We start from the raw sequence: 57,671 nt of genomic DNA, 5'->3' as shown, positions 1-57,671 counted from the left end.
CGAAGCGGCAGGCATGAGTGAAGATGACATCATCACCATGATGGTAGGCCGCGAGCTGACGGCGCTCTACCCGAATGAGCCACACGCCAGAGGCGAGGAAGTGCTGCGTGTGGAAAACCTGACCGCGTGGCACCCCGTTAACCGCCACATTAAACGCGTGAATAACGTCTCGTTTTCTCTTCACAGCGGCGAAATTCTCGGGATTGCGGGCCTCGTCGGCGCCGGACGCACGGAGGCCGTAGAGTGTCTCTTTGGCGTGTGGCCCGGGCGCTGGGAGGGGACGATTTATATCGACGGCCAGCCAGTGAAAATCGACAACTGCCAGCAGGCGATTGCCCGCGGCATTGCTATGGTGCCGGAAGATCGTAAAAAAGACGGCATCGTACCGGTCATGGCGGTGGGGAAAAACATCACGCTTGCGGCACTCGATCGGTTCTCCGGCGCGCTGAGCAGCCTGGACGATGCCGCAGAGCAGCAGTGCATTCTTCAGTCGCTTGCCAGGCTGAAGGTCAAAACGTCCTCCCCGGAACTGGCGATTGGCCGCCTGAGTGGCGGTAACCAGCAGAAAGCGATTCTGGCGCGCTGCCTGCTTCTCAACCCACGCATATTAATCCTCGATGAGCCAACGCGCGGGATTGATATCGGTGCCAAATATGAAATCTACAAACTGATTAATCAGCTTGTTCAGCAAGGGATTGCCGTCATTGTCATTTCGTCTGAGTTACCCGAAGTGCTCGGCCTGAGCGACCGCGTGCTGGTGATGCACGAGGGGAAACTGAAAGCCAACCTGATTAACCAGAACCTGACGCAGGAGCAGGTGATGGAAGCCGCTTTAAGGAGCGAACGTCATGTCGAAAAGCAATCCGTCTGATATCAAAGTCGCCGTTCCGACGCCCGGTGCGTTCGCAGGGCTAAAAGCGCTGAACCTGCAGGTTTTCGTGATGATCGCAGCAATTATCGTCATCATGCTGTTTTTTACCTGGATGACCGATGGCTCATACTTAAGCGCGCGTAACGTCTCTAACCTGCTCCGCCAGACCGCCATTACCGGGATCCTGGCCGTAGGCATGGTGTTCGTCATTATCTCGGCAGAAATTGACCTGTCTGTAGGCTCGATGATGGGCCTGCTCGGCGGCGTGGCGGCTATTTTCGACGTCTGGCTTGGCTGGCCGCTGCCGCTGACCGTGGCGGTGACGCTGGTACTGGGTCTGGTCCTGGGGGCCTGGAACGGCTGGTGGGTTGCCTACCGCAAAGTCCCGTCGTTTATTGTTACCCTGGCGGGTATGCTGGCCTTCCGTGGGATCTTAATCGGGATTACCAACGGCACTACCGTCTCTCCCACCAGCGCCGCCATGTCGCAAATTGGTCAGAGCTACCTCTCCGATAGCGTGGGCTTTACGATTGGCGTGGTAGGTTTGCTGGCGTTTGTCGCCTGGCAGTGGCGGGGGCGCATGCGTCGTCAGGCGCTGGGGCTGGCGTCACCGGCATCAACCTCCGTGGTAGGACGCCATGCGCTGACTGCGGTCATTGTGCTGGGCGCCATCTGGCTTCTTAACGACTATCGCGGTGTTCCGACACCGGTCCTGCTGCTGGCGCTGTTACTGCTGGGCGGGATGTTTATGGCGACGCGCACCGCGTTTGGCCGCCGCATTTATGCCATCGGTGGCAACCTTGAAGCTGCCCGTCTCTCGGGGATCAACGTCGAGCGCACTAAGCTCGCGGTGTTCGCCATTAACGGCCTGATGGTCGCCATCGCCGGGTTGATCCTCAGTTCGCGTCTGGGTGCCGGTTCGCCCTCCGCAGGTAACATCGCCGAGCTGGATGCGATTGCCGCCTGCGTCATTGGCGGCACCAGCCTCGCCGGCGGTATCGGTAGCGTGGCGGGTGCGGTCATGGGGGCATTTATTATGGCGTCGTTGGATAACGGGATGAGTATGATGGACGTCCCGACGTTTTGGCAGTATATCGTCAAGGGGGCCATTCTTTTGCTGGCAGTCTGGATGGACTCTGCCACCAAGCGACGAGCCTGATAACCGTATTGTGACTTAATTGGGAAGTGAGCCATGTTTGAAAAGCGTCACCGCATTACGTTGTTATTCAATGCCAATAAAGCCTACGACCGTCAGGTCGTTGAAGGCGTGGGTGAATATTTGCAGGCGTCGCAATCCGAGTGGGATATCTTCATTGAGGAAGACTTCCGCACCCGTCTGGAGAACATCAAAGACTGGCTGGGGGATGGCGTCATCGCTGACTATGACGATCCCGTCATTGAACAGCTGCTGACCGACGTCGACGTCCCGATCGTGGGCGTCGGCGGCTCCTACCATTCCCCCGAAAATTACCCGCCGGTTCACTATATCGCCACCGATAATCATGCCCTGGTCGAAGCCGCTTTTCTTCATTTAAAAGAGAAAGGCGTCCATCGTTTCGCGTTCTATGGTTTACCCGCCACCAGCGGCAAGCGCTGGGCAGTCGAGCGCGAGCATGCGTTTTGCCAGCTGGTCGCGCAGGAGAAGTATCGCGGCGTAGTGTATCAGGGGCTGGAGACGGCTCCGGAAAACTGGCAGCACGCGCAAAACCGGCTGGCGGACTGGCTGCAAACGCTGCCCCCGCAAACCGGCATTATTGCCGTCACCGACGCCCGCGCCCGCCACGTGCTGCAGGTCTGCGAGCATTTACATATCCCCGTGCCCGAGAAGCTGTGCGTGATTGGCATTGATAACGAAGAACTCACCCGCTATCTCTCCCGCGTGGCGCTCTCCTCTGTGGCACAGGGCACCCGTCAGATGGGCTATCAGGCAGCGAAGCTGCTGCATCGTCTGCTGGATAAAGAGTCTCTGCCGCTTCAGCGTTTGCTGGTACCCCCTGTCCGCGTCGTGGAGCGTCGCTCAACCGACTATCGTTCCCTGAGTGACCCGGCCGTCATTCAGGCGATGCACTATATTCGCAACCACGCCTGTAAAGGAATTAAGGTCGATCAGGTTCTGGATTCGGTGGGCATTTCTCGTTCGAATCTGGAGAAGCGTTTCAAAGAAGAAGTGGGCGAAACCATTCATGCCGTCATCCATGCGGAGAAACTGGAGAAAGCCCGCAGCCTGCTCATCTCAACATCACTGTCGATCAACGAAATCTCGCAGATGTGCGGTTATCCGTCGCTGCAATATTTCTATTCGGTGTTTCGCAAAGAGTATGACACCACGCCAAAAGAGTATCGGGATCGCCACAGCGAGGTGCTGATATAGAAAAGAAAACGCCTTCATTTAGAAGGCGTTTTTAGTGATTACATATGGGCGGCGATTAAGCGCTGGTTATCCTGGTACATCGCGAACAGATAGTTGTTATAGCTCTGTCCCTTCGTCGAATAACCCTTCAGCTTGTGGATCATCGTACTGGCCGTCACTTCCTGATCCGCTTTACGCAACTGAGCACGTGATTTACGGAAGGATGAGTAGGCCGGGTGCGTGTTCAGATTGACCACATAGGCACCCACGGAATCTTTAACTGATTCAAACTGAGAATAGCCTTTCACCTTGCCAGGCGCATTATTACAACGACCTTTCACACACTTCATACCGAAAAGATTGTTGTTATTACGCGCCAGCTTTGACGTTCCCCAGCCGCTTTCGGCTGCCGCCATGGTCGCAACCATGCTATTCGGGATGATATCGACACGTTCAAGGAGAGCATTCCACGGCACACGACGGGTGTTACCGTTCCAGCTCAGCTTGTAGCGCTTCGTGATATCTTTCAGACGCGCGCGTTCTGAAGGCGACCAGCGGCTATCGTACTGTTTGGAAATCAGCCAGTTACGATCCGCAGTAATCGCGGCATTTTGACTCGTGATGTAAGGCATTACCGTCCGGAGAAACGCTTTTTTCCTTGGTGTTCCGGAAGGGTATTTTCGCAAATCAGGAAGTGAACTACTCTTTGCACTATTGCGAGAATACTCTTGTTTACTGCTAACCTTACTACTTGTCGTCTTTATTACGTGGGCTTTCTTACTCGTTGTATCCGTGTGCGTCTTCGCAAGCACCTCACCTGAAAATGCCATGGTGAGTAACATGAGTATCGCAGCCCCATATCGTCGAATGGGAGTCGATATCATTAGGTCTCCTGGTCGGATGTCATCATCCTAACACCTTATTTTTTTCACAAATTTGAGAGCGGAATCTCAAATCATATCAAAAATAGACTTCAAGAGCACGTATAGAAATAGTCCAAATCCGAAACTATGTCACCTGAAACTTGCTTATAAAAACAGCACTCCTGAAAATTTGTGCGCGATATCGCAGATAACTGCCTAATTTTGCGCGGGATCACTCATCCTCACACGTCCTCCTGGCAGAAAGCGCTGGAGGATGAGTTTTTACCCCCCGCCTGATGGCAAACTGGTTAAAAATGCCGCGACAGGAAAATGGAATGAAACGCACCGCTCTGGCTTTTCTGATGCTACCCACACTGGCACACGCTGACTGGTCATCACCGGGGTTTAATAGTTTTAGCGCCGAAGGCACCGGGATTTTCACCAGCCAGGCAAAGCTTGCGAAGGGTACGCGTCCTATTACGCTGAGTTTTGACAAGACGTGCTGGCAGCCATCAGAGGCGATAAAACTCAATGAGATGCTGTCGCTCAAACCCTGCGATGGCACGCCGCCGCAGTGGCGCCTTTTCCGCGACGGTGAATATCAGATGCGGATTGATACTCGCTCCGGCACGCCCACAATGCTGCTGACAATTCAGAGTGCAGCAGAAGAACCGGTGGCAACCGCTATCCGCCAGTGTCCGAAGTGGGATGGTAAACCGCTGACGCTGAACGTTAGCGATACTTTCCCGGAAGGGACAGTAGTGCGTGATTTCTACAGCAAACAGACCGCGACGGTACAGAACGGAAACATTACCCTGCAGCCCGCCGCTGGCAGTAATGGCCTGCTGCTGCTTGAGCGCGCCGAAACGGATAAACCCGCACCGTTTAGCTGGCAGAACGCCACCGTCTATTTTGTCCTGACCGACCGCTATGTGAACGGTGACCCGAGCAACGACAACAGCTATGGCCGCCATAAAGACGGCATGCAGGAGATTGGCACCTTCCACGGTGGCGACCTCAAGGGACTTGCCAGCAAGCTCGATTATTTACAGCAACTGGGGGTGAATGCGCTCTGGATAAGCTCTCCGCTTGAGCAGATCCATGGTTGGGTAGGCGGGGGGACCAAAGGGGATTTCCCTCACTATGCGTATCATGGCTATTACACCCAGGACTGGACAAAGCTTGATGCCAACATGGGTACCGAAGAAGATTTGCGCCATCTTGTCGATGAAGCACACAAGCGTGGTATCCGCATCCTGTTCGATATCGTCATGAACCACACGGGCTACGCGACGCTAGCAGACATGCAGGCGTATCAGTTTGGCGCGCTGTATTTACAGGGTGATGAGCTGAAAAAAACGCTGGGTGAACACTGGACCGACTGGAAGCCAGGTGCAGGCCAAACCTGGCACAGCTTCAATGACTACATTAACTTCAGCGACAAAGCCGCATGGGAAAAATGGTGGGGCAAGAAATGGATCCGTACCGACATCGGTGATTACGACAACCCTGGCTTTGATGATTTGACGATGTCGCTGGCGTTCCTGCCCGACCTGAAAACGGAATCCACCGTCCCTTCCGGGTTACCCAATTTTTATCAGCACAAACCCGATACCCACGCGAAGGCCATCCCGGGATATACCCCGCGCGACTATCTGACTCACTGGCTCAGCCAGTGGGTACGAGACTACGGCATCGACGGTTTTCGGGTCGATACCGCGAAGCACGTCGAGCTTGCGGCCTGGCAGCAGCTAAAAGATCAGACAAGTCAGGCACTGGCGGCCTGGAAAGGGGCGAACCCGGACAAAAAGCTCGACAACGCACCGTTCTGGATGACCGGGGAATCCTGGGGTCACGGGGTGATGCAGAGTGATTATTACCGCCACGGTTTCGATGCGATGATCAACTTTGATTATCAGGAGCAGGCGGCAAAGGCGGTGAACTGCCTGGCCGATATCGACCTGACGTGGCAGCAGATGGCAGAAAAGCTGCAAAGCTTCAACGTTCTGAGCTACCTCTCCTCCCATGACACACGCCTGTTCCGCGAAGGTGGTCAGCGCGCGGCTGAGCTGCTCCTGCTGGCACCGGGCAGCGTACAAATCTATTACGGGGATGAATCCGAACGTCCGTTCGGCCCGACGGGCTCCGACCCGCTTCAGGGCACCCGTTCGGATATGAACTGGCAGGATGTCACGGGCACGCAGGCGTCAACCGTCGCCCACTGGCAAATGCTGGGTCAGTTCCGCGCCCGTCACCCGGCGATCGGCGAAGGCAAGCAAACCACGCTGTCGCTGAAAGAAGGGTATGGCTTTGTGCGCGAGCACAAGGGCGATAAAGTCATGGTGGTATGGGCTGGTAATCAATAATCCCCCCCTCACCCTAACCCTCTCTCCACAGGGGAGAGGGCCGGGGTGAGGGGAGAAAAAACCGCCAGAACAATTCACTGAATAAATCCTTACCCGCCACACAAAACAACAAATCCGACCACACCACCCGATTTGCACCAACACGGTGCTAGCGTTATGGTTACCCACTTTCAAAATAAGCTCGACAGATCACCTGCTATGACGTTTTCACTTTTCGGCGACAAATTCACCCGCCATTCAGGCATTACTCGCCTGATGGAGGACCTCAACGACGGGCTGCGCACACCGGGCGCAATCATGCTCGGCGGCGGAAACCCGGCTCAAATTCCGGAGATGAATACCTATTTCCAGACGCTGCTCGCTCAGATGCTGGAAAACGGCAAAGCGACCGATGCGCTCTGCAATTACGACGGTCCTCAGGGCAAAACTGAACTGCTGGCACTCCTCGCTGGAATGCTGCGTGACGAGCTGGGCTGGGATATCGAACCACAGAATATTGCACTAACAAACGGCAGCCAGAGCGCGTTTTTCTACTTGTTTAACCTGTTCGCTGGACGTCGCGCCGACGGCACGACCAAAAAAGTGCTGTTCCCGCTGGCCCCGGAATATATCGGCTATGCCGATTCCGGTCTGGAAGAGGATCTGTTCGTCTCCGCACGCCCTAACATTGAGCTGCTGCCGGAAGGCCAGTTCAAATATCACGTCGATTTTGAACATCTGCATATCGGTGAAGAGACGGGCATGATCTGCGTCTCCCGTCCGACTAACCCGACGGGCAACGTCATTACCGACGACGAGCTGATGAAGCTGGATGCGCTGGCAAATCAGCACGGCATTCCGCTAGTGATCGATAACGCCTACGGCGTGCCGTTCCCGGGCATTATCTTCAGCGAAGCGCGTCCGCTATGGAACCCGAATATCGTTCTGTGCATGAGCCTCTCTAAGCTGGGCCTGCCGGGTAGCCGCTGCGGCATCATCATCGCCAACGAGAAAATCATCACCGCCATTACCAATATGAACGGCATTATCAGCCTTTCACCGGGCGGCATCGGTCCGGCAATGATGTGTGAAATGATTAAGCGCAACGACCTGCTGCGTCTGTCTAACGAGGTTATCAAGCCGTTTTATTATCAGCGCGTTCAGGAAACCATCGCGACGATTCGCCGCTACCTGCCGGAAGAGCGCTGCCTGATCCACAAACCTGAGGGGGCGATTTTCCTCTGGCTGTGGTTTAAGGACCTGCCGATCACCACCGAACTGCTCTACCAGCGTCTGAAAAAACGCGGTGTGTTGATGGTGCCGGGTGATTACTTCTTCCCGGGTCTGGATAAGCCGTGGCCGCACACGCACCAGTGCATGCGTATGAACTACGTGCCCGATCCGGAAAAAATTGAAGCGGGCGTCAAAATTCTCGCCGAAGAAATCGAAAAAGCCTGGCTCGAAGACGGTCAGTGACGCGTTACGCCAGATGATGCTGCACAGCGGGCATAATCTGGCGACCCCGAGGCAGGTCAACCAGAATTAATATGCTCTTTACAGTACCGCCGTTTCCAGACGGCGGGCGTTAGACCGGTGTGCTTAGAAAAAATCTGTCGAAAATAGCCCACATCATTAAAACCGCAGCGTGTCGCTACTTCGGTTAATGATGCGGCCTCGTTGAGCAGTAATTTTTCTGCCGCCCGGACACGCTGGCGATGAATGGCCTCCGTCAGGGTTAAATGAAATGTCCGGCGAAATACTCGCCCGAGATAATCCGCATTGCAGTGCAGTTCTTTTGCCAGTAGCGACGTTGAAAGCGGTAAATGAAACTGTGTGCGAATAAGCTGTTTCGCCTTCCACGCCATGGCCGCACCGGCTTCATTGGCGCTGTCTTCATATCCGGAAGGACGGGAAATTTGCTGTAAGATCAGCAGTAAAATGATTTCAAGCGCCATGGTTCGCTGTAATTTCTCCTGCTCGCTTAAGAACTGGCGGAAAAGAGAAATGACAGACTGGGCGTCCCTCACGCGACAATGCTGTTCTATCGCCAGATTGGGTTGTGAAGAGGGGTAATGTTCAATCTCAAAATGCAGCCAGTAAAATTTAAGATCGACAGGGAATTCGCCTACGCCCACGTGTCGCCTGTCAGGCCAAAGCAGTAACGTCTCCCCTGCACGCACCTCAAACACCGTATTTTCTTCCTGGATCGTTAATGTCCCTTTTTCGACAAAAATAATCTCCCACGATGTTAATTTCCGCGCAGGATGGCGACCCACGCCCCGGGAAATAAATAGCCCGCCATTTTGGACCTTAATCGGAAGCGCTATGGATAATTCGAGCATGGATATTCACCATTCCGCTTTTATTGCCATCAATATTCAATTTACACATTGATTATTAACTAATATCTGAATAACTGTCCGATCGAAATCACATTTTCTTCATCAGGTCGGAATCGTCACCTTTTTATACTTTTCCCTTCCCTTGTTGGCCTTGCCGTTCAATGCAGAATAAATGGGTACCTTGCATAAATACGATAATAAATTCGTTCATCGAGGAGTTACTTCATGACTTCCACACCGATTACTGAATCAGACGTGACACAAGGGGCGGCAGATGACCGGCTGTCCGTCCGCGAAAAAATTGGCTACGGCCTGGGTGATGCGGGCGGGACGGTAATTACCTGCCTGATCATGAATTTCCTGACCTTTTTCTATACCGATGTCTTTGGCCTCACTCCCGCGCTCGTGGGCACGCTATTTATTGCTCTTCGTGTGTTTGATGCCATCTCCGATCCGGTGATGGGCGTGATTGCTGACCGCACGCAGAGCCGCTGGGGACGTTTTCGTCCCTGGCAGCTATGGGTGGCGCTCCCCATCTGGGTGATTGGCGTGCTGACGTTCACCGTACCGGAAGCCAGCATGGGGGTGAAAATCGCCTGGGCGTTTGGTACCTATTTGCTGTTGTCCGTTGGTTATACCGCCATTAACGTGCCCTACTGCGCGCTGATTAACACCATGACTACCCGACACAACGAGGTGATCGCCTGCCAGTCATGGCGCTTTGTGCTGTGCGGCGTGGCGGGATTTCTGGTCTCTGTGGGATTGCCATGGCTGGTCGCGGAGCTCGGTCAGGGCGATGCCGCAAAGGGTTATCAGCTTGGCGTCGGCGTCCTGTGTGCTGTCGCCGTGGTGATGTTTCTCTGCTGCTTCTTCTGGGTTCGCGAGCGCGTTCCGCTGGCGCTGATGGGTAAATTCACCTTACGCGAGCACCTTGCGGGCCTGCGTAAAAACGATCAACTGCTCCTGATGCTGGTGATGTCGTTTCTGCTGATCAACGTTTTCAACATTCGCGGCGGCGGATACATGTACTTCATCACCTACGTCCTGCAGGGCAGCACGGCCTATACCTCGCTGTTTTTCACGATGGTGACTTTTGCGGCCATTCTGGGTGCGGTGATCGTCAATCCGCTGTCGCGTCGTATTGATACCGTCAAACTCTACTACTACACCAACCTGGTGCTCGCTGCGCTTGCGGTGGGCATGTGGTTTCTGCCGGGAGGCCCGGCGCACCAGACGCTCTGGCTGGTGATTATTTTAAGCAACGGCGTGATCCTCGGTTTTACCCTGCCACTGCACTTCTCGCTGATGGCTTTTGCCGATGACTACGGTGAATGGAAAAACGGCGTGCGCTCATCGGGCATGAACTTCGCCTTCAACCTGTTTTTCATCAAGCTCGCATGGGCATCCAGCGCCGGGATCATCAGCCTGGTGTTTATCACCGTAGCCTATCAGCCGGGCATGGGTAACCAGACGCCAGCCTCGTTACAGGGCATCACCGCCATGGAGACACTGCTGCCTGCCCTTTTCCATCTGCTGCTGGCGGTCACTATCCGCTGGTGCAGGCTTAACAATCCACTGATGTCGCGCATTGCCACCGATCTGCGCCAGCGTCATGTCCCTTCCTGAGGAGAATACGATGTCCGTAATGGAACCCGATCTGCACCAACTGAAAATCAATGACCCGTTTCTCGGGCAGTATCAACGACTGGTCCGTGATGTGGTGATCCCCTACCAGTGGGATGCGCTGAACGATCGCGTGGCAGAGGCTGAACCCAGCCACGCCATCACCAACTTCCGCATTGCCGCGGGTCTGGAAGAGGGTGAATTCTACGGGATGGTGTTTCAGGACAGCGACGTGGCGAAATGGCTGGAGGCCGTGGCGTGGTCGCTATGCCAGAAACCGGATGCTGAACTGGAAAAAACCGCCGACGAGGTCATTGAACTGATTGCCGCAGCACAGTGTGAAGATGGCTATCTCAATACGTACTTTACGGTTAAGGCCCCCGAGGCGCGCTGGACCAATCTGGCCGAATGCCACGAGCTGTACTGCGCCGGGCATATGATTGAGGCTGGCGTGGCCTGGTTTCAGGGAACCGGTAAACGCAACCTGCTGGATGTGGTGTGCAGGCTGGCAGACCATATCGACAGCGTGTTTGGCCCTGGCGAAACGCAGCTGCACGGTTATCCTGGCCATCCGGAAATCGAGCTGGCGCTGATGCGGCTGTACGACGTCACGGAGGAACCACGCTACCTCAATCTGGTGAAATACTTTATTGAGGAACGCGGCACCCAGCCTCACTTCTACGATATCGAGTACGAGAAGCGTGGCAAAACGTCATACTGGAATACCTATGGACCTGCGTGGATGGTCAAGGACAAAGCCTACAGCCAGGCACATCAACCTCTTGCTGAACAACAAACGGCCATCGGCCATGCGGTACGCTTTGTCTACCTGATGGCGGGCATGGCGCATCTGGCGCGCCTGAGCGGCGACGAAGGTAAACGCCAGGACTGCCTGCGGCTGTGGAATAACATGGCGCAGCGCCAGCTGTACATTACCGGCGGGATTGGCTCGCAAAGTAGCGGCGAGGCGTTCAGCAGCGATTACGATCTGCCCAACGATACGGTGTACGCGGAAAGCTGCGCCTCCATTGGCCTGATGATGTTTGCACGCCGGATGCTCGAGATGGAGGCAGATAGCCACTATGCCGATGTGATGGAGCGCGCGTTATACAACACGGTACTCGGTGGCATGGCGCTGGACGGAAAACACTTCTTCTATGTGAACCCGCTGGAGGTACATCCGAAAACGCTGGCGTTCAACCATATCTACGATCACGTGAAGCCCGTCCGCCAGCGATGGTTCGGCTGCGCCTGCTGTCCGCCGAATATCGCCCGCGTGCTGACCTCACTGGGACATTACATTTATACCGTTCGCCCGGATGCCCTGTTGATCAACCTGTATGTGGGGAACGATGTCGCCATACAGATTGATGAAAACACACTCCGGCTACGTATTAGCGGTAACTATCCGTGGCAGGATCAGGTGACCATCGAAATAACCTCGCCTGTTCCGGTGACTCACACGCTGGCCCTGCGACTGCCGGACTGGTGCGCCGAACCGGCTGTTTCGCTGAATGGTGAACGCGTCACCGGGGAGGTCGTTCGTGGATATCTTTACCTCAACCGTTGCTGGCATGAGGGCGACACGCTGACTCTGACACTCCCTATGCCGGTTCGCCGCGTGTACGGTAACCCGCTGGTGCGCCAGCAGGCAGGTAAAGTTGCGCTTCAGCGCGGGCCCCTGGTTTACTGTCTGGAAGAAGCTGATAACGGCGCAAATCTGCATAACCTCTCTTTGCCTGAAAACAGTGCGTTCCGGGTATTTGAAGGCAAAGGCATTTTCGCGCACAAAATGTTGATACAGGCGGAGGGGCGCGGTTATCACGCGAAGGATACGGATGCGCTGTGGCAGTACGATCGCTCGCCAGTACAGCGTCAGCCCCAGACGCTGACCTTTATTCCCTGGTTCAGTTGGGCAAACCGGGGAGAAGGGGAGATGCGGATATGGGTGGATGAAGGCTGAATATTTGCGGTCCGTTGCCCTCCCCCCGGACTGTACACACCCACGGGGAGAGGGAGTAAACCGGCTTTAACGTATCAGAAGCGCCAGGTCAGCCCGGTCATCAGCACGAAGCTGTCGTCGCGGTCGATCATCGGGCTGTTCTTCACGTCGTCAGGCAACACGGTGTAGACCGCGCTGGCGTTAAGGTACAGCTTCTGGGTTAACTGATATTTAGCCGCCAGGCCAACGTATGGCGTCCAGCTGTCACCGGCGGTGTATTGCTTCAGACCTGAGCGGCGAGACTCGTTGCCGGATACGCCGTAGTAGTAGTCGTTATAGCTTTCGTCGGTATAAAAAACACCCACAGATGGCGTCAGGGTCAGACGTTCCATCCTGATGGGTCGAAAGTAGGAGACTTCTCCAATCATGCCGCCGCTTTCATCCGTGGCATCGCCAGAGACCGCCACTTTCAAAGAACCCCAGCTTTCGTGGTGATAGTACGCGCCACCGAGGAAAGCGGACGCCTTACGCTCATCAAGCTGTTTCATCTGATGGTCGTCATTGTCATCGGGATCAAAATGCAACGGCATCCACGATGCGGTCAGGCTGAGTTCATTTTTTGCGTCTTTCCACAGGATCCAGCCGCCCGTGGTCTGGCGCACATAAAAACGATCGCTTTCGTAACTGATTAACGGCACCGCAGTGGTATTTTCGTTATACCCCTTATAAGGCGACTCATTAAATACAGCCCCCGCCCCTATTGAAAAGTCACCGGCCATTGCAGACGTAGCTGCAAATAACGTGGCAGCGATAAGTAAATTGTATTTAATAGTCATCAAAGTAATCCATTTAAACGCCAAACAAGCGGGGCGAATAATAATGGTTACAAATTTGCCAATGCAACGCTGCGGTTTATATAATATTATATATATAATGATATAGATGGGCACGCATGATGAGTAAATTACAGCTAAAGCCACGCGAATTAAAAATAATCTCCGTCATCGCCGCCACTCACAGCATTGGTGATGCTGCTGCCCTGTTGGGTATGGCGCAGGCTAACGTCAGTAAATATCTCTCTGATTTTGAAGCGCGGGTTGGACTAAAGGTTTTTGAGCGCACGACCCGTCAGCTTGCGCTTACTCAGTTTGGTGAAGCGTTACTTCCCTATATTGACGCTTCGCTGGACAAAAACGATCAGCTCGTGAATTTCATTGCCGATTATAAGCATGAAAAGCGGGGCAAAGTGACCCTTTACGCGCCCACGGGAATTGTCACCTACCTCGCGCGCCATGTCATCCATCAGATAAAAGACATCGGCGACATTCGTATCTCCCTGAAAACGTACAACCTGGACCGCAATGAATTTTCAGAAGGCGTTTCCTTCCCGGATGACTGCGATATTTTAATTACCTATGCACAACCAAAAGATGGAAGTCTGGTCGCCAGCGTATTAACAAAATATTCCGTTACGGCATTCGCCACCCAGGAATATTTGAATAACCATCCATTAGCCGGACCTGACGATTTAATTAATCACTCATGTATTCTGATCGATTCCATGCTGGTCGACGATGCAAATATCTGGCGTTTTCGTACCCATGGTAGTGATAACGTGCAAGATTACAGGGTGACCGGAAATTATATTTGCGACAACACGCAGACGGCGCTGGAGCTGGCAAGAAATAATCTTGGCATCGTATTCGCACCTAAAGAGAGCCTGAAAAAAGAATTAGCGCAAGGCATGCTGGTTCCCTGCTTCCCGCATCAGGAAGAGTGGTGGCTCGATCTGACCGCGATATTCCGCAAACGTGAATACCAGCCCTGGCGTGTGCAGTACGTCCTTGATGGCGTCCTCAATTGCCTGCGCCAGCAAATTGCTCAGGCCGCCCAGGGACGGCCTGAGCAGGGCGACTAGAACAGGCCCAGCGGTTTATCGGAGTAGCTGACCAGCAAACATTTCGTCTGCTGGTAATGCTCCAGCATCATCTTGTGGGTTTCACGCCCGATGCCGGATTGCTTATAACCCCCAAATGCGGCGTGTGCCGGATAGGCGTGATAGCAGTTGGTCCAGACGCGCCCGGCCTGAATGCCCCGGCCCATTTTATAGGCCAGATTACCGTTGCGGCTCCAGACGCCTGCCCCCAGGCCATACGGCGTGTCGTTGGCAATCTCCAGTGCCTCCTCCATCGTTTTGAAGGTGGTCACCGCCAGTACCGGTCCGAAAATCTCCTCCTGGAAGACGCGCATGTTGTTCTTGCCAAACAGGATCGTCGGCTCAAGGTAATACCCGTCCTGCAGATCGCCACCAAGTACCTTACGGCGTCCGCCGGTCAGGATATCTGCGCCCTCTTTCTTGCCGATATCAATGTAGTTGAGGATGGTCTCCAGCTGTCCATGTGAGACCTGCGCCCCCATCTGCGTAACGTTATCGAGCGGGTTCCCGCTGCGGATAGATTCGACGCGGCGAATGGCGCGCTCCATGAAGCGTTCATAGATAGACTCCTGCACCAGCGCGCGACTCGGGCAGGTACAGACTTCACCCTGGTTAAACGCAAACAGCGCAAACCCTTCCAGGGCTTTATCGAAGAAGGCATCCTCTTCTTCCATCACGTCTGCAAAGAAGATGTTCGGGGATTTTCCCCCGAGCTCAAGCGTCACCGGAATGATGTTCTGGGTGGCGTACTGCATGATCTGCTGGCCCACTTCCGTCGACCCGGTAAATGCCACTTTGGCGATACGTTTAGACGTAGCCAGATACTCCCCTATCTCGCCACCCGCACCGTTCACCACGTTAATCACGCCCGGCGGCAGGAGATCGCCAACGATTTCCATCAGCAGCAGAACCGAAAGCGGGGTCAGACGCGCCGGTTTGAGCACAATGCAGTTGCCTGCTGCCAGCGCGGGCGCCATTTTCCAGCTCGCCATCAGCAGCGGAAAGTTCCACGGAATAATTTGCCCTACCACGCCCAGCGGTTCGTGGAAGTGATACGCCACGGTGTCGCTGTCGACCTCGCTGATTCCGCCCTCCTGAGCGCGAATACAGGAGGCAAAATAGCGGAAGTGGTCAATGGCCAGCGGCACGTCTGCCGCCATCGTTTCCCGGATCGGCTTGCCGTTATCCCAGGTTTCTGCCGTCGCCAGCAGTTCCAGATTCTGCTCCATCCGGTCAGCGATTTTGAACAGAATGGCTGCCCGATCCTGAACGGAGGTATGCCCCCATTTGTCTTTCGCGTTGTGCGCCGCATCCAGCGCCAGATCGATATCGCGCTTGCCGGAGCTGGCTATTTCACACAGCGGCTGGCCGGTAACGGGGGTCAGGTTGGAATAGTATTCGCCGTCGACGGGGGCCACCCAGTCGCCGCCAATAAAGTTGTCATAACGAGGCTTTAGCTTGAGGGGAAAACCATACTCGCCAGGCTGGATACGCGAAGAGGGAGGATTGTTTGTCATGACCGTCTCCTTGCTGTTGGTGTACAACAAGGGTAGTCCCGGCTGGCGATTTTCTCGCCAACCGGTAACGGTGTTTACGACGGGGGTCACGGAGTTTCAGGAAATAATAACGAATCTCGCAGGACATGGTCGTTACCGCGGCGACGCGTAAACCCAATACGGTTGAAATACTCCAGGATCTGAATCGCCAGCTTGCGCCCTACGTTCAGCCGATCGCGAAAATCGGCTGCACAGGTGGAGCCGCGCGCCTGATCCAGCTCGCGGATCAGGTTAGCAAACGCCACAATGCGATCGTTACGGTAATAACGATCTTTCACGATCGCAACTATCAGCCCCTGCTGCGCAGCGTGCCGCAATACCTGACGCATCGCCTGCTCGTCGGTGTTCGTTTCGCGCGCCAGATCGCGAACCCACCACGGCTCATCACCAAACAGCGAAGCCACTTTCTGCCAGATAACCTCCTGCTCTGCGGTGAATCCGGCTTTGTGATCCGGCAGGTGCAGCCAGCCGTGGTGGCTTTTAATCACCCCGCTTTCGCGCATGTTTTCAATCAGCAGCAGCACCAGCGCATCGTCTTCCATCGGCAGCGCCATGCGGCGCAGACGCTCACGCCCCGGACCAGGCTCATCCTGATGCTGTTCATGATACGTCGCGAGAGTGGTGAGTATTTTACGCTGCCAGCGTGCGGCAACCGGGGCATTCAACAGACTATTACCGGCCTGAATAAAGCCCGGCTGCCGGGTCAACGGGTCTAATCCTTCCCTGCTCAGCTGGCGTGCCCAGGCAAAATCACCCAGGTTCACCGCACCGCGATCGAGATGCACCCGCAGCGCGGCGTTATCATCAGGGGCCTGTGCCAGCGCGGCCAGCCATTGCAGATATTCCGGTTTACGCTTGCCGCGTCGCGGCGAGTTAAGCGCCACCACCCGTGCCCCGGCCAGCGTTTCCCGCGCGGAGATATCCCGCAGAACCAGACGGTCGTTGTCTGCAAGCCAGAGCGGTGAATCGAAAACCAGTTCAGCAAGATCGTTTTCCAGCAGCGACACGCGTCCGGTGATATGGCTGGCCGCGTGGTGAATATGCAGCGGCTGCCACTGAGTCAGCGGCACATTCGTCTGCAGAGAGACAATCACGCGTTCAGACGGCTCTGGCGGAGCATCGGCCAGCAGCCAGTCGCCGCGGTTAAGCTGCTCTTTTTCCGCATCTCCGGCAATATTCAGCGCGATCCGCTGCCCGGCATGCGCCTGCTCTGCGGGCTGGTTCTGTGCATGTAAGCCGCGCACGCGCATCGGTTTGTTAACGCCCGTCAGCCACAGGCTATCGCCCACCTTCACTTCACCGCTCAACGCGGTACCGGTGACCACCAGGCCCGCCCCTTTTACGGTAAATGCCCGATCAATCGCCAGACGGAAGCGATGATGACTTGCGTGGTCACGTGACGTCAGTTGCTGCAAATGGTGACGAAGTTCGTCGATGCCGCGGCCTTCGGTGGCCACGGTGACAAAAATCGGCGCATCGGCAAAGCCATACTCCCGTAAGGTGGCCTGCACCCCTTCGCGCACCTCGCCGACGCGCGCGTCATCCACGCGGTCAGCTTTCGTCAGCGCTACGGTCAGCTGCGGGTTGCCGGTCAGCTGGAGGATTGCCAAATGCTCGCGGGTTTGCGCCATCACGCCGTCATCGCAGGCCACGACCAGCAGGGCATGATCGATACCCCCCACCCCCGCCAGCATGTTAGACAGAAACTTCTCGTGCCCTGGTACATCAATAAAACCCAGCACGCGGCCGTCTGGCTGGGGCCAGTAGGCATAGCCCAGGTCGATGGTCATGCCGCGCTTTTTCTCTTCCGGCAGACGATCGGCGTTTATGCCAGTAATCGCCTGCAGCAACGTAGTTTTTCCGTGGTCGACATGACCGGCGGTGGCAATAATCATTTCAACAACATCTCCAGAAATCGCTCTTCATCATCAAGGCAGCGCAGATCCAGCCACATTCGTCCATCGTAAATCCGCCCGATAACCGGCACAGGCATGGCGCGCCAGCGTAACGACAGGGCCTCCAGGTGGCTGCCGCGCCCGTCACGCGGGGTAAACGTGAGCGCTTCGCTCGGCAGCCTGTCCACCGGCAGCGAACCGCTGCCAATCTGCGACTGGCAGGGCTCAATCCGAACGTCAAAATCAGGGTAGTGCGGGGCGATGCGCGGCAGCAATAACTCGGCCTGCGCACGAATCGAGGCGGCATCACGGGTTAAGAGACGCAGCACAGGCAGGCGGTCGGCCAGCTTCTCCGGATGGAGATAGAGCCGCAGCGTCGCATCCAGCGCGGCAAGGGTCATTTTATCGGCTCGCAGGGCGCGCTTGAGCGGATGCTGCTGCAGCCGGGCAATCAGCTCGCGTTTGCCGACGATAATTCCGGCCTGCGGCCCGCCCAGCAGTTTGTCGCCGGAAAAACTCACCAGGCTGACGCCCGCCGCAATCATCTCTTGCGGCATCGGTTCTTTTGGCAAGCCGTACTGGCTCAGGTCCACCAGCGAACCGCTGCCGAGATCGGCAATCACCGGGATATTCAGTTCGCGCCCAATTTCCGCCAGCTCGGCCTCATCAACCGTTTTGGTGAAGCCTTCAATCTGATAATTGCTGGTGTGAACCTTCATCAGCAGGGCGGTGTTTTCATTCACCGCAGCGCGATAATCTTTCGCATGGGTACGGTTGGTGGTACCGACCTCATGCAGCGTGCAGCCCGCCTGGCGCATCACGTCCGGAATGCGAAACGCCCCGCCAATTTCCACCAGCTCGCCGCGGGATACCACCACCTCTTTGCCACTGGCGGTGGCCGCCAGCATTAGCAGCACCGCTGCGGCGTTGTTATTCACAATGCAGGCATCTTCTGCACCGGTCAGCTGGCACAGCAGATCCGCCAGGGCACGATCGCGATGCCCGCGTCCTGCGCCGTCCAGATCGTACTCCAGCGTCACCGGCGTTCGCATGGCCTGCCCGACCGCAGCCACGGCCTCTTCCGCCTGCTGCGCGCGGCCCAGGTTGGTGTGCAGCACGGTACCGGTAAGGTTGATCACCGGGCGTAATGCGCTTTGCGCGTTCTTGTCCAGCCGATGTTCCACTTCCAGCTCCCACGCGCTACACCAGTCGGGCAAGCTATTTTCTGCCTGAATGGCGCATCGGGCTTCGTCCTGAAGCAGGCGTAACATCTCAACCGTCGCGGTATGGCCGAAACGCTCCACAACAGCATGAATGCGAGGTTCGCGAAGAAGACGATCGGTAGCGGGGATCTGGCTGTAGAGCGAATGATGAGTAGTCATGAAAGCGCCTGGCGAGTAAATATCTTCCCCCCTCCCGACGGGAGAGGGAGTTAACATGTGGAGAGATTGTACCGCCTCCTGCAGCGAAGTGTTATAACCCGCGTCAAGCCTTTGGCGGTTCGGTACGGGCAAAGCTCTCTCGGCTAAAGAGCGTTTCAGCCAGCTTCACCAGCAACGGTCGGTCAACGCACCAGCCGGGGGACACGCGGCGGAAATTGAGATACCCGATGGCGCAGGCAATGGCGATGGTGGCCAGGTTCAGGCTATCGGTGTGAATTTTTCCCTCCCGGATGAGCTGTTCGCACATATCCAGACTGCGGTTGATTTTTTCCCGCTGGCGCAGCAGTTCGTTTTCTGACTGCTGTGCGGCGGGCCTTGCCTGCTCACGCACGGAAGTCAGCGCCGCATCCATAATGCCATCGGCCAGGGCTTCAATCTGCTTCACCGCCAGCGCCGCTTTTGGGTCAGCCGGCAGCATTGCCGGGGCCACGCCCAGCAGCTCGATATACTCCGCAATAATCGGGGAGTCGAACCAATATTCACCCTCGTCCGTCACCAGCGCCGGAACTTTTCCCAGCGGGTTGTACTGCGCGACGCCGTTTTCAGCGTTGTAGGGCTGTTCATTGACGAATTCGAATGTCATCCCTTTCTCCAGCAGGAGAATCGAGATTTTTCGCACGAAGGGACTGGTGTAGCTACCGATGAGTTTCATTGCCTGATCCTTGATGCCGGAAAAAGGTCAGTATGGATCACGGGATGAAAAAAGGGCAGGTATGGATGTCGCATTACTGCCCTGGCGGGATTAATGATCGAGGTAGAGGTAGTGCATCCAGCTGGTCATGCGCAGCAACACTTTACGCATCACCGAGACGTGGGCGAAATGGTCTGAATAGACCGCCACCTGGGCATAGATACCGTCTGGTAGCGCATCGACGTCGGCGTTAGGCTCCAGTTCAATCAGCGCCTGTACGCCATCCGTGCCCGGTGTGACGGTCAATGCCTGCAACGCCCCCTGCGCCTGGTACGACCCTCCCGGCACCACCGGCAGGACGCTGGTGAGTTTCCCGGTAAATACCTGGCCCGGCAGCGCATTAAACACCACTTCTGCTTCATCACCCGGCTTAAGACGCAGCAGCGAGTTCTGGCGGAACTGCGCCACAATCTGACGTTTCTGTTCCGGAATAAAGACCATGACCGGACGCAGAGGTAACGCGGCGGCATAGGTCCCCGGACGGATCAGCACCTGGGTGATATAGCCGTTGCTCGGCGCGCGCACCACGGTCTGATCGAGATTGTATTTCGCTTCGGCAAGCTGGGCGCGTAATGAGGCAATCTGCGACTGTTCACCGTTCACCATGCTGTCTAACTGACTTTGAATCTGCGTCTGTTCAGCCACAGAACCTTTCACCAGTGCATCCTGCGCCAGATAGTTCTGCCGCGCGTTGTCGATATCGCTTTCAGAAAACGGGTTCACCTTCGCCCGGCTGCCTTTCAGGTAACGCTGATAATCTTTATACAGGCGGTCACGCTCTGCCGAGACGCGCGTGGTATTAGCGACGGCTTCTGCAAGCTGCGCTTTCAGGCTATCGATATTATGGGTTGCGGTGACCAGATCGGCCTTGAGTCTGTCGACCCGCGCCTGGTAGCGGCCCGGATCAAGTTTAAATAATACTTCGCCTTTTTTAATGAGCTGGTTGTTTTTATCAGTCACTTCGGTGACCACGCCCGTCACCTGCGGTGTAATCGGAATGGAAATAACCGCTTTTTGCGCCGTAAAGGTATACGGATGGTTATAGTTCATTAACAGAATCAGTCCGGCAACAATAAATACCCCGCCCAATGTTGCGGTGGCGAGCGTCCACTGATTTACCGGAATGCGGAATATTTTAAAGATCGCCCAGGCAAATGCCACATAGGTCAAAATAATCAACAGATCCATGATTAGCGCTCCAGCGTGTTCTGATCAGCAGTGGGCTGTACCGCCGCCAGCTTTTGTTCTAATTCGGCCACGCGTTTGGACAGCGCATCCATGCCCGGGACCTCATCTGGCTTTGTAATGTGGTTCTGCATGCCCCAACCGCGATCTTCACGGTAGAGCGTGGCCCAAATCCACAGAAACGGCCAGATGGCATGGAGGGTGAACAGGCTAATCCAGCCTGCCGTATGAATCGCATCGGCATGGGGATGATTACGTTTTTTAGCCATATTATAAGGGATATCATGAATAGCGATAATCCCGTAAAAAAGCACCAGAAATACAAAAATCAATACGCCCAACGCAAAATAGTTGAGAAACATATTTTCCTCACTTAAACAACGTCAACTCATTAAACGAATAAAACAGCACGCAGCCTAATTAATTTATTTTTAAATTTAAAAGGCACACTGGTTATTTCAGAGCCGGGGAGTATCGGTTTTTATAATATCTCCATGCAAGTTTATAAACGTGTCAAAATATAACCTGAATAATAATATACTTAACCTTACATTATGAGCGTAATCCACCTTTTAACTTTTCGCCATACCACACATGAAAAGTGGTTTTTTAGCTTTACGTGTCACTCAAGACTATCCTGACGCCAATTCGCAAAGCAGAGTTTGCCGCCGATCACAGCCAGAGAAATCTGCATAAAAATATTTTGTGAATTCAGTCACAATCCAGAAACAAACCCACAAAACAAAAATGAGATCACAATCACAGAAACGCGTAGTTTTTGCTTTGTTTTTCGCCATCGTATTTTTTTTACCCACTAATTTTGTGATTCAGATCACGTCATTGAATGCCACACCCCCTACATTTACGTGACACATATCACACAAATTTTCACTGTCTGGACAGTTGAACGATTCAGTGCCAGATTTCACAGCATCAGAACAGGGCCCGGCTACCTCTGCCGCCGCACATTAACGATAAACCTCGGGCCGCAAGCCTAAGCGTAAACATAAGAAGGGGTGTTTTATGTCATCCGATTTCAAGATCAAAGTCCAAAGCTTTGGTCGTTTCCTCAGCAACATGGTGATGCCAAATATCGGCGCGTTTATCGCGTGGGGTATTATCACCGCATTGTTCATTCCGACAGGGTGGTTGCCTAACGAAACGCTGGCGAAACTTGTTGGCCCTATGATTACTTACCTCCTGCCGCTGCTGATCGGTTTCACCGGTGGTCGTCTGGTAGGCGGTGACCGTGGTGGCGTTGTGGGTGCCATCACCACAATGGGTGTTATCGTCGGTGCGGATATGCCGATGTTCCTCGGTGCCATGATTGCCGGTCCTCTGGGCGGCTGGGCGATTAAGAAATTCGACGTCTGGGTAGATGGTAAGATCAAATCCGGCTTCGAAATGCTGGTGAACAACTTCTCTGCGGGCATCATCGGGATGATCCTCGCGATTCTGGCGTTCCTCGGCATTGGTCCTGCGGTTGAAGTGCTGTCCAAAATTCTGGCGGCAGGCGTTAACTTTATGGTGGCGCACGACATGCTGCCGCTGGCGTCTATCTTCGTTGAACCGGCGAAAATTCTGTTCCTTAATAACGCCATCAACCACGGTATCTTCTCGCCGCTGGGTATTCAGCAGTCTCACGATCTCGGCAAGTCCATCTTCTTCCTGATTGAAGCGAACCCAGGTCCGGGTATGGGCGTTCTGCTGGCATACATGTTCTTTGGTCGCGGTAGCGCTAAGCAGTCTGCTGGCGGTGCGGCTATCATCCACTTCCTGGGCGGTATCCACGAAATTTACTTCCCGTACGTGCTGATGAACCCACGCCTGATCCTGGCCGTTATCCTCGGCGGTATGACCGGCGTGTTCACCCTGAGCGTGCTGGGCGGCGGTCTGGTCTCTCCTGCTTCTCCAGGCTCTATCCTGGCCGTGCTGGCGATGACCCCGAAAGGTGCCTACTTCGCTAACATCGCGGCTATCTGTGCGGCCATGGCGGTCTCCTTCGTGGTTTCTTCTATCCTGCTGAAAACCAGCAAAGTGAAAGAAGATGACGATATCGAAGCGGCAACCCGCCGTATGCACGACATGAAGGCGGAATCCAAAGGCGCGACCCCGCTGGCGGCTGGCGATGTCTCTAACGACCTGAGCCACGTGCGTAAAATCATCGTTGCTTGTGATGCCGGTATGGGCTCCAGTGCAATGGGTGCCGGCGTGCTGCGTAAGAAAGTACAGGATGCGGGCCTGACCAACATCTCCGTGACCAACAGCGCAATTAACAGTCTGCCGCCGGACGTTGACCTGGTGATCACCCACCGCGATCTGACCGAACGCGCCATGCGTCAGGTACCGCAGGCACAGCACATTTCGCTGACTAACTTCCTCGACAGCGGCCTGTACACCAGCCTGACAGAACGTCTGGTTGCCGCGCAGCGTCATGAAGATAACGAAGTGAAAGTGCGCACCAGCCTGCAGGATAGCTTTGACGAGAGTAATGCCCACCTGTTTAAACTGGGTGCGGAGAACATCTTCCTCGGCCGTACCGCGGCTACTAAAGAAGAAGCGATTCGCTTTGCCGGTGAACAGCTGGTAAAAGGCGGTTACGTTCAGCCTGAATATGTCGATGCGATGTTGGAACGCGAAAAACTGACCCCGACCTATCTCGGTGAATCCATCGCGGTTCCACACGGTACCGTTGAGGCGAAAGACCGCGTGCTGAAAACCGGTGTGGTGTTCTGTCAGTATCCTGATGGCGTACGCTTCGGTGAAGAAGAAGATGACATCGCCCGTCTGGTGATTGGTATCGCCGCTCGCAACAACGAGCATATCCAGGTGATCACCAGCCTGACCAACGCCCTGGACGATGAGTCCGTTATCGAGCGTCTGGCCAAAACCACCAGCGTTGAAGAAGTTCTGGCACTGCTGAACAAATAACAGCGCCTCTTCCCTCTCCCCCGGGGAGAGGGCTAGGGTGAGGGGGAGAAAGCTCCTCACCCCAGCCCTCTCGGGTAAAAACATTGATGAAGGTTAACACTATGAAAGCATTACATTTTGGCGCAGGTAACATCGGTCGTGGTTTTATCGGCAAACTGCTGGCAGACGCGGGCATTACGCTGACGTTCGCCGATGTGAATCAGGTGGTCCTGGATGCCCTGAATGCCCGTCATAGCTATCAGGTCCATGTGGTGGGCGAAAACGAGCAGGTCGATACCGTCTCAGGCGTGAACGCGGTCAGCAGCATTGGCGACGACGTAATCGACCTGATTGCCAGCGTTGACCTTATCACCACGGCGGTAGGCCCGGTGGTTCTGGAGCGTATCGCCCCGGCGGTGGCTAAAGGCCTGGCAAAACGTAAAGCGCAGAGCATCGACACCCCGCTGAACATCATCGCCTGTGAAAACATGGTACGCGGCACCACACAGCTGAAAGACCATGTCATGGCGGCCGTGGCTGACGAGGATAAAGCCTGGGTCGACGCGCACGTTGGGTTTGTGGATTCCGCCGTGGACCGCATCGTTCCGCCGTCAGCATCCGCCACCCACGACCCGCTGGAAGTGACCGTGGAAACCTTCAGCGAGTGGATCGTCGATAAAACTCAGTTTAAAGGTGCGCTGCCGACCATTCCGGGAATGGAATTAACCGATAACCTGATGGCATTTGTCGAACGCAAACTCTTCACGCTGAACACCGGGCATGCTATAACCGCGTACCTCGGAAAATTGGCCGGTCATCAGACCATTCGCGATGCGATCCTCGATGAGAAAATCCGCGCGGTGGTAAAAGGGGCCATGGAAGAGAGCGGCGCGGTGCTGATCAAACGCTACGGTTTTGATGCTGATAAACACGCAGCCTACATCCAGAAAATCCTCGGTCGCTTTGAAAACCCGTATCTGAAAGATGATGTTGAGCGCGTGGGACGTCAACCGCTGCGTAAGCTGAGTGCAGGCGACCGTCTGATTAAGCCGCTGCTCGGCACGCTGGAATACGGTCTGCCGCATGCCAACCTGGTGAAAGGGATTGCCGCTGCAATGCACTACCGCAGCGATCAGGACCCGCAGGCGATCGAGCTGGCTCAGCTGATTGATGACAAAGGCGCGCAGGCTGCGCTGGCGCAGATTTCCGGTCTGGACGCCAATAGCGACGTGGTTGTGGAGGCGGTTAACGCATACAACGCAACCAAATGATGCACAGTGTGGCGCAGGTTAGTCTGCGCCCAGATAACAGATTGTCAGATATGCAGGCAATAATGGAACAAACCCAGGCCTTTGAAAATCGTGTGCTTGAGCGTCTGAATGCTGGCAAAACCGTACGAAGCTTCCTGATTGCCGCCGTCGAGCTGTTAACCGAGGCGGTAAATATCCTGGTGCTTCAGGTGTTTCGCAAAGACGACTACGCGGTAAAATATGCTGTAGAACCGTTACTGGACGGCGATGGACCGCTGGGCGATTTATCGGTGCGTCTGAAGCTGATTTACGGTCTTGGCGTGCTGAACCGGCAAGAGTACGAAGATGCAGAGCTGTTAATGGCGCTACGTGAGGAGCTCAATCATGACGGTAACGAATACGCCTTTACCGATGATGAGATCCTGGGGCCCTTCGGCGAGTTGCACTGCGTGGCCGCGCTGCCCCCTGCCCCTCATTTCGACAGCAGCGACCCTGAGCTATACGCGATGCAAAAGCTGCGTTATCAGCAGGTTGTCCGCTCCACGATGGTCCTTTCCCTGACTGAGCTGATTTCCCGGATCAGCTTAAAAAAAGCGTTTCAGAAGTAAGCCTGCTCACATTGGTGTATCCTTCCCTGTAAATTCCCCGTTTTCAGAGTTATTTGTCATGAAAGAAGTCGAAAAGAACGAAATTAAACGCCTGAGCGACCGCCTGGATCTGATCCGTCACCAGATGGCGGGTCTGTCACTGGTCGATTCCGCCGAGAAGTACGCCGAGCTGGAGAAAGAGACCGCGAAGCTGGAGGCAGAGATCGAGCGCCTGCGCGAAGTAAAAGGCCAGAAGCTGAGCAACGAAGCGCAGAAGCTGATGAACATGCCACACCGCCGCGCAATCACTAAAAAAGAACAGGCTGACATGGGCAAGCTGAAGAAAAGCGTCCGTGGCCTGGTGGTCGTACACCCGATGACCGAGCTTGGCCGTGAAATGGGCCTGAAAGAGATGACGGGTTTTTGTAAGACCGCATTCTGATTTCATGCCGGGTGGCGCTGCGCTTACCCGGCCTACTCTTTTCCCCTTCGCATGAATTGGTCCAACCAATTGCGCAATCAATCCTCCCCTGGTTCACAATTCCATTATTTCCGCTCACAAAACCATTGCTACCCCATAACATCTGATTAACCATTCATTGTCATTAACCCTACAACACAACATTGGCAGGACCACTTTTACATAACCTGTGATGCAGAGATGAGCGGAGACTCACCCGCCGCGCAGGTTATCTGGTCCCCAGGAGACCTGCATGAGCCTCTGGCAACAAAACTACGACCCGGCCGGAAATATCTGGCTGTCGAGCCTGATCGCATCGCTTCCAATCCTGTTCTTCTTCTTTGCGCTGATTAAGCTCAAGCTGAAGGGCTACCTTGCCGCGACGTACACCGTTGCCATCGCTCTGCTGGTGGCGCTGTTCTTCTACAAAATGCCGGTCGATCGCGCGCTGGCCTCCGTTGTCTACGGTTTCTTCTACGGTCTGTGGCCAATTGCGTGGATCATCATCGCCGCTGTCTTTGTCTATAAAATTTCGGTGAAAACCGGGCAGTTCGACATCATTCGCTCGTCGATTCTCTCCATCACGCCGGACCAGCGCCTGCAGATGCTGATTGTCGGCTTCTCCTTCGGGGCGTTTTTGGAAGGTGCCGCCGGATTTGGCGCACCGGTCGCCATTACGGCCGCTCTGCTGGTGGGCCTCGGCTTTAACCCGCTTTATGCCGCGGGCCTGTGCCTGATTGTGAATACCGCCCCGGTGGCGTTTGGCGCAATGGGGATTCCGATTCTGGTCGCCGGGCAGGTGACCGGGCTGGATAGCTTTGAGATCGGCCAGATGGTGGGTCGCCAGCTGCCGTTCCTGACCATCATCGTGCTGTTCTGGATCATGGCGATTATGGACGGCTGGCGCGGCGTGAAAGAGACGTGGCCTGCTGTAATGGTGGCGGGCGGTTCGTTCGCCATCGCGCAATACCTGAGCTCAAACTTCCTCGGTCCGGAGCTGCCGGACATTATCTCGTCGCTGGTCTCGCTGGTCTGCCTGACCCTGTTCCTGAAACGCTGGCAGCCGGTACGTATTTTCCGCTTCGCCGACATGGGTGCCTCGCAGGTCGATCAAACCCTGGCACGCACGGGCTATACCGCAGGGCAGGTGATCCGTGCCTGGTCACCGTTCCTGTTCCTGACCGCAACGGTAACGCTGTGGAGCATCCCGCCGTTTAAAGCCCTGTTCGCCCCGGGCGGCGCGCTGTACGACATGGTGATTAACATCTCCGTGCCGTTCCTCGACAAAATGGTCGCCCGCATGCCGCCAGTCGTGCATGCCGCCACACCGTATGCCGCGGTCTATAAGTTCGACTGGTTCTCCGCCACCGGGACCGCCATCCTGTTTGCCGCGATCCTTTCCGTGGTGTGGCTGCGCATGAAGCCTGCCGCCGCGGTGCAGACCTTCGCAGCGACGATTAAAGAGCTGATGCTGCCGATTTACTCCATCGGCATGGTGCTGGCGTTCGCGTTTATCTCGAACTACTCCGGCCTGTCATCGACGCTGGCACTGGCGCTGGCCCATACCAGCCACGCCTTCACCTTCTTCTCACCGTTCCTCGGCTGGCTGGGTGTGTTCCTGACCGGGTCAGATACCTCGTCGAACGCCCTGTTTGCTGCACTGCAGGCTACGGCGGCCCAGCAGATTGGCGTGTCGGATGTCCTGCTGGTCGCTGCGAACACCACCGGCGGCGTGACCGGGAAAATGATCTCCCCGCAATCCATCGCCATTGCCTGTGCGGCGGTGGGACTGGTCGGTAAAGAGTCGGATCTGTTCCGCTTTACCGTGAAACACAGCCTGATATTCACCTGCATGGTCGGGGTGATCACCACCCTGCAGGCTTATGTCTTAACCTGGATGATCCCATGATAGTGATGCCCAGACGCCTGTCCGACGAGATAGCCTCTCGCGTACGGGCGCTGATTGAAGAACAACAGCTGGAAGCGGGCATGAAGTTGCCCGCTGAACGCCAGCTCGCCGCCCAGCTTGGTGTATCGCGTAATTCCCTGCGTGAAGCGCTGGCCACGCTGGTCAGCGAAGGGGTACTGGTGAGCCGTCGCGGCGGCGGCACCTTTGTGCGCTGGCAGCATGACGACTGGTCCGAGCAAAACATCGTTCAGCCGCTGAAGACGCTGATGGAAAATGACCCGGACTACAGCTTTGACATCCTCGAAGCGCGTCACGCCATCGAGACCAGCACCGCCTGGCATGCGGCCATGCGGGCAACCGAGGCCGACAAAGAGAAGCTCAAAGCCTGCTTTGAGGCCACGCAAAGCAGCGACCCGGATATCGCCTCCCAGGCTGACGTGCGTTTTCACCTGGCCATTGCCGAAGCGTCGCACAATGTGGTTCTGCTCCAGACCATGCGCGGGTTCTTCGACCTGCTGCAATCCTCTGTCAAACAAAGCCGCCAGCGCATGTACCTGGTTCCGCCGGTGTTTGCCCAACTGACTGAACAACACGAGGCGGTGCTTAACGCCATTCTGGCCGGTGATGCCGAGGCCGCACGCAAGGCGATGATGGCGCATCTCGGCTTCGTTCACACCACCATTAAACGATTCGATGAAGACCAGGCCCGACAGGCGCGTATTACCCGTCTGCCTGGCGAGAGTGATATTTCCAGGGAGAACAAAGCATGATCATTTCAGCAGCCAGTGACTATCGCGCCGCGGCGCAGCGCATTTTGCCCCCGTTCCTGTTCCACTACATCGACGGCGGGGCGTATGCCGAATACACCCTGCGCCGCAATGTGGAAGACTTGTCAGAGGTGGCCCTGCGTCAGCGCGTGCTGAAGAATATGTCTGACCTGAGCCTTGAGACGACGCTGTTCAACGAAACGCTCTCCATGCCGGTCGCCCTCGCCCCCGTCGGCCTGTGCGGTATGTACGCCCGTCGTGGCGAAGTGCAGGCGGCGGCGGCCGCGGATGCCAAAGGTATTCCGTTTACCCTCTCTACCGTCTCCGTCTGCCCGATTGAAGAGGTCGCGCCGACCATCAAGCGTCCGATGTGGTTCCAGCTGTACGTCCTGCGCGATCGCGGTTTTATGCGCAACGCGCTGGAGCGCGCCAAAGCGGCGGGCTGTTCCACGCTGGTCTTTACCGTCGATATGCCAACGCCGGGCGCGCGCTACCGCGACGCCCACTCCGGCATGAGCGGCCCGAATGCCGCTCTGCGCCGCTACTGGCAGGCGGTGACGCACCCGCAGTGGGCGTGGGATGTGGGTCTGAACGGACGTCCGCACGATCTGGGCAATATCTCGGCTTACCTCGGTAAACCGACCGGGCTGGAAGATTACATCGGCTGGCTGGCGAACAACTTCGATCCGTCCATCTCCTGGAAAGACCTGGAGTGGATCCGCGAATTCTGGGACGGCCCGATGGTGATCAAAGGGATCCTCGACCCGGAAGATGCCCGCGACGCGGTACGTTTTGGCGCAGACGGCATTGTGGTTTCAAACCACGGCGGGCGTCAGCTCGACGGTGTGCTCTCCTCCGCACGCGCGCTGCCCGCCATTGCCGATGCGGTGAAAGGCGATATCACGATTCTGGCCGACAGCGGCATTCGCAACGGGCTGGACGTGGTACGCATGATCGCGCTTGGCGCCGACAGCGTGCTGCTGGGCCGTGCGTATCTGTACGCGCTGGCGACGTCGGGTCAGGCTGGCGTGGCGAACCTGCTTGACCTGATCGAAAAAGAGATGAAAGTCGCGATGACGCTGACCGGTGCGAAAACCATTAGCGAAATCAGCAAAGACTCTCTGGTGCAGGAGTTAAGTCGATTACCGGCGGCGCTGGCTCCCCTTGCGCAGGGAAACGCTGCCTGAATACCCCTCCTGTTAACACCGCTGTTCACGCGCCCGGTTCCCCCTTCGGGCGCTTTTTTTTTGCCAGAAATAACACTTAGATAACAAATTGAATAAGAAAATTTGACATATTTGCTCCCTCCGCAATTGTATAGACAAGCAAATACAAGAACACAAAAACAACATCACATCGGAGAGGAGCATATGACGTATTCAGGCAAGGTGGATATTCAGCAGGTGATCGATGAGAGTCCCTTTTCAGGGTTTCACTGGCTTCTTATCGTACTGGGCTTTCTGGTTCTGGCGATCGATGGATTTGATACCGCAGCAATGGGTTACATCGCCCCTACGCTATCGGCAGAATGGGGGATACATAAACAGGATCTGGGGCCGGTGCTGAGCGCAGCCCTGCTGGGCTTGTCGCTGGGTGCCCTCATTGCAGGCCCGGTATCGGACAAGATGGGGCGCAAGCGCGTGCTGGTCTTCTCCTGCCTGTTCTTCGGCCTTGCAAGCCTGGGCACGGCCTGGGCGCAAACTCTGAACACGCTGACGCTGTGGCGCTTTCTGACGGGCCTTGGCCTCGGTGCCGCAATGCCAAACGCCATTACGCTGATTTCGGAGTTCGCCCCCCAGCGCTGCCGCGCCATGGCGATTAATACCATGTACTGCGGCTTCCCTCTGGGTGCCGCAGGGGGCGGTGCGATCTCTTCGTGGCTTATTCCCCACCATGGCTGGCGAAGCGTGCTGCTGACGGGTGCAATTGCGCCGCTGATTTTGACGCTGCTGCTGGCGCTGTTTTTGCCGGAGTCGGTGAAGTTTCTGGTGCAGCGCGGGAAGGACGTCATGCAGATCCGCCGTATCGCCAGCCGGTTCAGCCGCAGTACCCTGGAGAGCGTTACCGGCTTTTTCCTGGCAGAGGAAAAAGTCGCTTCTAGAAAAGGGAGCGTGGCGCAGCTCTTCTCCATGCCCTGGCTGCCCGGCACACTAATGCTGTGGGTCACCTACTTTATGGGGCTGGTGATTTACTACGTCCTGCTGAGCTGGATGCCGACCCTGATGCAGGGGATGGGCTATGCGCTGGCGGAATCCGCCTGGCTCACCTCGCTGTTCACCTTCGGCGGTACCGCAGGCATTCTGCTCGCGGGCTGGATGATGGATCGCTGGGAGGCACACAAAGTGGTCGCGGGTGGCTTTGTGCTGACAATGGGTCTCATTCTGTTACTGGGCATTGAGCATAATCATATCGCCCTGTTTGGCGGGTTGATTTTCCTGATGGGGATCGCGATGAACGGGGCGCAATCGGGCATGCAAACCCTGGCAGCGACTTTTTACCCAACAGAGTGCCGCGCAACGGGTATTGCCTGGATGCAGGGGATCGGCCGCTTTGGCGGCGTGGCGGGAACCATGACCAGCGCTCAGCTGCTTTCCCTGCAGTGGCAGGCGGACAGTATTTTGATGATCCTCAGCGTGCCTGCCCTGGTCGCCGCAGCGGCAACGTGCTACAAAATGCTGCGTTGCCGTGCGCAGGAACCTGGCGTCGCGTAAATCCTCACTTTTCTGCTATTCTGCCCCCGCAATTAAGGGGGCAGCATGCTTAACATCGTTTTATTCGAACCAGAAATTCCGCCGAATACCGGCAATATCATCCGCCTGTGTGCCAACACCGGCTTTCGTCTGCACATCATTGAGCCGATGGGCTTTACGTGGGACGACAAGCGTCTGCGTCGCGCGGGGCTGGATTACCATGAATTTACTGCCGTCGTGCGCCATCATGATTACGCCGCGTTTCTGGAAAGCGAAAAGCCGCAGCGCATGTTCGCCCTGACCACCAAAGGCACGCCAGCGCACAGCGCCGTGAGCTATCAGGACGGTGACTATCTGATGTTTGGCCCGGAAACCCGCGGCCTGCCAGCCACGATTCTGGATGCCCTGCCCGCTGAGCAGAAAATCCGTATTCCGATGATGCCGGACAGCCGCAGCATGAACCTGTCGAACGCGGTGTCGGTGGTGGTGTATGAAGCATGGCGCCAGCTGGGGTACCCGGGCGCCATTCTCAGAAGTTAAATGCCGTCACCATACTCAAACGTATGGTGGATACCGTTGAAGTGCTGATCCATATCCATGGACGGCTTATCGCTGTCTGGTTTGCCGACGATACGCGCCGGTACGCCAGCCGCGGTGGTGTGCGGCGGAACCGGCTGGAGCACAACCGACCCTGCGCCAATCTTCGCGCCGCGTCCGACTTCGATGTTGCCGAGGATTTTGGCACCCGCGCCAATCATCACCCCTTCACGAATTTTCGGATGGCGATCGCCGCTGGTTTTACCGGTACCGCCAAGGGTAACCGACTGCAGGATCGAAACGTCGTCTTCAATCACCGCCGTCTCACCCACAACAATGCCGGTGGCGTGGTCGAGCATAATTCCACGGCCAATTTTCGCTGCCGGGTGAATATCGACCTGGAAGGTCACGGAGACCTGATTTTGCAGGAAGATTGCCAGCGCGCGGCGGCCTTCATTCCATAGCCAGTGGCCGATGCGATACGCCTGCAGGGCGTGGAAGCCTTTCAGGTATAGCAGAGGCGTAGAGTATTTATCTACCGCCGGGTCACGCGTACGCACGGCCTGAATATCACAGGCGGCAGAGGCGATCATTTCCGGGTCAGCGGCGTATGCCTCCTCCACAACTTCGCGGATGGCGATAGCAGGCATAATCGAGGAAGCCAGCTTGTTGGCGAGCATGTAGCTGAGAGCACTGCCAAGGTTTTCGTGTTTGAGTAGCGTAGCGTGGTAAAAACTGGCCAGCATAGGCTCACAGTCGGCCAGCGCCCGGGCTTCGGCTTTAATATTGTTCCAGACGATATCCAGTTCTTCACACGGCATTGCTTACTCCAGACGATAAGTTAATGACCAGCCAGTTCTGCGCTGGCTGGGTCATTCAGGTGACAACGGTTCCGACTACTTACTGCTGCGCTCGTCCTTGCGCGCACGACCTAATAAGGTCAATGCTGCCTCGCGCGCATTTTTTCCGCAATACAATACCTGATAAATTTCCTCGGTTATTGGCATTTCGACACCAAACCGGTGCGCCAATTCGCGGACTTCTTTGGTATTGCGGTAGCCTTCCACCACCTGTCCAATCTTCTCCTGCGCGCTTTTTACATCGCTGCCCTGTCCGAGCATCATGCCAAAGCGGCGGTTACGAGACTGGTTGTCGGTACAGGTCAGCACCAGATCGCCCAGACCCGCCATCCCCATAAAGGTGGCCGGATCGGCGCCCAGCGCCTCGCCAAGACGGGACATCTCGGTTAAGCCGCGGGTAATCAACGCCGTACGGGCGTTGGCGCCAAAGCCAATACCGTCAGACATCCCGGCACCGATAGCAATCACGTTCTTCACCGCACCGCCCAACTGGACACCGATAAAATCAGGGTTGCTGTAGACGCGGAAACTCTTGCCACAGTGCAGCAGATGCTGGAGATCGTCGGCGAAAGCCTGGTCAGTCGATGCCAGCGAGATCGCCGTCGGCAGGCCAGCAGCCAGCTCTTTGGCAAAGGTCGGACCGGAGATGACCGCCAGCGGGATCGCATCACCCAGCGCTTCGCGGGCAACGTCCTGCAGCAGGCGTCCGGTTTCCGCTTCAAGACCTTTGGTTGCCCAGACAATACGGGCATCCGGGCGCATCAGCGGCTTAATCTGACGCAGCACTTCGCCAAACACATGGCTCGGGACGACAATCAGAATGTTGCGGCTGGCCGCCAGCGCGGTCGCAAGATCGCTTTCCAGGTGCAGGGAGTCAGGGAACGGAACGTCCGGGAGAAACGCCACATTGCAACGGTCGTGCTGCAGCGTGGCGATATGTTTTGGATCGTGGCCCCACAGGACCACGTCGTGACCATTTCTTGCCAGCGTGATGGCAAGAGCGGTGCCGTATGAGCCGGCACCGATCACAGTCATTGAAGCATTAACAGTGCTCATCAGGCATCCTGATGTTGTTCAGCACCTTCGCCAGCTTGCTGCTGCAGATAGTTCATGAACAGCGCATCAAAGTTAACTGGCGCAAGGTTCAGTTGCGGGAATGTACCGCGAGAAACCAGGCTGGTGATGCATTCGCGCGCATACGGGAACAGGATGTTCGGGCAGTATGCACCCAGGCAATGCGCCATCTGGTTGCCTTCGATGCCGCCGATGGAGAAGATGCCGCCCTGCTGTACTTCACACAGGAACGCGGTTTCTTCGCCCAGAGAGGCGGTCACGGTCACACGCAGTACAACTTCATACACGTCATCTGCCAGTTGGGTAGATGCGGTATCCAGATCAAGTTTAACCTCTGGCTGCCAGTCTTTCTGGAAAACGTGCGGCGCATTTGGCGCTTCAAAAGAGACATCTTTCGTGTAGATGCGCTGGATCTGGAAAATCATTTCATTATTGCTTTGTTCTGACATGGAAAAACCCTTTTTAATTGTCCTAAAGTCTCTTAGCTCAGCAGCGGATCGAGTCCACCACGGGCGTCGAGCGCATACAAGTCATCACAGCCGCCAATGTGCTGCGCATCAATAAAAATCTGCGGAACCGTCGTACGACCACTACGTTGGATCATCTCTTCACGTTTAACCGCGTCACCGTCGATCGGCAGTTCCTTGAACGTGACGCCTTTGCTGTTCAGCAGCGCTTTCGCACGGTGGCAGAACGGGCACGTCGCTTTGGTGTAGATCTCAATATTGGCCATGACTGAACTCCTTATTTACCGCGAACCAAAGGAAGATTTTCCCCGCTCCAGCCGGAGATCCCTTCTTTCAGTACCGTTACATTTTCGAAGCCCGCTTTATAAAGCGCGCTGGCAGATTCTTGCGCCTGCATGCCGGTTGCATCAACAACGATAATTGGCTGGGCTTTGTGTTTTTCAAGCTCACCCACGTTGTTCGCTTTGATTTCAGCTGGCAACAGGTTGATTGCGCCTGCAATGTGACCTTTACGGAAATCGTCACGCTGACGCAGATCGACAACGACGGCATCTTCTTTGTTGATCAGACGCGTCGCTTCACCACGGGTGATAACCTTAATCTTAGACGTCAGGCTCTTAAATGTGGTGAACAGCACAGCAGCCAGCAGGCCAATCCACGCGATGCTCAGAACCGGATGGCGGCTAACGAATTGCATAATTTCTTGCATGGAGGGTAACTACTCCCGACTAAGTGATAAAAAAACCAGGACAGGAGTATACCTGTGCGTTCTGGCAAATACAGCCAGCGACCCTAACCTAATCCATTTTCTGCGGCATGCCACCTAAAAAATGCCTCAAAATGGTCCGGTCAGCGCCTTGCCCCTGCGCTTTCTTTGATCTTCTGCGGCTATTTGATCGATTCAGCTGTAGTAAAATTACGCAAATTTTGACTCTTGAGCATGAGGTTGTTGCAATGTCGGTTTCTAAAAAACCTATGGTACTGGTGATTCTGGATGGCTATGGCTACCGTGAAGACAGCCAGGATAACGCTATTTTCAGCGCAAAAACCCCGGTGATGGATGCGCTGTGGGCGAAACGTCCCCATACCCTGATCGACGCATCCGGTCTGGAAGTCGGTCTGCCTGACCGCCAGATGGGCAACTCCGAAGTCGGTCACGTTAACCTGGGCGCGGGCCGTATCGTCTATCAGGACCTGACCCGTCTGGATGTCGAAATCAAAGAACGCACCTTCTTCGCGAACCCGGTTCTTTGCGGCGCGGTAGATAAAGCCGTTGCGGCAGGTAAAGCCGTTCACATCATGGGCTTGCTCTCCGCGGGCGGTGTACACAGCCACGAAGATCACATCATGGCGATGGTTGAACTGGCCGCCGAGCGCGGTGCAGAAAAAATCTATCTGCACGCCTTCCTGGATGGTCGCGATACGCCACCACGCAGCGCAAAAGGCTCTCTGCAAGCCTTCGAAGAGAAATTTGCCGCACTGGGCAAAGGCCGCGTCGCCTCCATCATTGGTCGTTACTACGCCATGGACCGCGACAACCGCTGGGATCGCGTTGAACAGGCCTATGACCTGATGACCCTGGCAAAAGGTGAGTTCCAGTTCACGACGGCCGTTGAAGCCCTGGAAGCCGCATACGCACGTGATGAAAACGATGAATTCGTGAAAGCGACCGTGATTCGTGCTGAAGGCCAGCCCGATGCCGCCATGGAAGATGGCGATGCGCTGATCTTCATGAACTTCCGCGCTGACCGCGCGCGTGAAATCACCCGTGCTTTCGTCAACAGCGACTTCGACGGTTTTGCCCGTAAGAAAGTGGTAAACCTCGACTTCATCCAGCTGACCGAATACGCGGCAGACATCAAAGCCCCATGCGCGTATCCACCAGCCTCGCTGGCTAATACCTTCGGCGAGTGGATGGCGAAGAATGACAAAACGCAGCTGCGTATTTCCGAAACCGAAAAATATGCGCACGTGACCTTCTTCTTTAACGGCGGCGTGGAAGAGCCGTTCAAAGGTGAAGAGCGCATTCTGATCAACTCACCGAAAGTCGCGACTTACGATCTGCAGCCAGAGATGAGCTCTGCTGAGCTGACTGAAAAACTGGTCGCGGCCATCAAGAGCCGCAAGTACGACACCATCATCTGTAACTACCCGAATGGCGACATGGTCGGTCATACCGGCGTGATGGAAGCCGCCGTGAAAGCGGTTGAAGCACTGGATCACTGCGTTGAGCAGGTTGCAAAAGCGGTTGAGTCCGTAGGCGGTCAGTTGCTGATCACCGCTGACCACGGTAACGCGGAACAGATGCGCGACCCGGCAACGGGCCAGGCGCATACCGCTCACACCAACCTGCCTGTTCCGCTGATTTATGTCGGTGATAAATCACTGAAAGCAGTGGAAGGCGGCAAGCTTTCTGACATCGCGCCAACCATGTTGTCGCTGATGGGTATGCCGATCCCTGAAGAGATGACTGGTAAGCCGCTGTTCATCGTGGAATAATCCCTCCCCATGAGGGGAAAGGCGATTTTTTCAATCACATGGGTCGTGAAGCCGCTTAGGTTATCAGTCAGACCCCTGCTTTGCGCCAGCGCACTCAGCGCTGGCGTATTGCTGTGCGCCGCATCCGCCCACGCGGACGAACGCGACCAGTTGAAATCCATTCAGGCGGATATCGCCGCTAAAGAGCGTGCGGTACGCCAGCAACAACAGCAACGCTCCGCCCTGCTCGCCCAGCTTAAGCAGCAGGAAGAAGCTATTTCGGCCGCAGCCCGTAAGCTCCGTGAAACGCAAGATACCCTCGCTCAGTTGAATAAACAGATCGACGAGATGAACGCGTCGATTGCCAAACTGGAGCGCCAGCGTGATGCACAGGAGCGCAACCTTGCCGCACAGCTTGATGCCGCTTTCCGACAGGGTGAACACACCGGTCTTCAGTTGATCCTCAGCGGTGAAGAGAGCCAGCGCGGTCAGCGTCTGCAGGCCTACTTCGGTTATCTGAACCAGGCGCGTCAGGAGACCATTGCGCAGTTGAAACAGACGCGTGAAGAGGTCTCCACCCAAAAAGCTGAGCTTGAAGAGAAGCAGAGTCAGCAGCAGACGTTGCTCTACGAACAAAAAGCGCAGCAGGCGAAACTTGAGCAGGCCCGTAACGAGCGCAAGAAAACCCTTTCCGGTCTTGAGTCCTCCATTCAGCAAGGTCAGAGCCAGCTGAGTGAAATGCGTGCCAACGAATCAAAACTGCGTAACAGTATCGCCCGTGCCGAAGCCGCGGCGAAAGCGCGTGCCGAAAAAGAGGCCCGCGAGGCACAGGCTGTCCGCGACAAGCAGCAGGAAGCCTCCCGCAAAGGTACCACCTACAAACCAAGCGAAAGCGAACGTTCCCTGATGTCGCGTACCGGCGGTCTGGGTTCCCCACGCGGTCAGGCCTACTGGCCCGTTCGCGGTACGCTTCTGCATCGTTATGGCGAACAGCTGCAGGGTGAGCTACGTTGGAAAGGGATCGTTATCGGTGCGTCTGAAGGTAGTGAAGTAAAAGCCATTGCCGATGGACGAGTGATTCTGGCCGACTGGCTGCAGGGTTACGGTCTTGTGGTAGTGGTTGAGCACGGTAAAGGCGACATGAGTCTTTACGGCTACAATCAGAGCGCACTGGTCAGCGTTGGCACACAGGTGCGCGCAGGCCAACCCATCGCCCTTGTGGGCAGCAGTGGCGGTCAGGGCCGCCCGTCACTCTATTTCGAAATTCGTCGTCAGGGTCAGGCGGTCAATCCACAGCCGTGGTTGGGAAGATAAGTTTTGCTTCAATTTCGTCGAATGGTTCTCTCCGTCGTCAGCGCGCTGGCGCTGGCTGCACCGGTATACGCAGGTAAACTCGCGATTGTGATTGATGACTTCGGTTATCGTCCGCACTATGAAAATCAGGTGCTGGCGATGCCGCCAGCCATCTCTGTCGCCGTCCTTCCGAATGCGCCTCACGCCCGTGAGATGGCGACCAAAGCCCACAACAGCGGACATCAGGTCCTCATCCATCTGCCGATGGCACCGCTCAGTAAACAGCCGCTGGAAAAAGATACGCTTCGTCCGGATATGAGCAGCGATGAGATCGAGCGCATCATCCGTGACGCTTACAACAACGTGCCGTATGCCGTTGGCCTGAACAACCATATGGGTAGCGCGATGACCTCCAGCCTGTATGGCATGCTAAAAGTGATGCAGGCGCTGGAACGCTACAACCTCTACTTCCTCGACAGCATGACCATCGGCAACAGCCAGGCGATGCGTGCCGCTCAGGGAACGGGAGTGAAGGTGATCAAGCGCAAGGTGTTCCTGGATGATACTCAGAACGAGGCCGACATTCGCGTGCAGTTCAATCGCGCCGTACAGCTCGCCCGACGTAATGGTTCAGCCATTGCCATCGGCCACCCGCATCCTTCTACGGTGCGCGTTTTACAACAGATGTTGCCGACCTTGCCTCCAGATATCACACTGGTACGTCCGAGCGATCTGCTCAATGAGCCGCAGGTCGATACGTCTCGCCCGGGTAGCGCACAACCACCCGCAACGCAGCCGCGTAACCCGTTCCGTGGCGTGAAGAATTGCAAGCTGAAACAACCGCCTGAACCGGTGCATGCAACCCGCTTCTTCGCGGTCATCAGCGAAAGCGTGAGCCAGAGTACGCTGGTGCAATACTTCCAGCACCAGTGGCAGGGATGGGGTAAGAAAGTATCAGTGAGCCATTCTCAGTGACAGGCGATTAAGGTAGAAAAATGCCGCAGCGACACAAAATTCTGCTCCTCGATACCGGTAAAGAATGGGGAGGAGGCACCAACAGTATGCTCGAACTTCTGAAGCGTATTAACCGCGAAAAGTTCGATATTACCTGTTGTTTTTACAGTGACTACAGCCGGGCCGAAGGGCAAACCATCGGCCAGGTGCTGAACAGTATTGGCATTCCCTTAATTGTCATCCCTCAACATAAGCAGCCCGCATGGGCGAAGATTGCCAAAGAATTGGGACGTAGCCTGCTGTTTTTCTCCCGCAGCGCCCGGAAGGCATTTACACGTCATGTTGATACGCTCTGGCGTATTCGACCCAACGTTAGCAAAATCGAGACGATTTTCAGGGATGGCGGTTTCGATACGCTTTATATGAACAACCAGCCGGGCTCTAACGAAGAGGGTTATCTGGCAGGTGCAAACGTGCATGCGCGGATAATCCAGCACTGTCGAATTGAACCTGTTTTGACCCTGCCGCTGGTGAAGCTGGTGAATACCCATGCCACAAAAATCATCGCCGTCTCACATGGCGTAGAACGCGTGTTAGTTCAGCATGGGGTCCGACCCGAGCTGTGTACGACGGTCAACAATGCCATCGACATCCATCAGCCTTTACCCGACCGACGCGCGATGCGTAATCGCCTGAACATTGATGACGACACGTTCGTGTTCGGCAGCATTGGCTCATTAATCCCTCGCAAAGCCAACCACCACACGCTGGAAGCGCTGGCACAGTTCAACCAGAAACATCCCGAGGCGAGGTGGAAGATGGTGCTGGTCGGTGAGGGGGCTGAACGCGGTGCGTTGGCGGCACAAGCTGATGCGCTGGGTATTGCTGAGCATGTGATTTTCACCGGTTTCCAGAACACGCCTTTTGACTACCTCGCGACCTTTGACGCGTTTATTCTGGCCTCGCAGAGCGAAGGCTTGCCCCGCGTCGTGCTGGAAGCGATGCTGCTGAATATCCCCGTCATTGGCTCAAAGGTGACCGGCACGGCAGAATTGATCGATCATGCATCGACCGGGCTGCTTTTCCCGTGGAGCGATGTGTCGCAACTTGCTCAACACCTGGATAATATCTGGCAGGATCCCGATCTGCGCACCCGGCTCGCCGCCGCTGCGCATCAGAATGTCTGCAACGTGTATGCCATTGAAAGCTATGTTAACGGTGTCGAGGCCGTTCTTGGCGCGCAATAACCAAACGAGAAGAACATGTTTAAATTCCTGAATGCTCGCTACCGCCACATCACCGGGCGACATAACATTCCCTACGCTTCCCTTCCGGTCACGCGCGATCTCGTGGCGGTTGACTCTATCGTGATCCCTTGCACCGGTGCGGATTTCGTCGAAGAGGCGTTATTGTCCGCGACCTTTGCAGAGCGATATGCCACCGACGTCAGCGAGATTGTGATTGTCAGCGATCAACCAGAATCCGCGTTTGGCAATCTGCCGCCGAAAACCCGCATAGTGACCCTCGACCTGCCAAAACGTGAAGAAGGTTATCGCTACAAGCAGATCTACCTTAGCCGCCTGGTGAAGCTTAACGCCCCGCTGCAGGCGCGCGGTGAAGGCGTATTGATGATCGATTCCGATCTCAACCTCCTGAAGATGCCAGAAATCAACATGGCCGAGATGCACATCTACTCCAGCTTCCGCCAGGGCAAAATGATTGCCAAGCTGGACGGCGCGCCAGCAGAGAAAGTCCCGGCGTATTATAAAGAGACGGTGCGCCCGTATCTGGTTGATCATGTTAACGGTGCGTTTCTTGCAGCCACTAAAAAGACCTGGCGCCGTATCTGCCCGCTGTGGCTCACGCTGTTCCAGGATACCTGGGAACTGATGGAAGACACGCAACCGCCGACGGATCAGCTGCCGCTCGCCGCGCTACTGGACATGCTGGATTTAAAAACGGTTAACCTGGGCGACTGGATGAACTGGCCGGTGTCCAAGAAGATTGGCGGACAGGAAGCCGTTGTGCCGAAAGAGGTGATTGGTGCGCACGGTGGTTTTCCGCTCTCAGAATGGCAAAAGTATCTTGAATCACCTGAAAACAAACTGTTGTTCAAAGGTCAGGACTATACCCGCAAGGTGCGTTACCTGACGGACGAAGAGAAAAAAAATCAGTAAAAAAAGGGGCCGCTGGCCCCTTTTTGATTACTTATCCCAGCTCAGGATCACTTTCCCAGACTGGCCTGAACGCATCGCGTCAAAGCCTTTCTGGAACTCATCAACTGAGAAGCGGTGAGTAATAATCGGGGACAGATCCAGACCAGACTGAATTAATGCCGCCATCTTGTACCAGGTTTCGAACATCTCACGGCCATAAATGCCTTTGATGAACAGCCCCTTGAAGATGACCTTGTTCCAGTCGATAGACATATCTGACGGCGGAATACCCAACATCGCGATACGGCCACCGTGATTCATGGTGTCGAGCATGGTGCGGAACGCCGGTGGCGCACCGGACATCTCCAGACCTACGTCAAAGCCTTCGGTCATGCCCAGCTCTTCCATCACGTCGGTCAGACTCTCTTTGGAAACATCCACCGCGCGGGTGACGCCCATTTTACGCGCCAGCGACAGACGGTATTCGTTCACGTCGGTGATCACCACGTTACGCGCGCCCACATGCTTCGCCACGGCTGCCGCCATAATGCCAATGGGGCCCGCGCCAGACACCAGCACATCCTCACCCACCAGGTCGAAGGAGAGTGCCGTGTGTACCGCGTTACCGAACGGGTCAAAGATGGAGGCCAGATCGTCAGAGATATTGTCCGGGATTTTGAACGCGTTAAACGCCGGGATCACCAGGTATTCCGCGAAGCAGCCCGGGCGGTTTACGCCCACGCCAATGGTATTACGGCACAGGTGCGTACGCCCGCCGCGGCAGTTGCGGCAGTGGCCGCAGGTGATATGGCCTTCACCGGAGACGCGGTCGCCAATCTGGAAGCCTTTGACTTCCTGACCAATGCCAACCACTTCACCCACATATTCGTGACCGACAACCATCGGGACCGGAATGGTTTTCTGTGACCACTGATCCCAGTTGTAGATGTGAACGTCAGTACCGCAGATGGCGGTTTTACGAATTTTGATCAGCAGATCGTTATGACCGACTTCCGGCTCCGGCACGTCGGTCATCCAAATCCCTTCTTCCGCTTTCAGTTTGGATAACGCTTTCATCACACGTCCTCAGGCAATTACGCCCAGCTGTTTGCCGATGCGGGTAAAGGCTTCCACCGCACGTTCAATTTGTTCAGGCGAATGCGCCGCAGACATCTGGGTGCGGATACGCGCCTGGCCTTTTGGTACCACCGGGAAGAAGAACCCGGTGACATAAATCCCTTCTTTCTGCAGTTCACGAGCAAATTGCTGCGCCACGACCGCATCACCCAGCATCACCGGGATGATGGCGTGATCGGCACCGGCCAGGGTGAAACCTGCGGCGCTCATTTTTTCACGGAACAGACGGGCGTTCGACCACAGGCGATCGCGCAGCCCCGCGCCGGACTCCACCATCTCCAGTACCTTGATGGAGGCGGCAACAATGGCCGGCGCCAGGGAGTTGGAGAACAGATACGGGCGGGAGCGCTGACGCAGCCATTCAACCACCTCTTTACGCGCAGCGGTATAACCACCGGACGCGCCGCCGAGCGCTTTGCCCAGCGTACCGGTGATGATATCCACGCGGCCCATCACATCACAGTATTCGTGGGAACCGCGGCCATTTTCGCCGACAAAACCGACCGCGTGAGAGTCATCGACCATGACCAGCGCGTCGTATTTATCCGCCAGGTCACAGACACCTTTCAAGTTAGCGATCACACCGTCCATGGAGAACACGCCGTCGGTGGCGATCAGCACGTGGCGAGCACCCGCTTCACGGGCCTCTTTCAGGCGCGCTTCCAGTTCAACCATGTCGTTGTTGGCGTAGCGGAAACGCTTCGCTTTACACAGGCGTACGCCGTCGATGATGGAGGCGTGGTTCAGGGCGTCGGAGATAATCGCATCTTCTGCGCCAAGCAGGGTCTCAAACAGACCGCCGTTGGCGTCGAAGCAGGAGGAGTAGAGAATCGCGTCTTCCATTCCAAGGAAGCTCGCCAGCTTTTGCTCAAGCTGCTTGTGGCTATCCTGGGTACCGCAAATAAAGCGTACGGAGGCCATACCGAAACCGTGGGTATCCATGCCGTTTTTCGCTGCGGCAATCAGCTCAGGGTGATTCGCAAGACCTAAGTAGTTGTTCGCACAAAAGTTGATCACGTGGCTGCCGTCGGCAACGGTGATGTCCGCCTGCTGAGCAGACGTGATAATACGCTCTTCCTTGAACAACCCTTCCGCACGTGCGGTGTCGAGGTCGCTGTTTAACTGTTTGTAAAAATCACCACGCATTGCAATTCTCCAGACTCGGCAAATTTCGGGACATATTACCCAAACCTATAGTTCATGACGAGATGACGCAGTATCTCTTGTCGTTTTTGCAGCATAAATCACGTGTACCCCTACCGCATATCGGTGAATGGCTGAAGACAGGGCATTGTGATGATATGATAGAAACATTAGCGTTCGGGATTGTCCCCGGACTCCACACTTCAAAGGTTACCGTTATGATCATCGTTACCGGCGGCGCAGGCTTTATCGGCAGCAATATTGTTAAGGCTCTCAATGACAAAGGCATCACCGACATCCTGGTGGTGGACAACCTGAAAGATGGCACCAAGTTCGTTAACCTGGTGGATCTGAACATCGCTGATTACATGGATAAAGAAGACTTCCTTATCCAGATTATGGCAGGTGAAGAGTTTGGCGAGATTGAAGCCATTTTCCACGAAGGTGCGTGCTCATCCACCACCGAGTGGGACGGTAAGTACATGATGGACAACAACTATCAGTACTCCAAAGAGATCCTCCACTACTGCCTGGAGCGTGAAATTCCGTTCCTGTACGCCTCTTCTGCTGCCACCTACGGCGGGCGTACCTCAGACTTCATCGAATCCCGCGAATACGAGCAACCGCTGAACGTCTACGGCTACTCCAAATTCCTGTTCGACGAATACGTGCGTCAGATTCTACCAGAAGCGAACTCCCAGATTGTCGGCTTCCGTTACTTCAACGTCTACGGGCCGCGCGAAGGGCACAAAGGCAGCATGGCGAGCGTGGCATTCCACCTGAATACCCAGCTGAATAATGGCGAAAGCCCGAAACTGTTCGAAGGCAGCGACGGCTTTAAGCGCGACTTCGTCTACGTGGGCGATGTGGCTGCAGTCAACCTGTGGTTCTGGGAAAACGGTGTGTCCGGCATCTTCAACCTGGGGACTGGCCGCGCGGAATCCTTCCAGGCAGTGGCAGACGCGACGCTGGCGTACCACAAAAAAGGCAGCATTGAGTACATTCCGTTCCCGGATAAGCTGAAAGGCCGCTACCAGGCGTTCACCCAGGCAGACCTGACTAACCTGCGTAAAGCTGGCTACGACAAGCCGTTCAAGACCGTTGCCGAAGGCGTAACGGAATATATGGCCTGGCTGAACCGCGACGCGTAAGTATGAGAATTCTGGTGATCGGCCCGTCATGGGTGGGCGACATGATGATGTCGCAAAGTCTCTATCGCACGCTCAAGGCGCGCTATCCCCAGGCGATAATCGACGTGATGGCACCCGCGTGGTGCCGTCCGCTGTTATCGCGTATGCCGGAAGTGAACGAGGCGATCCCGATGCCGCTCGGCCACGGTGCGCTGGAAATCGGCGAACGCCGCAAGCTCGGCCATAGCCTGCGCGAGAAGCGCTACGATCGCGCGTATGTCCTGCCGAACTCTTTCAAATCTGCCTTAGTGCCCTTCTTTGCGGGTATTCCGCACCGTACCGGCTGGCGCGGTGAAATGCGCTACGGCCTGCTGAACGACGCGCGGGTGCTGGACAAAGAGGCCTGGCCGCTAATGGTGGAGCGCTACGTGGCGCTGGCCTACGACAAAGGCGTGATGCGCAGTGCGAAAGATCTGCCGCAGCCGCTGCTCTGGCCGCAGCTTCAGGTTAATGACGGCGAGAAATCCCAGACCTGCAACGCGTTTGGTCTTTCGTCTGAACGCCCGATGATTGGCTTCTGCCCTGGTGCGGAGTTCGGTCCGGCAAAACGCTGGCCGCACTATCACTATGCGGAGCTGGCAAAACAGCTGATCGACGAAGGCTATCAGATTGTGCTGTTTGGCTCGGCAAAAGACCACGAAGCAGGCAATGAAATTCTCGCCACGCTCAGCACAGAGCAGCAGGCCTGGTGCCGAAACCTGGCCGGGGAAACGCAGCTCGAACAAGCTGTTATTCTGATCGCCGCCTGTAAAGCCGTGGTGACCAATGATTCCGGCCTGATGCACGTCGCTGCCGCGCTGGACCGCCCGCTGGTCGCGCTGTATGGTCCAAGCAGCCCGGACTTCACGCCGCCGCTGTCGCATAAAGCGCGCGTCATTCGCCTGATTACCGGCTACCACAAGGTGCGCAAAGGCGATGCCGCAGAAGGCTATCACCAGAGCCTGATCGACATCACGCCGCAGCGTGTTCTCGAAGAACTCAACGAACTGCTGTTGAGCGAAGAAGGGTAACGGATGCGGGTATTGATCGTTAAAACCTCCTCTATGGGTGATGTTCTGCATACGCTGCCTGCGCTGACGGACGCGATGCAGGCCATTCCGGGCATCCGTTTTGACTGGGTGGTGGAAGAAGGCTTCGCGCAGATCCCTACCTGGCATGAAGCAGTAGACCGCGTGATCCTGGTGGCCATTCGCCGCTGGCGCAAAGCATGGTTCTCCACACCGATTAAAGCCGAGCGCACCGCCTTCCGCGAAGCGGTTCAGGCGCAGCGTTACGACGCGATCATCGACGCGCAGGGGCTGGTGAAAAGCGCCGCGCTGGTGACGCGTCTGGCACACGGCGTAAAGCACGGCATGGACTGGCACTCCGCCCGCGAGCCGCTGGCGAGTCTGTTCTATAACCGTCGCCACCGTATTGCAAAACCACAGCACGCTGTGGAGCGTACCCGTGAACTGTTTGCCAAGAGTCTTGGCTATGTAAAACCGGAATCCCAGGGCGACTACGCCATTGCGCAGCACTTTTTGCGCAATACAGGCCCCTGTACTCAGCCTTATCTTGTCTTCCTCCATGCCACAACGCGCGACGATAAACACTGGCCGGAAACGCACTGGCGAAGACTGATTGAACTAATGCAACCTACCGGGATCCATATTAAACTGCCCTGGGGCGCTGAACATGAGCGACAGCGTGCAGAACGTCTGGCCTCCGGTTTTTCGCACGTTGAGGTATTGCCCAGACTCACGCTGGCGCAGGTGGCCGCAGAACTGGCGGGGGCGAATGCCGTCGTTTCCGTGGATACAGGATTAAGCCATTTAACCGCAGCGCTGGATCGCCCGAATATTACGATATTCGGCCCGACCGATCCGGGTCTGATTGGGGGCTACGGTAAAAACCAGCACCAGATGGTCAGCCCAACGCAACACACGAAGGATATTAGCGCAGATGCTATTTTTTCACTTTTACAGGGCAGCCATCGGCTTTCTGACAGGGATATTTAACCCATGAGTTATGTATTTCTGCTGATTTTACTCTTTCCGGTGAAACTCATCCGAAAGCTGTTTCGCAAAGACACAGGTAAAAACCTGGTTATTCAGACAGCAAAAATCGGCGATTTTGTTAATGCAACGCCCCTTCTGGCATACCTGCAAAAAAGCGACGTACTTATTAGTCGCAGCGTAGGTGCACTGGCGAAGCATGATGAGACGGTCGACGAGATTTTTTTCATCGAACAGCATAAGCGTAACCTGTGGCGAAAGCTCTGCTTTGCCTGCCGGATCATGAACCGCTATGACAATGTGTATCTTCTGCAGCCTAACAGCGTAAATCTTTTTTTTGCCTCCGTTTGTAACGCCAAAAACAAACAGTTCTTAAGCACATACACACGCAGGTGGTATCACGGAATTTTCTATGCAACGGCAGACGGTACCGTTGAACACGGCAAAAAGACATTGTCGGTGACGAACTATCTCAAGCTTGCCGACCGCACGCTGACCTGGAAAGACTCACCAAAGCACGCCACCAGACCACTTTTTAAACCCGCGACATATCCGGCAATCCTTGATAAACCCGGCGTGATCCGCATTGGCATCAGTATTGCCGCAGGAAATAAAGCGAAAACCGTCCCGCCGGGCATCTGGAAGCGGATTGCCGATCATCTCGCCGACCTGCCCTGCGAGTTTTATGTGTTTGGCGCCCCGAACGAACAATCGTGGATGGATGATATCACCCGCGCGTATGGCGAATTGCCCAACTTCATCAATTTGATTGGCAAAATTTCGCTTGAAGAACTCCCGTGGGCCATTTCAAAAATGGATTGTTATATCGCGTCCGACTCAGGAAATGTCTACGTTGCCGACGCGGTGGACGTGCCGGTAATCTTACTGTTTGGACCCTGTTGCCACTATGAACAGCGTCCGCTTGGCAATGTACTGTTGGTTGGGAATGATGACAATATTTGCTCGTATGTTTTTGAGACTCGCTATTACTTCTCACAAAGCCGGGAAGAACTCTTCTCTGTAACAGATGAATCGCTGGACAACATTAGACATTTCATTTGCGCGTTACCAACGGCTAACGCGGCCGCATATACCGTTGATGCCCAGGGAAACTAATTGTTATGGCTTTTCTAAGCATCATTATTGCCGCACATAACGCCCAGGACACGCTTGACGCAACGCTACAAAGCCTGCAAAACGCGATTGATAATGCGGGCGATGATGTAGAAATCATTATCTTTAATGACAGTTCCAATGATTCCACACAGGATATTATTGAGACGTGGTTGCCAAAGCTTCCGAATGCGCAATCCCGATACGTTGAGTACCGTAACGTCGGTCATGTTCGAAACAGCGCACTCTCTCTGGCGTCAGGTGAGTACATTACCATGCTGGATAGCGATGACCGATTGAAACCGGGCAGCATCCGGGACGCCGTGGCATTTCTGCAAGCACAGCGGCCTGATATGCTCCTGACGCGCCTGCTGGAAATACGCGATACGCATAAAATCACCGCTGACTGGCAGGGTTCTCTTCCGTTGCTTTATCACAACACCAGGCAATAACGCGTTTCCTGCAGCATAAAGACTTTCAGGCGCACCTCATCGGGCAATTCGTTCATCGGAAGCTGTACGAAAGCAACCCGATCCCTTCAATGGTCTGTTATGAAGATTTCGCCGTGTTTCCCGGCATGCTGATGCAATCGAGTAAAATAGTCTTCCAGCGGAAGGGGCACTATTATTACATCAAACGTAACGATAGTTTATCGAGCCGTCTTGACGCCAGTAAAATCGCTACGCTTGTAGAATGCACATTACAGATGGAAAAGTTATTCCCGCAATCATTCAGGCATCTCATTAATTGCCACTGGTTTGATATTTACAGTAACCATCGACAATATCTGACCGACGCGCAACTCAAACTGGTTATGCAACGAGTAAAAGCACTTTATTCGTTCTCTTTTTTCTTCTCCAGCGATGTTCGTTTCAGCTACAAAAAAAGGGTTATTGAGGCATTATGGAAAAAGTAAAACTGCGGCTCTATCAACTGACGCTTATTTTGAGCCTCATTTCGCTTGCGCTGGCGTTACTGAGCTCAGGGAAACAGCGTGAATTCTTCTATATTGCGGTTTATGCCAGCATTATCGGCCTGGCGTGCGAATATAAAAAAATCACCCTTCGTCCCTTTTCGATTGCGCTACCCATTTTGCTGATTGGGTTGCTCAATCTTATCTGGTATATGGCCTATGAATATCATAACGAAGGCTTGAACGCTTATAGCGATTACCTTGGCGCCAGCAAGAAATTGATTTTGGCGAGTATTCTCGTTTTCTATCTTGACCGGTTCAAATCTTATATTGATAAAACAGCCTTCCTGAAATATTTCTTGTATGCCTCTGGTGCAGGATTTGTCCTTGCTACTGGTTATGGCTTATGGCAAGCGTCACAGGGTATGGAACGTGTTGAGATGGCCATCAATCGTCCAACCGTGTCGGCCTATGTTTACTCCGTACTGTCACTGGCGTTTGTATACAGCCTTTATCTTCAGAAAAACAGAAAGCTGTATGTGGCCGCAGGGCTCACCATCTTGATCTCTTATTTCGTCATCCTTTTGACGGCTACGCGCGCCGCAATGGGATTATATTTGCTCCTGGCGATTGTACTCACACTCTACCACTTCAGAAGAATCCATCTGAAATCAACGCTGATTTTCTTATGTATTGTGGCAGGTATAGTGGTTGTGAGTTACAAGCCGTTAATTCTGCCTAAGATACAACAAACACAATCTGAAATAGAACGTTATCAAAAAGGATATGACGCCACCTCACTCGGTGCTCGTTTTTCTATGTGGATTATTGGTGCTCAAAACGGACTTGCCCACCCCATGGGGCAGTCAGTCGAAGACCGCGAAGTCTGGTCACAGCAATATGTGAAAAATGGACATCCACATCTCGCGGCAGCGCTTGAATTTACCCGGATTCATCTGCACAACGAGTTCATTGAAAAATACTCTCTTCAGGGGATCCCTGGGCTGGTAATATTATTCTTTTTCTATATCTCGATGATCGTGTACGCACTTAAAAATAAAAATGGTCTGCTGCTGACGACCATGCTTCTTTTATTGCTCTATGGTCTGACGGACGTCATTTTGTTGAGCTCAGAGGCGCTCATCTTCTTTGTCACCGTGTTTGCGCTGAGTACACTCTTTTCACAAACCAGACAACGCCAGTAAGTGATAATGCCCGCCATGCGGGCATTATTTTTTCTTGTGTTGATAAAACTCCGCCAGCGTCATCCCCACCGTCTTGTCGGATAACCAGCTAAACAGCGCTTCCAGATCCTGGTATAACCCCTCGATCGCCGCCTCGTCCTTAAACGTAGGACTGCCCCCGGGCATAAATTCCGACGAATGGAGCATAAACTCGACGTAATCATTTCCCTGAGAAAGGCATTGCTGCGCAACCTCAATCATCTGCGACGCATTACCACCTGTCGGACGTAACCAGTTCACAGAAGGTGAGCGGTATTTACCACGAAGACGATCGTAACCCTGTTTGATCGTGTTCAGCCAGGCAGGATGTTTATACTGAATGCTCATTGGCACTTCGAGTAAAGGGCTCGTGCCCGCCCGGGAAATATCGTTAACGTCAATAAAGTAGGCATGGTCCGGAAAATGTTGGTAATCCGTCCCACCATGGCCTTGCGGAGCCCCCTTCGCATTGCGCCAGTTCACCCGCGGCGTCACCGAGCAATCAACCTGATACCCCAGCTCAATCAGTAACCTGGCATAACGGCTATCAAACGCCCAGCGCCCGGCGCGGTGGCTTAACATTTTGGTCTGGAACGTCTCTTCCAGCAGGCGGGTCATGAACAGCACTTTCTCGCGCATCACCTCGTCTGAAAATTCAATCAAATAAGGCTGCCAGCGCCAGTCATCACCCGTGAGATCGTGCTCAGGCGGGCTATTCCATGCGTGGAGGTGCATGCCCACCTCCCCCTGGCCGCGAGCGATCACGTCCCTGGCGAAGTCGATGAAAACGGGCTCGATCGCCATCTCATAGTTTGTCAGCCACACGGGCTTAAAGCCGAAACGTTCACACAGCGTCTGGAACCGGGCCAGATAGCGCGCGTTTTCCGTTTTAATGACGCGGTGGTTCTGCCAGAGATTATCGCCCTCAGTATCAATCGTGATGATAAACGCGGGTTTTTTCATAATGAGTCCGCAAGACAGGGAAGTTAGCGCTATGTTACGCACTCTCCAAACCATCAGTAAACCCTTGCTGGGAAATTCCTGAGATTATGGAGAAAGAGTGCAAGTCGCTATCAGGTCTATTAGAATTGCCAACAGTACAACGCCGATAAGATGATGATGAATAACTTACCTGACACGCCTGATTTGCGCATTTTACTGATCAAACTCCGCCATCATGGCGATATGTTATTGACCACCCCCGTCATTGATTCATTACGTCAACACTGGCCACACGCGCAAATTGATGTGCTGTTGTATGAAGAAACGCGCGACATGCTCGCCGCGCATCCGGCAATTGGCACCATTTATGGAATCGATCGTAAATGGAAGCACCTGGGCACACTCAAGCATCTACAGAAAGAGTGGCAGTTGCTGTGTGCGTTAAGGAAACAACATTATCATCTGGTGATTAACCTTGCCGATCAGTGGCGTAGCGCTATTGTCACCCGCTTCACCGGCGCGCCGGTTCGTCTCGGATTTGCCTTTAACAAACGCAACAATGCATTCTGGCGTTTTTGTCACAGCGATTTAGTCTCCGTTGCAAATCACCAGTCTCTGCACACCGTCGAGCAAAACCTCTCCATTCTGTCTCCATTACAGGTCGCGGCGCAGCCCGCCGTCACCATGGCCTACAGCGCAGATGACTGGCACTTCGCCCGTCAACAGCTGGAGAAAAAGGGTGTGGGTGATAACTATATCGTGATTCAGCCAACATCCCGCTGGTTCTTCAAATGCTGGGATGAAGACAAAATGGCGCAAACTATTACCGCACTGCAGCAAGATGGGCATACCGTCGTACTCACGGCCGGGCCGGATAAAAAAGAGATGGCGATGATCGATCGCATTCTCGCCGCGTCACCGAAGACCGGCGTCGTCTCGCTGGCCGGTCAATTAACGCTGCGCCAGCTTGCAGCGCTTATCGATCATGCCTGCCTGTTCATTGGGGTTGATTCCGTTCCGATGCATATGGCCGCCGCGCTGCAGACGCCCTGCGTGGCACTCTTTGGCCCTTCCAAACTGACGTTTTGGTCTCCATGGCAGGTCAACGGCGACGTTATCTGGGCTGGCGACTTCGGCCCGCTCCCCGATCCGGACGCCATTGATACCAACACCCAAGCGCGCTATCTCGACGCCATTCCTGTGGATGCTGTCGTCTCTGCTGCAAAGAGATATCTGTCATGAAACACCATCGTCTGGCGATTGTGCGCCAAAAATATCGTCCTGATGGCGGAGCGGAACGGTTCGTCTCCCGCGCGCTCACCGCGTTAAGCAACCAAAATCTTGAGCTGAATGTCATCACCCGTGAATGGCAGGGAGAAAAGCAGGACGACTGGCATATCCACATTTGCGATCCGCGTAAGTGGGGCCGCATCAGCCGCGAGCGTGGTTTTGCTCATGCCGCACGTGAACTGTGGCAACAACAACAGTTTGATATTGTGCAAAGCCACGAGCGAATCCCGGGCTGTGACATCTACCGTGCAGGCGATGGCGTCCACCGCCGCTGGCTACTGCAGCGTGCACGCATTCTACCCGCCTGGCGTGCAAAGATGCTGATGGTCGATCGCTATCACCGCTATGTGATGCATGCCGAACGAGAGATGTACCAGGCACCGGAACTCAAAGCGGTTATCTGTAATGCGGAGATGATCAAACGCGAAATTGTCGAAGATTTTGATATTGACGCAAAAAAAATACATGTAATTTATAATTCTATTGATTCCAGCCGCTTCGTTCCGGCTCAGGAGGCACAACGTGCCGCGTTGCGTCAGCAATTTGGTTTGCCAGCCGATGCCGTAGTGTTCTGTTTTGTCGGCTCCGGGTTCGAACGAAAAGGCCTCGCCAGCGCCATACGGGCTATCGCTGGAACAGCGGCATGGCTGATTGTGGTTGGACAGGATAAAGCAGAAAGTCGTTATCGCGATCTTGCCCGTTCACTCGGCTGCGAAGGGCAAATCCGTTTCCTGGGGATGCAAAAAGAAACGCTTCCTTTTTATCAGCTATCCGATGGTTTACTGTTGCCAACGCTGTATGATCCCTTTCCTAACGTCATTCTTGAAGCAATGGCCTGCGGTTTACCCGTCATTACTTCAGAGAGTTGCGGAGGCGCTGAATTTATTCAGCAAGGCCAGAACGGATTTTATTGCGACGCCCTTGATATCAAGACATTGAAGGAAGCGATATCCGCCATTCCTTCTCTGGAAAAAAATAACAATATGGGACGCGCGGCACGGGAACGTGTGAAAGACGCCACCCCCGAAAAACTGTCAAGTCAGCTTATTTCGCTTTATCAAAAATTACTGGATTAAAAATGCGCATCCTAATGATTATTGATGGTTTACCCGGTGGGGGAGCTGAAAAAACGGTTCTTACACTTTCCAGTGGATTGATAGAAATGGGACATCAGGTCTCTCTCTTCTCCCTGCGGAAAGTGTGCGATTACGCCATCCCGGAAGGCATTGATTATCAGGTTGTTCAGGATACCTGCAAAAAACCGTGGCGAAAGCTGACGGAGATCCCACGCCGCGCCCATCTGCTGGATCGGGCTATTGAGCGGGCTGAACGCAGCGGAAAATTTGACGTTGTGTTCTCTCATTTGCACAAAACCGACCGCATTGTTGCACACTGCCGTGCGCTGGAACGCGATAAAGTCTGGTTTTGCGTGCATGGCATGTTCTCGTTCTCCTATTTGCGCCATCGCCGCGGGCTTTCTCGCTGGTTTAAGCATCTTAAAATTCGTCATACCTACGAAAATCGTAATGTTGTCGCTGTTTCAGGCGCCGTGTTGAAAGATCTTTCAGAAACGCTGGCGCTCACTCTTCGACGCAAAGCGGTAATCCATAACCCGTTTGATATCCCTGAAATTCAGCGTCTGGCTGATGCCCCCTTTGAAATGCAAGGGAAGGATTACATCATTCATGTTGGCCGCTTCCATGAGCACAAACGTCACGATCGGCTTTTACGTGCGTTCGCACTGAGTCAACTTGACACTACACTGGTCATGATGGGCAATGGATCCGACGCCAAAATCCAAAAATTACAGCAGCTTGCCAGAGATTTGGGTATTGAAAACAAAACGGTTTTCCGCCCATTCGACGCCAACCCCTACCCCTGGATAAAAGGGGCGCGGCTCTTAGTGTTAAGTTCTGACTGCGAAGGTTTTGGTAATGTGCTGGTCGAATCCATTATCTGCCAGACCCCGCCGGTCAGTACAAATTGTCCAGGAGGCCCCGCTGAAATCCTCACGGGAGACCTGGCGCGCGGGCTGTCAGAGTTAAACGACGAATCACTGGCAAAAACGCTGGTCGATATTTATACCTCCCCGCCGGTCGTTGGCGGTGCAACCATTGCGTCGTTCGGCATCAATGCCATTTGCCGGCAATATATTGCTTTGGTAGACAATCAAAAATAATCAGGTTTCTTATGCAAAATTCAGCGCCATTATTAAGCGTGGTGGTTGCCGTATATAACGGTGAAGCTTTTCTGGATCAGTTCTTTACCTGCCTTGTGAATCAACGCATCGACAGCATGGAAGTCATTATTGTCAATGACGGCTCTACTGACCGTTCGATGCAGATCGTCGAAAGCTGGCGTGAAAAACTGCCGCAGTTGCAGGTGATTGAACAGCAAAATCAGGGCGTATCCATCGCGCGTAATACCGGCCTGGCCGTAGCAACGGGTCAGTATCTCTCTTTCCCGGATATTGATGATGTCTTCAAGCCGGGCATGTACCATCGTCTTCTGGATATGGCCGTCACGCAGGATTTGGATGTCGCGACCTGCAATGGGAACTACGTCTGGGAAAACAACAAGAAACCCTCTCGCCCTATTTTCCCTGAAGATAAACTCGCCTCGACGGATGTCATGACTGGCCCGGCGTGGTTAAAGAAGGCGCTGGATTCACGAAAGTTCCTGCACGTCACCTGGTTAAACATCTATCGCCACGACTTTATTCGTAAACACAGTTTCCATTTTGAACCCGGCCTTCGCCATCAGGATATTCCGTGGACGACCGAAGTGCTGCTTGCCGCGGAACGCGTTCAGTACACCAGCGAACGCTTTTATGACTACTACATTCACTCTGCTTCGGTATCGCATACTCCGGATAATGACGACACGCTGATTCGCTCCGCCCGTCATTACATGAAAATCCTGCAGATGCTTGACGCCATTAACCAGCGTTACCCGGATAAAGTGAAAAATATCCCGGCTTGCCACTGGCAAATCGCCAAAGAGGGGCTGGGGATCATTCATACCTTCGACAACATGAAGGATGAGGCGAAGAAGACCATGATTATCAAAGAGTTCTTTGATACCGGGATCTGGAAGCTTATCTGGAAAAGTGCTAAAAGTCCGCGTTTGCGCTGGCGTCTGGGTCGACGCTACTTCCGTTTAAAACGGTATCTGGCATAAGAGATAGCTTTAGCACGCTTAAATGCTTAGAATTTCCCGGCCGAAACTAAAAAACGGATAATCGCTTGGAATTGTTGTATACCGCCCTGCTCTACATCATTCAGCCACTGGTGTGGCTGAGACTGTTGCTTCGTAGCCGTAAAGCGCCTGCGTACCGTAAACGCTGGGCTGAGCGCTATGGCTTTTGCCGCAATAAAGTCGCCCCGGACGGTATTCTGCTGCATTCCGTTTCTGTTGGTGAAACGCTGGCAGCGATCCCGCTGGTTCGCGCCCTGCGTCACCGCTACCCGTCGCTGCCCATCACCGTCACGACGATGACCCCGACCGGCTCAGAGCGCGCGTTATCCGCCTTTGGCAAAGACGTTCATCACGTCTACCTCCCTTACGATCTGCCCTGCGCCATGAATCGTTTCCTGAATACCGTTCGCCCGAAACTGGTGATCGTGATGGAAACTGAACTGTGGCCGAACATGATTTCCGCCCTGCATGCCCGTAAAATTCCACTGGTGATTGCCAACGCGCGCCTGTCAGAGCGCTCGGCGAAAGGCTACGGCAAGCTGGGTAAATTTATGCGCCGTCTCCTGAGCAAAATCACCCTGATTGCCGCGCAGAATGAAGAAGATGCCGCACGCTTTATCGCGCTGGGCCTGAAACGCAACCAGCTTGCGGTAACGGGCAGCCTGAAATTTGATATTTCTGTTACCCCTGAACTCGCCGCCCGCGCGATCACGCTGCGTCGCCAGTGGGCCCCGCGTCGTCAGGTCTGGATTGCAACCAGTACCCATGATGGCGAAGAAGAGATCATCCTGCAGGCGCACCGCAAGCTGCTGGAAAAATTCCCTGATTTACTGCTGATCCTCGTTCCCCGCCATCCGGAGCGTTTTAAAGATGCCCGTGAAATGGTGCAGAAAGGCGGCTTCAGCTTCACCTTGCGCAGCAGCGGTGAGATCCCTTCCGGCAGCACCCAGGTGGTGATTGGCGATACCATGGGCGAGCTGATGTTGCTGTACGGCATTGCCGACCTCGCCTTTGTCGGCGGCAGCCTGGTGGAACGCGGCGGCCATAACCCGCTCGAGCCAGCTGCGCACGCCATTCCGGTGCTGATGGGTCCGCACACGTTTAACTTCAAAGATATCTGCGCCAAATTGCAGCAGGCCGATGGTTTAATTACCGTGACCGACGCGGACTCCGTCGTCAAAGAGGTGTCGACCCTTCTGACGGACGAAGATTATCGTCTGTGGTACGGTCGCCATGCCGTCGAAGTGCTGCATCAGAACCAGGGCGCACTCACCCGTCTTCTGCAGCTTCTGCAACCTTATCTGCCTCAGCGGAGCCACTAATGTCAACGCGTCTGTCGGTCGTGATGATCGCCAAAAACGCCGCCGACCTGCTTCCGGACTGCCTGGCTTCGATCGCCTGGGCTGACGAAATCGTCGTCCTTGACTCCGGCAGCACGGACAACACGGTGGACGTTGCCCGCGCAGCGGGTGCAAAGGTCTTTATCAATACGGACTGGCAAGGCTATGGCATCCAGCGCCAGCGCGCGCAAAAGTATGCTACCGGTGATTACGTGTTGATGATCGACACCGACGAGCGTGTCACCCCGGAACTCCAGCAAGCCATTCAGACCGTGCTTGCCGCGCCGCAGCCCGAAGCGGTCTACAGCATTGCCCGTCGTAACTATTTCCTGGGCCGTTTTATGCGCCACAGCGGCTGGTATCCAGACCGCGTAATGCGCCTCTATGAGCGCGAGCGCTATCAGTACAACGACAACCTGGTCCACGAGTCACTGGTCTGCGACAGCGCCCGGCAGATCCCCCTGACGGGCGATTTGCTACACCTGACCTGCCGCGATTTCGCCAGCTTCCAGCGTAAACAGCTCAGCTATGCCACCGCGTGGGCGCAGGAACGCCACCAGCGCGGCAAGAAGGCCACGCTGACCGGCATCTTCACCCACACGCTGGGCGCGTTTCTGAAAACGTTGCTGCTGCGTGGCGGGGTGCTGGACGGTAAGCAGGGCTGGTTACTGGCGGTGGTGAATGCCCAGTATACTTTCAACAAATACACCGAGCTGTGGGCGCTCTGCCGCGGCTACTCAGAGAAAACGTGAGCC

The 57,671-nt window shown here is 55.0% G+C and carries 50 protein-coding genes and 1 pseudogene (1 of these 51 only partly in view); 34 read left to right on the top strand and 17 right to left on the bottom strand.

What is annotated here, in order from left to right; genetic code table 11:
• The 3 genes in view from ACMGGM_RS14190 to xylR are tightly spaced (at most 33 nt apart) and all read left to right on the top strand, a layout consistent with a single transcriptional unit that may run on beyond the window.
• Positions 1–871, top strand: partial view of a xylose ABC transporter ATP-binding protein gene (locus ACMGGM_RS14190; protein ID WP_063614450.1) — the 3' portion only. It extends 671 nt beyond the left edge of the window; only the last 871 of its 1,542 coding nucleotides appear in the window; its start codon lies beyond the left edge, outside the window; the stop codon is at positions 869–871.
• Positions 849–2,030: a xylose ABC transporter permease XylH gene (xylH, locus tag ACMGGM_RS14185; RefSeq protein ID WP_014882034.1), complete on the top strand. Its 1,182-nt coding sequence runs from the start codon at positions 849–851 to the stop codon at positions 2,028–2,030. The genes ACMGGM_RS14190 and xylH overlap by 23 nt, the downstream gene beginning before the upstream one ends.
• Before the next feature lie 33 nt (positions 2,031–2,063).
• The gene (gene xylR, locus ACMGGM_RS14180; protein WP_014882033.1) at positions 2,064–3,242 is read left to right on the top strand and encodes a D-xylose utilization transcriptional activator XylR; all 1,179 of its coding nucleotides are present in this window, start codon (positions 2,064–2,066) and stop codon (positions 3,240–3,242) included.
• A gap of 38 nt (positions 3,243–3,280) precedes the next feature.
• Here xylR and ACMGGM_RS14175 read toward each other — a convergent pair whose 3' ends face one another.
• Positions 3,281–4,105, bottom strand: a complete 825-nt coding sequence (locus tag ACMGGM_RS14175; protein ID WP_014882032.1) for a protein bax — start codon at positions 4,103–4,105, stop codon at positions 3,281–3,283.
• Positions 4,106–4,419: 314 nt separating this feature from the next.
• Between ACMGGM_RS14175 and ACMGGM_RS14170 the strand changes: the two genes are divergently transcribed.
• Positions 4,420–6,450: an alpha-amylase gene (locus tag ACMGGM_RS14170; protein ID WP_023331744.1), complete on the top strand. Its 2,031-nt coding sequence runs from the start codon at positions 4,420–4,422 to the stop codon at positions 6,448–6,450.
• Positions 6,451–6,648: 198 nt separating this feature from the next.
• The gene (gene avtA / locus ACMGGM_RS14165; RefSeq protein WP_023331743.1) at positions 6,649–7,905 is read left to right on the top strand and encodes a valine--pyruvate transaminase; all 1,257 of its coding nucleotides are present in this window, start codon (positions 6,649–6,651) and stop codon (positions 7,903–7,905) included.
• A 56-nt stretch (positions 7,906–7,961) separates the two neighbouring features.
• Here avtA and ACMGGM_RS14160 read toward each other — a convergent pair whose 3' ends face one another.
• The gene (locus ACMGGM_RS14160; protein WP_014882029.1) at positions 7,962–8,771 is read right to left on the bottom strand and encodes an AraC family transcriptional regulator; all 810 of its coding nucleotides are present in this window, start codon (positions 8,769–8,771) and stop codon (positions 7,962–7,964) included.
• Positions 8,772–8,996: 225 nt separating this feature from the next.
• Between ACMGGM_RS14160 and ACMGGM_RS14155 the strand changes: the two genes are divergently transcribed.
• On the top strand, positions 8,997–10,397 hold the full coding sequence (locus ACMGGM_RS14155) for an MFS transporter (protein ID WP_063944028.1): 1,401 nt from the start codon (positions 8,997–8,999) through the stop codon (positions 10,395–10,397).
• A gap of 10 nt (positions 10,398–10,407) precedes the next feature.
• Positions 10,408–12,357: a glycoside hydrolase family 127 protein gene (locus ACMGGM_RS14150; protein ID WP_063944026.1), complete on the top strand. Its 1,950-nt coding sequence runs from the start codon at positions 10,408–10,410 to the stop codon at positions 12,355–12,357.
• A 74-nt stretch (positions 12,358–12,431) separates the two neighbouring features.
• Here ACMGGM_RS14150 and ACMGGM_RS14145 read toward each other — a convergent pair whose 3' ends face one another.
• Complete coding sequence (locus ACMGGM_RS14145) at positions 12,432–13,172, bottom strand: MipA/OmpV family protein (protein ID WP_014882026.1); 741 nt, start codon at positions 13,170–13,172, stop codon at positions 12,432–12,434.
• Between the two features lie 116 nt (positions 13,173–13,288).
• On the opposite strand from ACMGGM_RS14145, the gene ACMGGM_RS14140 reads away from it, so the two are divergent.
• Positions 13,289–14,254 carry a LysR family transcriptional regulator gene (locus ACMGGM_RS14140; RefSeq protein WP_059361794.1) on the top strand — a complete coding sequence of 322 codons (966 nt, stop codon included), beginning with the start codon at positions 13,289–13,291 and terminating at the stop codon, positions 14,252–14,254.
• On the opposite strand, the gene aldB is transcribed toward ACMGGM_RS14140, so the two are convergent.
• From aldB to ACMGGM_RS14110, 6 genes are all read right to left on the bottom strand, one after another.
• Entirely contained in the window at positions 14,251–15,789 is a 1,539-nt protein-coding gene (aldB, locus tag ACMGGM_RS14135; RefSeq protein WP_014882024.1) for an aldehyde dehydrogenase AldB, read from the bottom strand. The two genes, ACMGGM_RS14140 and aldB, sit on opposite strands and share 4 nt — an antisense overlap.
• An 86-nt stretch (positions 15,790–15,875) precedes the next feature.
• A complete protein-coding gene (gene selB, locus ACMGGM_RS14130; protein WP_057057600.1) occupies positions 15,876–17,723 on the bottom strand; it encodes a selenocysteine-specific translation elongation factor in 1,848 nt (615 codons plus the stop codon).
• The gene (selA, locus tag ACMGGM_RS14125; RefSeq protein WP_014882022.1) at positions 17,720–19,105 is read right to left on the bottom strand and encodes an L-seryl-tRNA(Sec) selenium transferase; all 1,386 of its coding nucleotides are present in this window, start codon (positions 19,103–19,105) and stop codon (positions 17,720–17,722) included. The genes selB and selA overlap by 4 nt, the downstream gene beginning before the upstream one ends.
• A 103-nt stretch (positions 19,106–19,208) precedes the next feature.
• Positions 19,209–19,817, bottom strand: a complete 609-nt coding sequence (locus ACMGGM_RS14120; RefSeq protein ID WP_014882021.1) for a glutathione S-transferase — start codon at positions 19,815–19,817, stop codon at positions 19,209–19,211.
• Positions 19,818–19,907: 90 nt separating this feature from the next.
• The gene (locus ACMGGM_RS14115; protein ID WP_014882020.1) at positions 19,908–21,044 is read right to left on the bottom strand and encodes an HlyD family secretion protein; all 1,137 of its coding nucleotides are present in this window, start codon (positions 21,042–21,044) and stop codon (positions 19,908–19,910) included.
• Between the two features lie 2 nt (positions 21,045–21,046).
• A complete protein-coding gene (locus tag ACMGGM_RS14110; protein WP_014882019.1) occupies positions 21,047–21,403 on the bottom strand; it encodes a DUF3302 domain-containing protein in 357 nt (118 codons plus the stop codon).
• A 661-nt stretch (positions 21,404–22,064) separates the two neighbouring features.
• Between ACMGGM_RS14110 and ACMGGM_RS14105 the strand changes: the two genes are divergently transcribed.
• The 9 genes from ACMGGM_RS14105 to trmL all read left to right on the top strand — a co-directional run bounded on the left by ACMGGM_RS14105 (position 22,065) and on the right by trmL (position 32,154).
• Positions 22,065–23,972, top strand: a complete 1,908-nt coding sequence (locus ACMGGM_RS14105; RefSeq protein WP_014882018.1) for a PTS mannitol transporter subunit IICBA — start codon at positions 22,065–22,067, stop codon at positions 23,970–23,972.
• Positions 23,973–24,073: 101 nt separating this feature from the next.
• Positions 24,074–25,222, top strand: a complete 1,149-nt coding sequence (gene mtlD, locus ACMGGM_RS14100) for a mannitol-1-phosphate 5-dehydrogenase (RefSeq protein ID WP_048339381.1) — start codon at positions 24,074–24,076, stop codon at positions 25,220–25,222.
• Positions 25,219–25,809, top strand: coding sequence for a mannitol operon repressor MtlR (mtlR, locus tag ACMGGM_RS14095; protein WP_023331737.1), 591 nt, complete (start codon positions 25,219–25,221; stop codon positions 25,807–25,809). Before mtlD ends, mtlR begins: the two co-directional genes overlap by 4 nt.
• Positions 25,810–25,867: 58 nt before the next feature.
• Entirely contained in the window at positions 25,868–26,230 is a 363-nt protein-coding gene (locus tag ACMGGM_RS14090; RefSeq protein WP_014882015.1) for a YibL family ribosome-associated protein, read from the top strand.
• Positions 26,231–26,501: 271 nt separating this feature from the next.
• On the top strand, positions 26,502–28,157 hold the full coding sequence (gene lldP, locus ACMGGM_RS14085; RefSeq protein ID WP_014882014.1) for an L-lactate permease: 1,656 nt from the start codon (positions 26,502–26,504) through the stop codon (positions 28,155–28,157).
• Positions 28,154–28,927, top strand: a complete 774-nt coding sequence (gene lldR, locus ACMGGM_RS14080) for a transcriptional regulator LldR (protein WP_032635334.1) — start codon at positions 28,154–28,156, stop codon at positions 28,925–28,927. Before lldP ends, lldR begins: the two co-directional genes overlap by 4 nt.
• On the top strand, positions 28,924–30,111 hold the full coding sequence (gene lldD, locus ACMGGM_RS14075) for an FMN-dependent L-lactate dehydrogenase LldD (RefSeq protein WP_063944024.1): 1,188 nt from the start codon (positions 28,924–28,926) through the stop codon (positions 30,109–30,111). The genes lldR and lldD overlap by 4 nt, the downstream gene beginning before the upstream one ends.
• Before the next feature lie 183 nt (positions 30,112–30,294).
• Positions 30,295–31,635, top strand: a complete 1,341-nt coding sequence (locus ACMGGM_RS14070) for an MFS transporter (protein WP_014882011.1) — start codon at positions 30,295–30,297, stop codon at positions 31,633–31,635.
• Positions 31,636–31,680: 45 nt separating this feature from the next.
• Complete coding sequence (trmL, locus tag ACMGGM_RS14065) at positions 31,681–32,154, top strand: tRNA (uridine(34)/cytosine(34)/5-carboxymethylaminomethyluridine(34)-2'-O)-methyltransferase TrmL (protein ID WP_014882010.1); 474 nt, start codon at positions 31,681–31,683, stop codon at positions 32,152–32,154.
• On the opposite strand, the gene cysE is transcribed toward trmL, so the two are convergent.
• From cysE to ACMGGM_RS14040, 5 genes are all read right to left on the bottom strand, one after another.
• Complete coding sequence (gene cysE / locus ACMGGM_RS14060) at positions 32,151–32,972, bottom strand: serine O-acetyltransferase (protein WP_008502718.1); 822 nt, start codon at positions 32,970–32,972, stop codon at positions 32,151–32,153. The genes trmL and cysE overlap by 4 nt on opposite strands.
• Before the next feature lie 75 nt (positions 32,973–33,047).
• On the bottom strand, positions 33,048–34,067 hold the full coding sequence (gene gpsA / locus ACMGGM_RS14055) for an NAD(P)H-dependent glycerol-3-phosphate dehydrogenase (protein ID WP_014882009.1): 1,020 nt from the start codon (positions 34,065–34,067) through the stop codon (positions 33,048–33,050).
• The gene (gene secB / locus ACMGGM_RS14050) at positions 34,067–34,534 is read right to left on the bottom strand and encodes a protein-export chaperone SecB (RefSeq protein WP_008502716.1); all 468 of its coding nucleotides are present in this window, start codon (positions 34,532–34,534) and stop codon (positions 34,067–34,069) included. Before secB ends, gpsA begins: the two co-directional genes overlap by 1 nt.
• Before the next feature lie 32 nt (positions 34,535–34,566).
• Positions 34,567–34,818 carry a glutaredoxin 3 gene (gene grxC / locus ACMGGM_RS14045; RefSeq protein WP_014882008.1) on the bottom strand — a complete coding sequence of 84 codons (252 nt, stop codon included), beginning with the start codon at positions 34,816–34,818 and terminating at the stop codon, positions 34,567–34,569.
• An 11-nt stretch (positions 34,819–34,829) separates the two neighbouring features.
• The gene (locus ACMGGM_RS14040; RefSeq protein WP_014882007.1) at positions 34,830–35,261 is read right to left on the bottom strand and encodes a rhodanese-like domain-containing protein; all 432 of its coding nucleotides are present in this window, start codon (positions 35,259–35,261) and stop codon (positions 34,830–34,832) included.
• Positions 35,262–35,506: 245 nt separating this feature from the next.
• On the opposite strand from ACMGGM_RS14040, the gene gpmM reads away from it, so the two are divergent.
• The 5 genes from gpmM to ACMGGM_RS14015 are packed head-to-tail and all read left to right on the top strand — an operon-like array spanning position 35,507 to position 41,454.
• The gene (gpmM, locus tag ACMGGM_RS14035; protein ID WP_014882006.1) at positions 35,507–37,051 is read left to right on the top strand and encodes a 2,3-bisphosphoglycerate-independent phosphoglycerate mutase; all 1,545 of its coding nucleotides are present in this window, start codon (positions 35,507–35,509) and stop codon (positions 37,049–37,051) included.
• A 33-nt stretch (positions 37,052–37,084) separates the two neighbouring features.
• Positions 37,085–38,344, top strand: a complete 1,260-nt coding sequence (gene envC / locus ACMGGM_RS14030) for a murein hydrolase activator EnvC (RefSeq protein WP_232952420.1) — start codon at positions 37,085–37,087, stop codon at positions 38,342–38,344.
• Positions 38,345–38,347: 3 nt separating this feature from the next.
• On the top strand, positions 38,348–39,298 hold the full coding sequence (locus tag ACMGGM_RS14025) for a divergent polysaccharide deacetylase family protein (RefSeq protein WP_041163031.1): 951 nt from the start codon (positions 38,348–38,350) through the stop codon (positions 39,296–39,298).
• A gap of 20 nt (positions 39,299–39,318) precedes the next feature.
• Positions 39,319–40,524, top strand: coding sequence for a glycosyltransferase (locus ACMGGM_RS14020; protein WP_014882003.1), 1,206 nt, complete (start codon positions 39,319–39,321; stop codon positions 40,522–40,524).
• Between the two features lie 15 nt (positions 40,525–40,539).
• Positions 40,540–41,454 carry a hypothetical protein gene (locus tag ACMGGM_RS14015; protein WP_014882002.1) on the top strand — a complete coding sequence of 305 codons (915 nt, stop codon included), beginning with the start codon at positions 40,540–40,542 and terminating at the stop codon, positions 41,452–41,454.
• 27 nt (positions 41,455–41,481) lie between these two features.
• On the opposite strand, the gene tdh is transcribed toward ACMGGM_RS14015, so the two are convergent.
• Positions 41,482–42,510, bottom strand: a complete 1,029-nt coding sequence (gene tdh, locus ACMGGM_RS14010; RefSeq protein ID WP_014882001.1) for an L-threonine 3-dehydrogenase — start codon at positions 42,508–42,510, stop codon at positions 41,482–41,484.
• A gap of 9 nt (positions 42,511–42,519) precedes the next feature.
• On the bottom strand, positions 42,520–43,716 hold the full coding sequence (gene kbl, locus ACMGGM_RS14005; protein WP_014882000.1) for a glycine C-acetyltransferase: 1,197 nt from the start codon (positions 43,714–43,716) through the stop codon (positions 42,520–42,522).
• A 215-nt stretch (positions 43,717–43,931) separates the two neighbouring features.
• Between kbl and rfaD the strand changes: the two genes are divergently transcribed.
• The 6 genes and pseudogenes from rfaD (at position 43,932) to ACMGGM_RS13975 (ending at position 50,128) form a co-directional block, all read left to right on the top strand.
• Positions 43,932–44,864 carry an ADP-glyceromanno-heptose 6-epimerase gene (rfaD, locus tag ACMGGM_RS14000; RefSeq protein WP_014881999.1) on the top strand — a complete coding sequence of 311 codons (933 nt, stop codon included), beginning with the start codon at positions 43,932–43,934 and terminating at the stop codon, positions 44,862–44,864.
• 2 nt (positions 44,865–44,866) lie between these two features.
• Entirely contained in the window at positions 44,867–45,913 is a 1,047-nt protein-coding gene (rfaF, locus tag ACMGGM_RS13995; protein WP_014881998.1) for an ADP-heptose--LPS heptosyltransferase RfaF, read from the top strand.
• A 3-nt stretch (positions 45,914–45,916) separates the two neighbouring features.
• A complete protein-coding gene (gene rfaC / locus ACMGGM_RS13990; protein WP_063944020.1) occupies positions 45,917–46,900 on the top strand; it encodes a lipopolysaccharide heptosyltransferase RfaC in 984 nt (327 codons plus the stop codon).
• 3 nt (positions 46,901–46,903) lie between these two features.
• Positions 46,904–48,013, top strand: coding sequence for a glycosyltransferase family 9 protein (locus tag ACMGGM_RS13985; RefSeq protein WP_014881996.1), 1,110 nt, complete (start codon positions 46,904–46,906; stop codon positions 48,011–48,013).
• Positions 48,014–48,018: 5 nt separating this feature from the next.
• A pseudogene (locus ACMGGM_RS13980) lies at positions 48,019–48,926 on the top strand (glycosyltransferase family 2 protein).
• A complete protein-coding gene (locus ACMGGM_RS13975; protein ID WP_014881994.1) occupies positions 48,914–50,128 on the top strand; it encodes an O-antigen ligase family protein in 1,215 nt (404 codons plus the stop codon). The pseudogene ACMGGM_RS13980 and the gene ACMGGM_RS13975 overlap by 13 nt, the downstream one beginning before the upstream one ends.
• A gap of 24 nt (positions 50,129–50,152) precedes the next feature.
• Here the strand turns inward: ACMGGM_RS13975 and ACMGGM_RS13970 are convergent, their stop codons facing one another.
• Positions 50,153–51,109 (bottom strand): polysaccharide deacetylase family protein, encoded by a 957-nt coding sequence (locus ACMGGM_RS13970; RefSeq protein ID WP_059372040.1) that lies wholly within the window; start codon positions 51,107–51,109, stop codon positions 50,153–50,155.
• 150 nt (positions 51,110–51,259) lie between these two features.
• On the opposite strand from ACMGGM_RS13970, the gene rfaQ reads away from it, so the two are divergent.
• From rfaQ to ACMGGM_RS13940, 6 genes are all read left to right on the top strand, one after another.
• The gene (rfaQ, locus tag ACMGGM_RS13965) at positions 51,260–52,330 is read left to right on the top strand and encodes a putative lipopolysaccharide heptosyltransferase III (protein ID WP_072253175.1); all 1,071 of its coding nucleotides are present in this window, start codon (positions 51,260–51,262) and stop codon (positions 52,328–52,330) included.
• Complete coding sequence (locus ACMGGM_RS13960; RefSeq protein ID WP_047344998.1) at positions 52,327–53,454, top strand: glycosyltransferase family 4 protein; 1,128 nt, start codon at positions 52,327–52,329, stop codon at positions 53,452–53,454. Before rfaQ ends, ACMGGM_RS13960 begins: the two co-directional genes overlap by 4 nt.
• 2 nt (positions 53,455–53,456) lie before the next feature.
• On the top strand, positions 53,457–54,557 hold the full coding sequence (locus ACMGGM_RS13955) for a glycosyltransferase (protein ID WP_023331722.1): 1,101 nt from the start codon (positions 53,457–53,459) through the stop codon (positions 54,555–54,557).
• 11 nt (positions 54,558–54,568) lie between these two features.
• Positions 54,569–55,558 (top strand): glycosyltransferase, encoded by a 990-nt coding sequence (locus ACMGGM_RS13950; RefSeq protein WP_058690588.1) that lies wholly within the window; start codon positions 54,569–54,571, stop codon positions 55,556–55,558.
• A gap of 65 nt (positions 55,559–55,623) precedes the next feature.
• On the top strand, positions 55,624–56,898 hold the full coding sequence (gene waaA / locus ACMGGM_RS13945; RefSeq protein ID WP_014881988.1) for a lipid IV(A) 3-deoxy-D-manno-octulosonic acid transferase: 1,275 nt from the start codon (positions 55,624–55,626) through the stop codon (positions 56,896–56,898).
• A complete protein-coding gene (locus tag ACMGGM_RS13940) occupies positions 56,898–57,668 on the top strand; it encodes a glycosyltransferase family 2 protein (protein ID WP_014881987.1) in 771 nt (256 codons plus the stop codon). Before waaA ends, ACMGGM_RS13940 begins: the two co-directional genes overlap by 1 nt.
• The last annotated feature ends 3 nt before the right edge of the window (positions 57,669–57,671 follow it).

The sequence above is a fragment of the Enterobacter sp. BNK-14 genome (genome assembly GCF_047456095.1).
GTDB classification, from domain to species: Bacteria; Pseudomonadota; Gammaproteobacteria; order Enterobacterales; family Enterobacteriaceae; genus Enterobacter; species Enterobacter kobei.
Note: the sequence above shows the minus strand (reverse complement) of the source record. Positions and strands in the feature narration are given on the sequence as shown.

What these genes read in the sequence shown, in the direction of transcription:
- xylH (WP_014882034.1), top strand. Translation starts at nt 849, where the DNA reads ATGTCGAAAAGCAATCCGTCTGATATCAAAGTCGCCGTTCCGACGCCC.
- rfaQ (WP_072253175.1), top strand. Translation starts at nt 51,260, where the DNA reads ATGATGATGAATAACTTACCTGACACGCCTGATTTGCGCATTTTACTG.
- avtA (WP_023331743.1), top strand. Translation starts at nt 6,649, where the DNA reads ATGACGTTTTCACTTTTCGGCGACAAATTCACCCGCCATTCAGGCATT.
- grxC (WP_014882008.1), bottom strand. Translation starts at nt 34,818, where the DNA reads ATGGCCAATATTGAGATCTACACCAAAGCGACGTGCCCGTTCTGCCAC.
- ACMGGM_RS14120 (WP_014882021.1), bottom strand. Translation starts at nt 19,817, where the DNA reads ATGAAACTCATCGGTAGCTACACCAGTCCCTTCGTGCGAAAAATCTCG.
- ACMGGM_RS14090 (WP_014882015.1), top strand. Translation starts at nt 25,868, where the DNA reads ATGAAAGAAGTCGAAAAGAACGAAATTAAACGCCTGAGCGACCGCCTG.
- ACMGGM_RS13985 (WP_014881996.1), top strand. Translation starts at nt 46,904, where the DNA reads ATGAGTTATGTATTTCTGCTGATTTTACTCTTTCCGGTGAAACTCATC.
- ACMGGM_RS14020 (WP_014882003.1), top strand. Translation starts at nt 39,319, where the DNA reads ATGCCGCAGCGACACAAAATTCTGCTCCTCGATACCGGTAAAGAATGG.
- ACMGGM_RS14040 (WP_014882007.1), bottom strand. Translation starts at nt 35,261, where the DNA reads ATGCAAGAAATTATGCAATTCGTTAGCCGCCATCCGGTTCTGAGCATC.
- gpmM (WP_014882006.1), top strand. Translation starts at nt 35,507, where the DNA reads ATGTCGGTTTCTAAAAAACCTATGGTACTGGTGATTCTGGATGGCTAT.
- ACMGGM_RS13970 (WP_059372040.1), bottom strand. Translation starts at nt 51,109, where the DNA reads ATGAAAAAACCCGCGTTTATCATCACGATTGATACTGAGGGCGATAAT.
- ACMGGM_RS13955 (WP_023331722.1), top strand. Translation starts at nt 53,457, where the DNA reads ATGCGCATCCTAATGATTATTGATGGTTTACCCGGTGGGGGAGCTGAA.
- rfaD (WP_014881999.1), top strand. Translation starts at nt 43,932, where the DNA reads ATGATCATCGTTACCGGCGGCGCAGGCTTTATCGGCAGCAATATTGTT.
- ACMGGM_RS13940 (WP_014881987.1), top strand. Translation starts at nt 56,898, where the DNA reads ATGTCAACGCGTCTGTCGGTCGTGATGATCGCCAAAAACGCCGCCGAC.
- lldD (WP_063944024.1), top strand. Translation starts at nt 28,924, where the DNA reads ATGATCATTTCAGCAGCCAGTGACTATCGCGCCGCGGCGCAGCGCATT.
- ACMGGM_RS14115 (WP_014882020.1), bottom strand. Translation starts at nt 21,044, where the DNA reads ATGGATCTGTTGATTATTTTGACCTATGTGGCATTTGCCTGGGCGATC.
- ACMGGM_RS14170 (WP_023331744.1), top strand. Translation starts at nt 4,420, where the DNA reads ATGAAACGCACCGCTCTGGCTTTTCTGATGCTACCCACACTGGCACAC.
- ACMGGM_RS13975 (WP_014881994.1), top strand. Translation starts at nt 48,914, where the DNA reads ATGGAAAAAGTAAAACTGCGGCTCTATCAACTGACGCTTATTTTGAGC.
- mtlD (WP_048339381.1), top strand. Translation starts at nt 24,074, where the DNA reads ATGAAAGCATTACATTTTGGCGCAGGTAACATCGGTCGTGGTTTTATC.
- lldP (WP_014882014.1), top strand. Translation starts at nt 26,502, where the DNA reads ATGAGCCTCTGGCAACAAAACTACGACCCGGCCGGAAATATCTGGCTG.
- ACMGGM_RS14070 (WP_014882011.1), top strand. Translation starts at nt 30,295, where the DNA reads ATGACGTATTCAGGCAAGGTGGATATTCAGCAGGTGATCGATGAGAGT.
- selB (WP_057057600.1), bottom strand. Translation starts at nt 17,723, where the DNA reads ATGATTATTGCCACCGCCGGTCATGTCGACCACGGAAAAACTACGTTG.
- rfaC (WP_063944020.1), top strand. Translation starts at nt 45,917, where the DNA reads ATGCGGGTATTGATCGTTAAAACCTCCTCTATGGGTGATGTTCTGCAT.
- rfaF (WP_014881998.1), top strand. Translation starts at nt 44,867, where the DNA reads ATGAGAATTCTGGTGATCGGCCCGTCATGGGTGGGCGACATGATGATG.
- gpsA (WP_014882009.1), bottom strand. Translation starts at nt 34,067, where the DNA reads ATGAGCACTGTTAATGCTTCAATGACTGTGATCGGTGCCGGCTCATAC.
- ACMGGM_RS14155 (WP_063944028.1), top strand. Translation starts at nt 8,997, where the DNA reads ATGACTTCCACACCGATTACTGAATCAGACGTGACACAAGGGGCGGCA.
- tdh (WP_014882001.1), bottom strand. Translation starts at nt 42,510, where the DNA reads ATGAAAGCGTTATCCAAACTGAAAGCGGAAGAAGGGATTTGGATGACC.
- lldR (WP_032635334.1), top strand. Translation starts at nt 28,154, where the DNA reads ATGATAGTGATGCCCAGACGCCTGTCCGACGAGATAGCCTCTCGCGTA.
- trmL (WP_014882010.1), top strand. Translation starts at nt 31,681, where the DNA reads ATGCTTAACATCGTTTTATTCGAACCAGAAATTCCGCCGAATACCGGC.
- ACMGGM_RS13960 (WP_047344998.1), top strand. Translation starts at nt 52,327, where the DNA reads ATGAAACACCATCGTCTGGCGATTGTGCGCCAAAAATATCGTCCTGAT.
- ACMGGM_RS14145 (WP_014882026.1), bottom strand. Translation starts at nt 13,172, where the DNA reads ATGACTATTAAATACAATTTACTTATCGCTGCCACGTTATTTGCAGCT.
- selA (WP_014882022.1), bottom strand. Translation starts at nt 19,105, where the DNA reads ATGACTACTCATCATTCGCTCTACAGCCAGATCCCCGCTACCGATCGT.
- ACMGGM_RS14105 (WP_014882018.1), top strand. Translation starts at nt 22,065, where the DNA reads ATGTCATCCGATTTCAAGATCAAAGTCCAAAGCTTTGGTCGTTTCCTC.
- ACMGGM_RS13950 (WP_058690588.1), top strand. Translation starts at nt 54,569, where the DNA reads ATGCAAAATTCAGCGCCATTATTAAGCGTGGTGGTTGCCGTATATAAC.
- aldB (WP_014882024.1), bottom strand. Translation starts at nt 15,789, where the DNA reads ATGACAAACAATCCTCCCTCTTCGCGTATCCAGCCTGGCGAGTATGGT.
- ACMGGM_RS14140 (WP_059361794.1), top strand. Translation starts at nt 13,289, where the DNA reads ATGATGAGTAAATTACAGCTAAAGCCACGCGAATTAAAAATAATCTCC.
- ACMGGM_RS14015 (WP_014882002.1), top strand. Translation starts at nt 40,540, where the DNA reads ATGTTTAAATTCCTGAATGCTCGCTACCGCCACATCACCGGGCGACAT.
- secB (WP_008502716.1), bottom strand. Translation starts at nt 34,534, where the DNA reads ATGTCAGAACAAAGCAATAATGAAATGATTTTCCAGATCCAGCGCATC.
- xylR (WP_014882033.1), top strand. Translation starts at nt 2,064, where the DNA reads ATGTTTGAAAAGCGTCACCGCATTACGTTGTTATTCAATGCCAATAAA.
- cysE (WP_008502718.1), bottom strand. Translation starts at nt 32,972, where the DNA reads ATGCCGTGTGAAGAACTGGATATCGTCTGGAACAATATTAAAGCCGAA.
- ACMGGM_RS14150 (WP_063944026.1), top strand. Translation starts at nt 10,408, where the DNA reads ATGTCCGTAATGGAACCCGATCTGCACCAACTGAAAATCAATGACCCG.
- ACMGGM_RS14175 (WP_014882032.1), bottom strand. Translation starts at nt 4,105, where the DNA reads ATGATATCGACTCCCATTCGACGATATGGGGCTGCGATACTCATGTTA.
- mtlR (WP_023331737.1), top strand. Translation starts at nt 25,219, where the DNA reads ATGATGCACAGTGTGGCGCAGGTTAGTCTGCGCCCAGATAACAGATTG.
- ACMGGM_RS14110 (WP_014882019.1), bottom strand. Translation starts at nt 21,403, where the DNA reads ATGTTTCTCAACTATTTTGCGTTGGGCGTATTGATTTTTGTATTTCTG.
- kbl (WP_014882000.1), bottom strand. Translation starts at nt 43,716, where the DNA reads ATGCGTGGTGATTTTTACAAACAGTTAAACAGCGACCTCGACACCGCA.
- ACMGGM_RS14160 (WP_014882029.1), bottom strand. Translation starts at nt 8,771, where the DNA reads ATGCTCGAATTATCCATAGCGCTTCCGATTAAGGTCCAAAATGGCGGG.